The organism is Collinsella aerofaciens, assembly GCF_028206995.1.
GTDB classification, from domain to species: Bacteria; Actinomycetota; Coriobacteriia; order Coriobacteriales; family Coriobacteriaceae; genus Collinsella; species Collinsella aerofaciens_AQ.
Genome location: NZ_JAQLFL010000013.1, coordinates 1 through 41869 on the forward strand (window position 1 = coordinate 1; position 41869 = coordinate 41869).

A 41869-nucleotide genomic window follows, 5' to 3' on the forward strand; every position below is an offset into this window, starting at 1 on the left:
TGGGCACCAGCGAGAAGTACATCTCGATGCTGGAGAGGGGCCAAAGGGAGCTCAAGCCCATAAGGAGGGCCTACGAGGCATGGGTCGAGGCCGGACTTCCGCTCGATTGAGACAGGCAGGCCTTCGAGGCCGAGCGCAAAATGGATTCTAAAAAACACCTTGCCAAATAGGAGCGTCAGACCAGGAAACCCCCTTATCCGCAGCTCCGAAGGAGCAGGATAAGGGGGTTTCCATGGTCGAGGACGTTCTGAAAACTAAGTCCAGCACGGGCCCGGACGAGAAAACCGACTACAGGTCGATGTGCGATTCCTTGATCGGGAACGGCTCCGCGAAGTGGCAGGCGCAGCAGTGACCCGGGGCGACTTCCTTAAACTCGGGAAGTTTCTCGGAGCAGATGCTCTGCGCGATCGGGCAGCGCGTGTGGAAACGGCAGCCGGTCGGCGGATCCAGCGGTGACGGCGGATCGCCGGCGAGGATGATGCGCTTACGGGTCTTCTGGATATCAGGATCGGGAACCGGCACGGCAGACAGCAGCGACTGCGTGTACGGATGGTGAGGCTCGCTATAGAGCGTCTTCCAGTCCGAAACCTCGACCATCTTACCCAGATACATAACGGCGACGCGATCGGAGATGTGCTGCACGACGGACAAGTCGTGGGCGATAAACAGATATGCGGTACCGAACTTGTCCTGCAGCTCCTTGAGCAGGTTCAAAACCTGGGCCTGAATGGACACATCCAGAGCAGAAACCGGCTCGTCGCAGATAATCAGCTTGGGCTTCAGAGCGAACGCGCGGGCAATGCCAACACGCTGACGCTGACCGCCGGAGAACTCATGAGGATAGCGGTTAATGTGCTCGGGGTTCAGTCCGACAACGTCGAGAAGCTCGCGGACACGCTCAATGCGCTCTTCCTTGGTGCCCACGCCGTGAATGGTCATGGGCTCGGAGACGATCTCGCCGATGGTCATACGGGGATTGAGCGAAGCATAGGGATCCTGGAAGATGAACTGCATCTCGCGACGCATGTCCTTGATCTCATGCTTGCTCATCTCGGCAACATCTTTACCCTGGAAGAACACCTTACCGGCGGTCGGCTTGGTCAGGCGCATGATGGTGCGACCCGTCGTGGACTTACCGCAACCAGACTCACCAACCAGACCAAAGGTCTCGCCCGGATAAATCTCGAACGAAATGTCATTTACTGCAGAGACGACACGCTTGGAGAAGCGCTTGGCGAACATGCCGGACTCAGCGGGGAACTCCTTAGAGAGGTGCTCGACCTTCAGCAGCGGAGTACGCTCGTTGGTATCTGCCATTACGCCTCGCCTCCCTTCTTGGAATCCTTGCGCGTACGGGACGTCTCAGGAGCGTTCTTGAGGAACTCGGGGTCACCGGAGTAGTGGCACGCAGAGTAATGACCAGACTCGGTGACAACGCGCTCGGGGCGCTGCTTGCGGCACTTGTCCGTCGCATAGGGACAACGAGGAGAGAAGACGCAGCCCTCAGGCAGGTTCATGAGCGAAGGCGGGTTGCCGTGAATCGGCGTAAGCGGCTTCTTCTCTTCGATGGCCTGCTCCGGGATGGAGCGGATAAGGCCCCAGGTGTAGGGGTGGCGGCTCTCGTAGAAGATTTCCTCAGCAGTACCGAACTCGACGGGACGGCCGGCGTACATAACCATGATCTTATCGGCCATATCGGCAACGACGCCCAGGTCATGGGTAATCATGATGATGGCGTTGCCGTTCTTCTCCTGCATTTCCTGCATAAGCTCAATAATCTGAGCCTGGATGGTAACGTCCAGAGCAGTCGTGGGCTCGTCGGCAATCAGAATATCGGGATCGCAGGCAAGAGCCATAGCAATCATGACGCGCTGACGCATACCGCCAGAGAACTGGTGCGGATACTCATTGACGCGCTTCTCGGGCTCGGGAATGCCAACGAGGTCCAAAAGCTCGGTGGCGCGCTTGAGCGCCTCCTGCTTGGAGTAGCCACGGTGCAGACGAAGGCCCTCGCCCACCTGCTTGCCGATCTTATAGACCGGGTTCAAGGAGGTCATAGGATCCTGGAAGATCATCGCGATATCGTTGCCGCGAATATGCTGCATCTCTTCCTCGGTCATTTCGAGGATGGAGCGGCCGCGATAGCGAACGTCGCCGCCCTCGATCTTTCCCGGAGGCATCGAGATAAGGCCCATGATGGTCATGGCGGTCACGGACTTACCGGAGCCGGACTCACCGACGACACCCAGGGTCTCGCCGCGATCGAGCGTGTAGGAGACACCGTCGACAGCGCGAACGACGCCATCCTCGGTGTGGAAATACATCTTAAGGTCATCGACCTCGAGCAGATGCTGGCCCTCGGGAACCGGCTGGTCCTTCAGGTCCACATAGTTCTTGTTCTTCTTCATCCTTATGCGTCCTTCATCTTGACGTCGAGGGCGTCGCGCAGACCATCACCCAGCAGGGTGAAGGCGAGCACCGTCGAGAGAATTGCCAGACCGGGCATGATCATCATCCAGGGAGCAGTCAGAAGATACTGCTGACCGTCCTGAATCATGGAGCCCCACGAAGGCGTAGGCGGAATAACGCCCATGCCGAGGAAGGACAGTGCGGACTCGGTCAGAATGGCGCCACCAATGTTCATGGTCGCGTAGACCACGATGGAGGCAACGGAGTTCGGGAAAATGTGACGCACGACGATACGAGCATCAGATGCACCCATCGCGCGCGCAGCGTCAACATAGTCGTTTTCCTTGACCGTCAAGATTGCAGAGCGGAAGACGCGAGCAATCGAAGGCCAGCCGAGAATACCGATGGCGATAAAGACGTTCTGAAGACCACGGCCGATAACGGCGATCATGGCGACGACGAACAGCACGTACGGGAACGCTAGGAAGATATCCGCACAGCGCATGATGATCGTATCCCAGATGCCGCCGTAGAAACCGGCCAGAGCACCCATGACCAGACCGATCAACGTGGAGATCGCAGTGGCCATAATACCGACGGAAAGCGAAACGCGTGCACCGTAGATAACGCGGACGAGGATGTCACGACCAAGGGCGTCGGTGCCAAACGGGTGCTCCGCACACGGAGCCAGCAGCGACGTCTGGGCCATGGTAGTCGAGTCGGAAGCCGTCGGCGAACCGAGCCAGGGCTTAGCCCACAGATCTGCGGTCAGGGCAACCACAACGACGATGATGATCCAGCAGACACCGATAACGGCGAGCTTGTTCTTACGAAGACGCTTAAAAGCGTCGCCCCACAGCGTGCGGGACTTGGCGGGAGCAGATGCGGCCTTGGTGGCGGTAGCCTGCTCCTGAGACTGAGAATCAGTTTCCTGCATGAGACGTACCTCCCTTAGGCCTTATCCGACGGACCGCCAAGGCGGATGCGCGGGTCGAGGAATGCATAGCTAATGTCGACGAGCAGGTTGATCACCATGACGACGACGACGATGAGCGTAACGCCGCCCATAACGATGGGCCAGTCACGCATGCTAATGGCGCGATAGACCTCATAGCCGATACCGGGCCAGTTAAAGACCGTCTCGGTCAGGATGGCGCCCGAAAGCATGCCACCGAAGTCGACACCAATATAGGTAACGACGGGGATGAGTGCATTCTTAAGCGCATGCTTGATGATGATCGCGCGATTGGAGAGACCCTTGGCCTTTGCCGTGCGGATGTAATCCTGGTTCATGACGTCGAGCAGCTGCGAGCGCATAATGCGGGCGGCGTAAGCGGTCGAAACCGAAGCCAGCGTAATGGTCGGGAGCACATAGTGCATCCAATCCTGATACTGAGAGCTGGAACCACCGGCACCCGAGATCGGCATGGAGAATGCACCGCCCGTGGCGTCCTTGAGGATGACGCCAAAGAACAGTTGCAGCAACATACCGAGCCAGAAGGCCGGGACGGCAACGAGGATCGACGTGGTGAGCGTTACCAAAATATCCCAGAAGGAATAACGCTTTACCGCCGAAATGATACCCGCACCGATACCCATGATTGCCTCGAGCACGATGGCGCACGCGGCAAGTTTGACCGTATACGGATACTTCTGGGCAAAGATTTCCGTAACCGGCAGCTTACGCTGATACGAATTGCCCAGATCGCCATGAAGCAGGCCGTTCATGTAATACAAATAACGGTCCACGAGCGACGTTTGAACGGGGTCGCCGTTCTCGTCAAGAATCGCGTTGCCGTCCTCGTCCGACTGGACCAGGTGATAGCGGACGCGAAGCTGAAGCTCCACCTCGGGGGACAGAGCCTTGTCTCCACCGATCAGCTTGATCGGATCTCCCGGCACGATATTCTGGAGGGCGAACAGAATCAGCGTAACGCCCAAAAACACCGGGATGAACTGAAGCACACGTTTAACGATGTACTTACCCATACCACTCCCCTATCTAGGGATTAACCTAAATGGGATGCCGATCGCCAGACCGGCATCCCAAAATTACCATCAGCCAGTTTACCCCAGGTTAGGGAGAACTGTATGTTTCCCATGAGGTCTACGTAAATACTTGACCCTCACGGAAGCTGCAAACTCTTAGGCGAGCTCAGCGGTACCCAGATCGGCATGCTTCTGCGGATCGACATAGAGGTGCTTGATGCGATCGGAGCCGACGATGGTGTGCGTGTAGAACATAATCGGGATGACCGGGCAGTCGGCAGCGACCATTGCGTCGGCCTCCTGCATCTTAGCGACGCGCTCCTCGTCGTCAACAATAGTACGAGCCTCGTCGACCTTGGCGTCGAACTCGGGGTTGTTGTAACCGGAGCGGTTGTCGCCACCGAGGGAGTCGGAGTGGAACAGCGGATACAGGAAGTTGTCCATGATCGGGTAGTCGGCAATCCAACCCAGACGACCGAACTGATAGTTAAAGTTCTGATACTGCTCGAGCAGGGCAGACCACTCAGGGGTATCGGAGACAGCGGTAACGCCAACCTTGGCGAGGTCGCCGATGATGGACTCCATGATCTCCTTGTGACCGCCGTCCTGGTTGTAGGAAAGGGTCACGCTAATGCCACGATCCCCGTTAGCGCCAGCGGGAGCAACCTTGTCGAGGTACTCGTTGGCCTTGTCGACATCGTAGGCGCAGAACTCCCATGCGCCCTCCTTGTAGCCATCGATGCCCGGAGGAACAATGCCGTCGGCGGGGGTACGGGTACCCTTGTAGATGGTCTTGCAGATGGCCTCACGGTTAATGGCCAGGGAGATACCCCTGCGCAGGTCGGCGTTGTTGAACGGCTCGGCCGTGGTGTTGCAGGTCAGGTAGTAGGTGGAAGGCTCGGCGCCGAGCAGCATGCGCTCGCCGTCACCCATGGTGTAGCCGTCCTTGGACACGCCGCGGTCCTTCTTGGCGGCATCGATCTGAGCAACGGGAACGTCGCAGACATCGAGGTTACCGGCCTGGAACTCCTTGTAAGCAGTCTCCATGTCCTTGATGACCTGGAAGTGGATACCATCGATCTTGGCCTTGTCGCCATAGTAATCGTCGAACTTCTTGAGGTTGATCTCCTGACCATCCTCCCACTTGCCGTCCATCATGAACGGGCCGTTACCGACCGGTGCAAGATAGAAGCTCTTGACATCGGACTCGGCGCACTCGGGAACCGGGGCCAGAGCCGGGTGAGAGGCGACGAAGGGGAAGTCGGCGTAAGCGGAAGACAGCTTGACGACGAGGGTCTCATCGTCGGGGCAGGTAACACCGCTGAGCTCGGTAGCGTTACCGGCAAGCAGATCGTCATAGCCCTCGACCATGGAAAGGTGATAGGAGACCTCGGAAGGGCCATACTCGGTAGCGATGGCCGACTTGGTGTTGACCAGACGCTCCCAACCGAGCTTGAAGGACTTGGAGGTAACGTCGTCACCGTTGTGGAACTTGGCCTTCTTGATCTTGAAGGTAAACTCGGTGGCGTCGTCGTTGGCCTCAAAGGACTCGCAAGCCAGCGGAACGATCTCGCCCTTCTCGGCGTCATAAGAGGTCAGAGCGTCAAAGAGCTGGTACTCGACCTGAGTGCCCTGGTCCTCCTGGACATTGTAGGGGTCGATGCAGACCGGGTTGTTGATGTAGAAGTTCAGCGTCGAACCGGACTCAGAACCGGAAGCGTCGCCACCCTTCTTGCCGCATGCGGCAAGAAAAGCCATGGAGCTCGCAGCAAGGGTGCCGCCAACAAAGGCGCGACGACCCATAACGGGCTGGTGGAACATAGAATCAGCCATGCCATCCTCCTTATGAGATAGGACAATGAAATGTTCAGTCGGACACATGTCGAAACAATCCGATCCGAACCATCAAAACGCCGCCCGCTGCTATGGCTGGTTATGCACAACGGACCAACGTTTTGCAATACAGTAGCGCATTTTATACACGATTTGGGGCTAATTCCGGTTAACGGTCGAGAATTTCTTTAGTTGGGCGAAGTATGTGAGGATATTTTGACTCTGTTACAAATATGTAAACAAAAAGGGTCCCGCACTTACGGGACCCTTTTTGAATATTTATGCGGCTCGTGCTTAGTAGCCGACGATGCCCTGCGGGAAGAAGAACATGCACAGCACGACGCACACGGCAAACACGACAGCCATGATGACGGTCAGGCGGTCGAGGTTCTGTTCCATAACGCCTGTGGCAGAGCTGGAGTTATACAGCGAGCTAGCAATCATATCCGAAACGCCGGTACCCTTACCGGAATGCATCAGGACGAGAATCGTCAGCGCCACGGCAGAGACAGCCCAAACGACAAACAGAAGAATCTGGAACGGACCCATAGATAAGCTCCTTAATAGAACAGTTCAAACTCCAGTACTGTACCACAACCCCCAGCACTCCCCCACCCGCCATTTAGGTATGGGGCAGAAATGGCAGAAATATTAAAAAGGGGATTGTCCAGTCGTGGACAACCCCCTTACTAGAAAACGGTATTTGTTTTCTATTAGGCCTCGGTGGCGAGCACGCGACCCGTCATCTCGGCGGAAGGCTCAATACCAGCCATGGTGAGCATGGTCGGAGCGATATCGGAAAGACGGCCGTCCTCGATACCGGTGAGCTTGGCCTTCTCATCAACGATGATGAACGGCACACGGTTGGTGGTGTGAGCCGTAAACGGATGCTTGGAACCGTCGGAAGCAACGTCAAACATGTGATCGGCGTTGCCGTGGTCGGCGGTAATCAGTGCAAAGCCGCCCTTGGCGAGAATCGCCGGGACAACCTTGGACAGGGCATCGTCAACAGCCTCGACAGCCTTAACGGCAGCGTCGAAGACACCGGTGTGACCAACCATGTCGCAGTTCGCGAAGTTCACGATGTAGAAATCAGCGCGATCCTCGTTGATGGCGGCGACGAGCTTCTCGGTAACCTCGGGAGCGCTCATCTCGGGCTGCAGATCGTAGGTAGCAACCTTGGGGGAAGCGACGAGCACGCGCTCCTCGCCCTCCTTGGGCTCCTCGATGCCACCGTTGAGGAAGAACGTCACGTGGGCGTACTTCTCGGTCTCGGCAGTGTGCAGCTGCTTCAGGCCATTGGCGGCGATAACGTCGGCCAGGACGTTCTCGGGGAACGTCTTGGGGAAGGCGACCTCGACGTCAAACGTCGGATCATACTCGGTCATCGTCACAAAGTGCGAAAGCTTGATCTGCTCGCGCTCAAAGCCGTCGAACTCCTTGTCCGTGAACACGCGGGTCATCTGACGAGCGCGGTCGGGACGGAAGTTGAAGAAGATGGCCGCGTCGCCCTCGTGAATGCCCTCGTTGTGGGCAGCGAAGGGCTCGACGAACTCGTCGCCGCGCGGGTCCTTCTCGTAGTAGGCCTTGATACCGGCAACGGGGTCGGTATCAGCATCGGACGCGTTGACCATGACGTCGTAGGCGCGCTGGATGCGCTCCCAACGATTATCGCGGTCCATGGCCCAATAACGGCCCGAGACGGTGGCAACGCGAGCGTCGCAACCGGTCTCCTCGGAGATCTTAGCCAGGAAGGCGCAGAACTCACTCATGTAACCGGCACCGGACTGCGGGTCAACGTCGCGACCATCCATGAAGGCGTGGACGCGAACGGTCTTGACACCGTGCTCGGCAGCCATCTTGACCAGAGCCTCGACGTGGTTCATGTGAGAATGAACACCGCCAGGGCTCATAAGGCCCATGAGGTGGAGAGTCTTACCGTCAGCCTTGACATCGTCCATAGCCTTGACGAAAACCTCGTTCTTGGCGATGGAGCCGTCCTTGATGGCATTGTTGATGCGCGAAAGCTCCTGGAACACGATGCGGCCGGCACCGATGTTGAGGTGACCCACCTCGGAGTTACCCATCTGGCCGTCGGGAAGGCCCACGTCCTCGCCCGAAGCACCGAGCGTGGTGTGGGGGTACTTCTCGTACAGGCCATCAAGGAAGGGCGTCTTGGCAGCGGCGACGGCGTTCTCGCCATCGGCCGGAGCAAGGCCGCAGCCATCCATGATAATCAGGAGTGCAGGAAGATGACGTTGTGCCATATGTCCTACTCGCCTGCCTTGACGACCATAGAGGCGAAGTCGGCAGCCTTGAGCGAAGCGCCGCCCACGAGGGCGCCGTCAACGTCGGGCTTGGCGACGAGCTCGGCAATGTTGCCGGGCTTAGCGGAACCACCGTACAGGACACGGATGCCGTTGGCGAGCTCCTCGCCGAACATCTCCTTGAGGGTCTCACGGATAGCGCCGCAGACCTCCTGAGCATCCTCGGCGGTAGCGGTCTTGCCGGTGCCAATGGCCCAGATGGGCTCGTAGGCGACGACGACCTGCTTGGGGCAGGTGATCTCAAGACCAGCAAGGCCAGCCTTGACCTGGTTCACGACGTGCTCGACATAGGTGCCAGCCTCGCGGACCTCAAGGGACTCGCCGCAGCAGAAGACGGGAACAAGACCGGCGGCAACGAGGGCCTTGGCCTTCTTGTTCTGATCATCGTCGGTCTCGTGGAAGTAGTCGCGACGCTCGGAGTGACCGATGATGCAGTAGGTGCAGCCAGCGGACTTGAGCATGTCGCAAGAGGACTCACCGGTGAAGGCACCCTTGGCCTCCCAGTACACGTTCTGTGCACCGAGGGCGATGGGGGCAGCCTGAATGCGGTCATGAACCGTGGTGATGTCGATGGTCGGAGGGCAGACGAGCACCTCGACGCCAGCCGGAACCTCGGGCAGAGCCTGAGCCAGCTCGTCGGAGAGTTTGGCGGCCTCGGCGACGTCGTTGTTCATCTTCCAGTTACCAGCGATGAGAAGGGTGCGATTAGGCATCGAGAAGCGCCTCCACTCCGGGCAGGGCCTTACCCTCGACGAGCTCCATGGAAGCGCCACCACCGGTGGAGATCCAGCTCATCTTGTCGGCCAGGTTGAACTTGTTGACAGCCGCGACAGAGTCGCCACCGCCGATGATCGAGGTGCAGTCGGCCTCGGCGACAGCCTCGGCGATAGCCTGGGTGCCGTGAGCGAAGTTGTCGAACTCGAAGACGCCCATGGGGCCATTCCAGAAGACAGTCTTGGCGCCCTTGACGGCCTCGGCGTAAAGCTCCTCGGTCTTGGGGCCGATGTCCATGCCCTCACGATCGTCGGGGATAGCGTCGGAAGCGACAACCTCGGGAACAGCGTCCTCGCCAAAATGATCGGCAACGCGGTTGTCGATGGGGAGCAGGATCTTGACGCCCTTCTCCTCGGCCTTCTTTAGCATCTCGCCGGCGCGCTCGACCCAGTCCTCTTCCTTGAGGGACTGACCGACGGTCAGGCCCTGAGCCAGGAAGAAGGTGTAGGCCATGCCGCCACCGATGATCAGGGTGTCAGCGGAGTCGATGAGGTGATCGAGAACGCCAATCTTGGAGGAAACCTTGGAACCGCCGACGATAGCGACGAAGGGGCGCTCGGGCTCGGCGAAGATGCCGGTCAGCGTGTCGACCTCCTTCTCGAGCAGGAAGCCAGCGACGGCAGGCAGGTAAGCGGCGGGGCCCACGACGGAACCCTGGGCGCGGTGAGCGGTGCCGAAGGCATCGAGAACGAAGACGTCACCATAGGAAGCGAGCTTCTTGGCGATCTCGGGATCGTTCTTCTTCTCACGCTTATCGAAGCGGACGTTCTCGAGAACGAGAACCTTGCCCGGCTCGACGGCAGCGACAGCCTCGGCAGCCTTCTCGCCGTAAGTGTCGGCGACAAAGGCAACGTCGAGACCAGAGAGCTCGGCGAGCTTCTTGGCGACGGGCTCAAGGGAGAGCTCAGGCTGGAAGCCGGTGCCATCGGGACGGCCGAGGTGGCTCATGAGGATGACGCGAGCGTTGTGCTCAACGAGGTAGTTGATGGTGGGCAGGGCAGCCTTGATACGGGTGGTGTCGCCAACGACGCCATCCTTGATAGGCACATTGAAGTCAACGCGGACGAGAACGCGCTTGCCGTCGACATCGATGTCGCGGACGGTCTTCTTGGTAAAGGCCATGTTTGCTTCTACCTTTCGTACGTGTCTGCCTCCCATTACGGCAGACGATTTCCTATAAAAAGGGCGCGACCCTAGGGTGTAAGCCCTATGAGGCCGCGCCCTTCTTTAGACGCTCAACGAGCTATTCGCTAAAAGCTAAATTAAGCAACGAACTTCTCGAAGTACTTGATGGTGCGGACCATCTGAGAGGTGTAGGAGTTCTCGTTGTCGTACCAAGAGGTGACCTGAACGAGGGTCTGGCCGTTGCCGAGGTCAGAGCACATGGTCTGAGTGGCGTCGAAGATGGAGCCGTGGGTCTCGCCGACGATGTCGCGGGAGACGATCTGGTCCTCGTTGTAGGCGAAGGTCTCGGGGATGGTCTCGGCGTAGGCCTTCATGGCAGCGTTGACCTCGTCGACGGTGACCTTCTTGTCAACGACGGCGTAGAGGTTGGTCAGCGAGCCGGTCGGCGTCGGGACGCGCTGGGCGGCACCGATGAGCTTGCCGTTGAGCTCGGGGAGAACCAGGCCGATGGCCTTGGCAGCGCCCGTGGTGTTCGGGACGATGTTCTCGGAGCAGGCGCGGGAGCGACGGAAGTTGCCCTTGCGCTGCGGGCCGTCGAGCGGCATCTGGTCGCCGGTGAAGGCGTGGATGGTGGTCATGATGCCGGACACGATGGGAGCGAAGTCGTTCAGACCCTTGGCCATCGGGGCGAGGCAGTTGGTGGTGCAGGAAGCAGCGGAGATGATGTTGTCCTCAGCGGTCAGCGTCTCATGGTTGACGTTGTACACGATGGTGGGCAAATCGCTGCCGGCCGGAGCGGAGATGACGACCTTCTTGGCGCCAGCGTTGATGTGGGCCTGAGCCTTAGCCTTGCTGGTGTAGAAGCCGGTGCACTCGAGAACGACGTCGACGTCGAGGTCGCCCCAAGGCAGGTTGTTGGCGTCGGCCTCCTTGTAGATCTTGATCTCCTTGCCGTCAACGGTGATGGAATCCTCGCCAGCAACGACCTCGTGATCGCGAGCGTAGTTGCCCTGCGTGGAGTCGTACTTCAGCAGGTAAGCGAGCATATCGGGAGAGGTGAGGTCGTTGATAGCGACGATCTCGGAGCCCTCATGACCGAACATCTGACGGAAAGCCAGACGACCGATGCGACCGAAGCCGTTAATAGCAACCTTTACTGCCATTGTGTCTCCTTTCGTAAGGCCCCCGCGAGCTACAGCGCCCGCCGTTGAGGCCCACAAACTAACCACTCGCCTAATATACCTTTTTTTTGACTTGAATTTCACGAGAATGCTCGAAATTGAAAATCAAATTTACGTTAAAACGTTTTAAAGAATAAAATAGCAGCTAAATCCGTATATAAGTCGATACTTCAAACTACTTGTTTGCTTCAATGAGCTTTTCAAGCCTCAAAACGCGATGGTACAGGGCAGACTTCGACAAGGGAGGGTCAGCCATCTCCCCCAGATCGCGCAGCGACAGATCGGGATAGCGCTCGCGCAGGTCGCAAAAGACTGCCAAGGCGTCCGGAAGCGTGTCGCGCAAACCCCGCTGTTCGAGCTCATCGATCAACGCAAGCTGATGCTGGGCGGCACCGGCGCTTCTGGTCTGGTTGGCGAGCTCGGCGTTCACGCGACGGTTTACGTCGTTCTTAACCAATTTGACCGCGCGCGCTTCCTCGATCTCGGCAACGCTGCGCTTGGCGCCGACCAGCTTTAGGAGCTGCTCGATCTCCTCGGCGCTCTTAATGTACACGGCATATGACCCCCGCCGCGCATTAACACGAGCATGGACCCCAATCTGCTCCAACAGATCGCAAAGCCCCTTGGCATATTGCTCGCCCTGCACCGCGATCTCCAAATGAAAATCGCCGCGTGGATCGGCCACGAAGCCGCCCGCGATGAGCGCGCCGCGGATATAGGCAAGCCTGCAGCAGGGACGGGCAACGATATGTCGGGGCACGCCGGCGACAAGTCCTCCCCTGCGGTCGAGGATGCCCAGCAGCACCAGAGCCTTATCCAGGTCTGGCTGATCAGGCAAGGTGATGAGGTAGTTTCGAACCTTATGCAATACAGATTTACGAACGGTGAACTCCGTTTTGAGCTTAAGGATGCGATGCGTCAGCGTGATCATCGTGCGCGCGACGGCTCCCGTCTCAGTCGCAACTGTCAAACGATACCGCCCAGAGCCGGTAAGCGAGAGCGTACCACTCACGCGCGTGAGGGCGGCAAGCGTCGACAAGTCGCAGTATTCACATTCGGGTTCGCAGCGCGCAAGCTCGTCACGCACCTCGGCGGTAAACGACATGCAGGCCTATGCCTTCGTGTTGGCGCGCGACAGGTCGCGGTGGGAGATGCTCACATGATACTGAGCGCCTTCCAGGTAACGGGCCGTGGCCTCGGCAATGGCAACGCTGCGGTGCTGGCCGCCCGTGCAGCCGATGGCGATAGAAAGCTGCGGCTTACCCTCCGCGATATAGCCCGGCATCACCGTATCGAGCAGCTGTGTCCAAGCCTTCCAAAACTCCTGCGTCTTGGGATGGTCCAGAACAAAATCGGAGACCTTTTTATCGAGACCGGTCATCGTGCGCATCTCGGGATCGTAGAACGGATTAGGCAGGAAGCGGACGTCGATCATAATGTCCGCCTCGACGGGCATGCCGTGCTTAAAGCCAAACGAGAACACGTGGACGTCCATGAGCTGCTGGTCGGACAGCTCGGAAAATGCCATACGTAGCTTGTTGCGCAGCGCAGAGGTGCGCAGACGGCTCGTGTCGATAATCATATCGGCTCGGTCGCGCACGCCCTGAAGCTGAAGGCGCTCGCGCTGAATGGCATCGGCCGTAGTCTCCCCCGGCTTGGCAATGGGATGACGGCGGCGATTTTCGCTGTAGCGACGAATCAGCACCTCGTCAGAAGCCTCCAGGAACACGATGTCGCAGCTCATCTCGCGCTCCTCGAGTGCGGCGACCGCATCGAGCAACTCGTCAAACAGTCCCTGGCTACGCAAATCGCAGGTGACGGCGAGATGCCTGCCCACGCCCGTATTGATACCGACGAGCTCGGCAAGCTGGGCGATGAGACGCGGAGGCAGGTTATCGATGCAAAAATAGCCCATGTCCTCGAACACGTGCATGGCCTGTGTGCGGCCCGATCCGGACATTCCGGTGATGATGACGATATCGGGGATGCGCTCCGAGCGCTCCGCCGCATCCATGGCATCTCCCTTTTGCATGTGCTGCCTCCCGAAAACAAGCGCGGGACCCAGCAACCCGGATCCCGCGCGGTCAATTGCCTATATTGAGTATACCGCCCCGAGCGGATACGAGGCCTGTCTTACGCCTCAAGCGCAGCCTTGAACCAACTCGTAATACTCGTGGGGTGCGTGATGGCGGTGCCGACGACAACGGCCCAGGCGCCAGCATCGATCGCGGCGCGAGCCTCCTCGGGCGTGTGCACGCGGCCCTCGCAGATGATGGGAAGACCGGGGAATTCCTCGGTCGCCTGACGCAGGAGCGGCAGATCGGGGCCATCGGCCATGGTGCAGTCGATGGCAGCGACACCGTGAGAAAGCGTGGTAGATACAAGGTCGAAGCCCATATCAACCGCACGGCGAATGTCCTCGATGGTGGCACAATCCGCCATCAGGAGCACACCCTCCTCGTGCAGCGGGCGGAAGGTATCCTCGACCGACTTGCCGTCGGGACGCAGACGATCGGTGGCGTCGATCGCCACGATATCGGCACCCGCAGCAACGCAGGCGCGAGCGTGACGCAGCGTCGGCGTGATGTAAACGCCCTCGTGCCCATCCTTCCACAGGCCGATAACAGGAACCTCACAGCGACCCTTAATGGCGGCAATGTCGGCAAGGCCCTGGCAGCGAATGGCGGCGGCGCCGCCGAGCTCGCAAGCACGAGACATTTGAGCCATGGTCTCGGGCGTACGAAGCGGCTCGCCCATATACGCCTGAACGCTCACGACGAGCTTGCCCTTCAGGGACTGGATCAAAGGATCAACGGTCATGTTCGACTCAACCTTTCTCAAAAACAGCCTTCTGAGACACCGCACCTTGACGTTCAAACCGTCGCTCGCGTACCGAAGTACGCTTCGCTCCTCTTTCACGTCAATCTGCGGCACCTCAGAAGGCGCACTTGGTAGCTATGTTTATTTCAACGACGCAAGAAGGTGTTCGGCGGCACCGATGAGCGGAGCATCGCCCTCAAGAGAACCGATGAGGATCGGCGTGTCCTGAAGCGGATCGAGCGCCTGGCTGGCATAGCCCTCGTGTACCGAATCCTTCCACGTCTGTGAACGCCAATCGGGACCTTGGTGAATCACGCCACCCGAAAGCACGATGACCTCAGGGTCCAGGATGTTAGCGAGCGAGCCCAAGCTGGCACCCAGCGCAAAGCCGGCGTCATGGATGACCTCAGTCGCCTTTGCGTCGCCCGCGCGGCACAGGTCGTTTACATCGCGACCGACCGAAGGACGGCTGGGGTCGACGCGGCCAAAGCGCTCGTCGTACATGCGACCAATGGAAGTGCCCGAAGCAACAGACTCAAGATGGCCAGAACGCCCGCAGGCGCAGGGAATGCCGGCGGCAGCCGAGCACTCGATGTGGCCCATATGACCGGCAGCACCGTGGAAGCCCTGCATCACGCGGCCGTTCTCGACATATGCGCCGCCGATGCCCGTACCGATGCCCAGACACAAGACGGAGAACTTGCCCTTGCCGACGCCCCAGTGGGCCTCGCCCAGAGCATGAGCCTGCACGTCGCCCACCACGGCAACGGGAAGACCAAGGTCCTCGCGCAGACGCGGCCCCAACTGAACGCCAGACCAGCCGGGCATGATCTCGTTGGCGTAGGCGATGGCGCCCGTCTTGGGGTCGACGACACCGGCGGCGCCAATACCGATACCGAGGACCTCGACATCGGGGTTCGCCTCGAGAGCAGCCTTGATGGACGCCTCGATGCGCTGGAAAACTGCCTCGCCGCCTTCTTGGGCCTCGGTGGGAACCTCGGCTTCAAAGACCGGATGGGGCACGCCGCCATCAGCCGGATACTCCATAATGGCAGTCGCAATCTTGGTGCCGCCGATATCGACGGAGCAAACGTACTTGTTCTCCATGTCGCTCTCCTTAGGAGATATAAACAACTACAGGAAATGCGCCGTCAGGCTAGCCGTCACAGCGCGGTAAAGGTTTTCCAAGTGCCCGAGATCGCCGAGAAGCCGTGTGGCCATTGACCTAATGGGTCATGGCCGCACGGTTGAACGGCGAGGTCGGGTGCCTGGGAAAGCTTTAAAGGAGGCCGTTGTCCTGGAGGACCTTCTTAATCGCCTCGACGTTCTCACCGGTCATGGCCTTCACCGGGCGCGGCATGGTCGGGCTGTCGAAGATGCCCATGAGGTTCATAGCGGTCTTGAAGGCGCCGACGCCACCGGCATAGCCCTGGACGCCCGAGGTGACATCCCAGATGTGGGAGATCTCATTGAGACGATCCTGCTCGGCCTTGACGGTAGCCCAGTCACCAGCCTGAGCGGCCTTCCACTGACGCACGTAGCCCTCGGGCTCAACGTTGGCGAGACCCGGGACGGAACCGTCGGCGCCACCAAGGTAGGCGCCGTCGACAACAACCTCGTGACCGGTGAGAATGCTCATCGGATGGCCGTTCTTCTCGTTCTCCTGAACGAGGTAGCGGAACGAGATGTCATCACCCGAGGAATCCTTGACGCCGGCCAGAACGCCCTCGGCACCGAGCTTGGCAAGGAGCTTCCAAGGGAGCTTGGTGTGGACACACACGGGGATGTCGTAGGCGAAGATGGGCAGGTCGAGTTCCTCATGCAGGATGCGGAAGTGCTCCTCGACCTCGGTCATGCCCTGCAGGGCATAGAACGGGCAGGTGGCGACAAGCGCATCGGCGCCCAGCTCCTGAGCGACCTTACCGTGCTCGATCATGCGCTCGGTCTCGGTGTCGATGATGCCGACCAGAACGGGAACGCGGTGGTCGACGATACGGACGGCCTCGGCGATGATCTGACGGCGACGCTCGTCGGTGGAGAAGACGACCTCGCCCGAGGAGCCCAGGAAGAACAAGCCATCGACGCCGGCATCGATCATGCGGTTGATGCTGCGCTCAAAGGAGGCAACATCGAGCTGGTGGTCTTCGGTATCGGGAACAACGACGGGAGGGATAACGCCGGTGAATTTCTGAGTTGCCACAAGAATCTCCTTAGTTGTCTGGCGGGCAGCCCTATGCCGCCCACTCTTGTTGGCAGTGTCCAGGCCGTCTAGGCCAAAGAACACGGGTAGAACGTTTGGTTAAAGAAGTCGACGACTTCGTTTTCGAACGCATTGATGCGCTCGTGAGCGTATTTGGCATAGATGATATGCCTCCGGTCACACTCAAGACCGTTGAATACGGCAAACTGGCCCTTGGGGTCGCTCGCGGCATCCATGAGCGATGTGCCCATGAGCACCGATCCGCGCACCCGAGACGACAGCGCCTCGAGACCGCCGGGAAGCGGATTGGCAACCGCCGTGCAAGCGAGGCCCCGCTCGTCCAGAGCAGAAACCGCCAGCGCGACACCGCCGCCAAGGCCCTCGCCCCACGCAAAGATGCGGTCGGGGTCCATGCCATCAAGATTGCGTGCCACCTTCGCCAGCGCGCAACCCCAACGGACGCGCTCGACAAAAGCGGGCGAAGAAATCCCCCGCTGCAGGTCGTCCGCACCAGCAACATCGTCATCCAGCGCGAGGACGGCATACCCCATGGCGGCAAATCTCGTCATGTGATGCCAGCCGCGCACAGGCCGATCGATGTCGTGGAACATCAGGCACAACGGCACGCGCTCAGATACTCGGGCACGACCGACAGGCTCGATCAAACGAGCGTGAATCGCATCGTCACCGAGCTCAAAGGAGACCTCCGAGTAACGGGCGCAGGGGTTAACAAAGTCAATCGCCGTAATGGCCAGGCCTTGAATCTCAAGATTCGAAGCGCATGTCTCTAAATCAGAAACATCTGCTTGGACATCACCGCGCCAGTCCCGATATTCTGCGAGCCTTGACGAAACCGTTCCAGGAATTCCCACGAGCCCGGGGACAATCAGCTCGTCAACATTGCTCTCGCACTTAGACATGAGCCTCCCCTCCCTTGCAGAAAAACGGAATGATCAAATCGTCAAAATCCTGAATCTCCTCGTGGCCAAAGCCTTCAAAGAACTCATGACGCTTTTCGCAGGTCAGGTTGTTATAGACCGCAAACTGCGTCGCTGGCGGACAGACGATATCGGCTGTGCCGGTGCCAAACAGCACGGGGCATTTGACCATAGGGGCAAAGTTCTTGGAATCGAAGTACGCCAGCTTGGCATAGGCTTCGTCAATACGAGTCGAGTCCTCGTCAAACCAGCGAGACCAATAACGCAGGCCTTCATAAGCGATATCGTCGGCATCCAGATCCCAAACAAGGCGGAAATCCGACAGGAAGGGATAGAGGATGGCAGCGCGATTGATAAGCTCACTATTAAGCGCGCAGGTCGCAATGCCCAAACCGCCGCCCTGCGATGCGCCGTTCACAAATACGCGGGAAAGATCGATGCCCTCGAGCTCGCGAACAATACGGCACAGAATGCGGATATCCTGGTGCAAGCGGACATAGTAAAGATTGGCCGGGTCGCCGTCGATACCGGCGACGATATGCCCAGCAACCGTCGTGCCTTCAAATCCACCAATATCCTCGGAGGGGCCTCCTTGGCCGGGGCAGTCGAGGGCGATGAGTGCCATGCCCATGCCCGCAAACGACGCCTGCTCGAACCAGCTGCGGCTTGCACCCGGATAGCCGTGGAACTGTAGCACCAGCGGCACGGGCTCGTCCGAAACCGGCTGGAGATACTTGGCATGCAGGCGTGCACCGCACATGCCGGTATACCAGAGGTCGAAAAACCGACAGGTCGCGGAATCCGCAACCGAAGCCGCCTCAATCGCATAGTCGAGCTCGACGGCGTCGGCCTCGGCCATGCGGTCCTTCCAAAAGAGATCGAAATCCGATGGACGGGGCATAGCGCCTCGATATTCACCAAATTGCTGTTGTAGCTCCTGAGCACTTGGCATGGCTCGTGAACCCAACCTTTCGAAATCGCAACGGAGGTGCGCCCGGCAAGGGAACCGGGCGCACGGGAGGGAAAGCGAGGCTACTCGCCGAGCTTGGGATGCAGCAGCGACGGCGCAGCGCCGAGCAGCATCTTGGTGTAGGGGTCCTGAGGGTGCTGGAAGACCTGCTTGGCCTCGCCCTGCTCGACGATCTTGCCGCCATTCATAACGATGATGTCGTCAGAGATATAGCGGACCGTCTGGATGTCATGGCTGATGAACACCATGGCCAGGCCGAGCTCCTTCTTAAGGTCGGTCAGCAGGTTCAGAATCTGCGCGCGGACCGAAACGTCCAGAGCCGAGGTGGGCTCGTCGGCGATGATGGCATCGGGGTTCAGCGACAGGGCGCGCGCAATTGCGACGCGCTGGCGCTGGCCGCCCGAAAGCTGGCCGGGAAGAACCTCGGCGGCGGAGCTGGGCAGACCGGTGAGCTCCAAGAGCTCCTTGACGCGCTTCTCCTGCTCGGCCTCGGTACCCAGGTTGTGGACGCGCATGGGGTCGAGCAGTTGCTCGCGAACGACCATGCGGGGATTGAGCGCCGTGGCCGGGTTCTGGAACACGACCGAGATGACGCGACCCATGTGGCGACGGTCCTCGGCGGTACGTTTGGTAACGTCCTTGCCCTTAAAGTAGACCTTGCCGCTCGTGGGGGCCTGCAGGCCGCACATGACGTTGGCGGTGGTGGACTTTCCGCAACCGGACTCGCCGACGATGCCGATGGTCTGTCCGGGCATGAGCTTAATCGTTACACCCTGGACGGCGTGAACCAGGTTGGGGTGCAGAATCGAGCCGGTACGGGTCCTAAAGGTGACGTGGACGTCATCAAGGAAGATGATCGGCTCGACGCCGTTGACTGCGGTCTCGCTCATCTACATCACCTCCGCGTGAGGGGTCAAACCATTTGCCTTGAGCACCTCGTCGGGGAGCTCGGAATAGAAGTGCTCGGTGCCGGGCACGCGCTTGAAGACCGGACGGGTGTCCAGGCCAATGCGCGGATGGCTCGAGCGGGGTGCGAAGCGATCGCCCTTGGGGAAATCGCGCGGGCTCGGAACGGCGCCGGGCACCTGGTGCAGGCGGCCCGAACCGCTCTCGATGGACAGGACGGAACCCAGAAGGCCGCGGGTGTACTCGTGAATCGGGTTGGTGAGCAGCTCCTTGGTGGGCGCCTGCTCGATAACCTGGCCAGCGTACATAACCGTGATGTTATGAGCGACCTCGGCGACCAGTGCCAGGTCGTGCGAAACGAAGATCATGGCAAAGCCGAGCTTGGCCTGAAGATCGTTAAGCAGCTTGATGACCTGCTTCTGGACGGTAACGTCCAGAGCGGTCGTGGGCTCGTCGCAGATGACCAGTTTGGGGTCGCGGGTAAGGGCCATAGCGATCAGAACGCGCTGACGCTGACCACCGGAAAGCTCATGCGGATAGCTCTCGAGCGTACGCTTGGGGTCGAGGCCCACGAGCTCCAGGAGCTCCTCGGCGCTACGGGTACCGCCGCGCTTGGTGAGCTGCTTCATCTGGGCGGAAATGAGCATGGAGGGGTTGAGCGAGGACAGGGCGTCCTGATAGACCATGGCGATATCGGTACCGCGCAGGCCGAACCACTCCTTCTTGCTCATCTTGAGCAGGTCGCGGCCCTCCCAGAGAACCTCACCGGAAAGATGCTCGTCATCGTCGGTCAGGCCCATGATGGCCAGCGTGGTGATGGACTTACCGCAGCCGGACTCACCGACCAGGCCCATGGTCTGGCCAGGACGGACATCAAAGTTGACATGATCGACGACGTTGATATCACCGTGGTGCTCAAACTGGATGCAGAAATCACGGACCGAAAGGATCGGCTCAACGGACTCATCGGGCACATGGCGGTCGTTACGCTTGAGCTCGACATCGCGCAGGGCGCCAAGACGGGCGGACAGGGACTGAGCCTGCTCCTTGTAAGCGCGAACGGGGTCGGAGACCAGCAGGTCGGCCTCGCGGCGCTTGGAGGAATCGGTCGGATCCAGGGCGGCGGAGGGAGCAGCGGCCATGGCGTCGGTAATGCCCTCGGAGAGGATGTTGAGCGCCAGGCAGGTGATCATGATAGCCAGACCCGGGAACAGCGCCTGCCACCAACGGCCAGCGAGCACGCCACCGCGGGCGTCGGCGAGGATGTTGCCCCAGGTAGCGGTGGGCTCCTGGATACCAGCGCCGATAAAGGTCAGCGAGGCCTCGAAGATGATGGCGTCGGCGACCAGGGTAACGGTGAAGACCATGATCGGGGCGATGCAGTTACGCAGAACATGCTTGATCAAAATCCACGGAGCCTTGGCGCCGGAAACGATGACCGCGCGGACATAGTCCTCGCCGTACTCGGACACGATGTTGGCGCGCACGATACGGGCAATCTGCGGAGTGTACATAAAGCCAATGGCGAAGATGATCGACGGCACGGAATTGCCCAGGATGGAGACGAAGACGGCAGCGAGGGCGATGCCCGGGATGGACATGATGATGTCCAGGATGCGCATGATCGCCTCGGAAACGGACTTGCGCGAAACCGCCGCGAGGGCGCCCACGACCGAGCCGCAGACCAGAGCCATGGCAGTAGCACCGAAGCCGATGATCAGCGAGTAACGGCCACCGTAAAGCATACGCGACAGGATGTCGCGGCCCTTATCGTCGGTACCGAAGATAAATCCATTGCCGGGAGCCTGGCGAGCAGTGAAAATCTCGACCGGGCTATAGGGGGCAAGAAGGGGCGCCAGAATCGCGGTCAGGGCGACCAACACCAGCACGACGGCGGCAATCTTAGAAGACAGCGTCATCTTCTTCCAGCCACCGAGCTTGAGCCCCTTGGAGGCAGCCTTCTCGAGCTGCTCGGTTTGCTTCTCTCGAATCTTTACCATAATCTACACCGTCCTGATGCGCGGGTTGATGAGCAGGTAGAGCATGTCAACCACGATGTTGATGATGATGAAGGCAAGAGCAACGACGATGACGACGCCCTGAACCAGGTTCGCCTCGTTGCCCTGAACGCCCTGCAGAATCGCAGTACCCATGCCGGGGAGGTTGAAGATGACCTCGATGACGACGGCGCCGCCCATAAGGTAACCGATCTTAAGACCGAGGGTGGTGACCGGGGTGATCAGCGCGTTGCGCAAAACGTTGATGCCGACGACGACCTTCTCGGGAACGCCGGCGCCACGGGCCATGCGGACGTAGTCCTTGTCGAGCTCCTCAACCATGGCCGTACGCACGATACGAGTCATCTGGCCCGTCAGCGGGAATGCCAGAGCGATAGCGGGCATGATCATACGTCCCAGATAGCCAGCCGGGTTGGTGGTGAAGTGAGGCAGAGCACCGGATGCCGGGAGCACCTTAAGGTAGGAAGAGAACAGCAGAATCAACAGAACGGCAAGCCAGAACGACGGGGTTGCCAAGCCGGCGATGGAAAAGACGCGGATCACTTGGTCCGGCCATTTATCGCGATACAGTGCCGCGATGACGCCGAGCAAAAACGAGACGACCGCGCCGATGGCAAGACCGATGAAGGTCAGCTGCATCGTGACGGGCAGGGCCGTGGAGATGCGCTTGGCAACGGAGTTGCGAGCAGCACCATAGGTGCCCATGTCACCATGGATCAGATCGCCCATGTAGCGCACGTAGCGCACGGGCCAGGGGTCGTCCAGACCATACTTCTCATGGTACTCGGCAACCGCCTCGGGCGAGGCACCGTCACCCAACGCCGTATAGGCGGGGTCGGTCTTGGAGAACGACATAAGGAAGAACACCAGGACGGTGACGCCCAATGCCATGATCGGCAGCGCCACGAGACGCCTTCCAATCAAACGTAGAAAGTTGTTCACGTTCTCTCCCCTTTCTTTTGTCGGTAGGACCAACTGGTATATGAGTATGGATACTCATTACAAGACCCGAGCGACTTCGAGGCCGCCCGGGTCTTTGTTTCAACTATGAGGACGTTGCCTTACGACCGACGCCCCACATATGACTCAAACGAGTCTTAGGCCTTGACGGTCGCGACGCCCCTGAAGGACATGCTCGTCGTGCCGATGCCCTTGAAGCCATCGAGGGCCTCGCCGTTGGGCGCGGTAGACGGATCGTCCCAGGAAGCGGAGACGGTCTTGACGTGGACAACGGGGTACAGAACAGCGTTGTCGGCGATGATGTCGAAGCACTCGTTCCACTTCTTCTGCTGCTCGTCGCCCTCGGCGGCAAGAGCCTCGTCCATGAGACCGTGGAGCTTCTCCCACTCAGCGGACTCCTTCCACGGGCAACGGGTCTGCATCCAGACGTTGTCGCCGTACCACCAGTTGAGCAGCAGGTCGGGGTCAGCGCCGAAGCAGGACGGATCGCCAGGGGCAAGGAGGATATCGTAGGCCTCGCCGCCGTCGATGGCAGCGTAGGTGGCCGGCGAGGTATCGGTCTGGATGGTCACCTCGAAGCCGAGAGCGTCGAGGTCGTTCTTGACCTGGGCGGCCATGCCCTTAATCTGCTCGTTGTCGGTGGTGCGCAGGGTGATGGCACCCGGGGTGATGCCGGACTCCTCGATGAGCTTCTTGGCCTTCTTGGCGTCGGTCTTGTACACCGTGGAAGCCTCATGATAGTTGGTGAAGCTCTTGGGCAGGTAGCAGCTGGCAGCGGTGGCAAGGCCGGCGAAGGTGTTGGTGATCATCTTCTCGGTGTCGAGCGCGTACATGACGGCCTGACGGACCTTGACGTTGTTCCAAGGCTCCTTGGCGACGTTGAACATGATGAAGCGGGTGCCGAAGCCCTGGACGTTGTCGATCTTGCAGCCAGCGCTCTCGAGCTGGTCGACGGCGTCAGCGGTGACGAGCTCCATAACGAGCGTGGAGCCTTCCTGCTGGGCGGTAACGCGAGCGGTGGGGTCGGTCAGGATGCTGTACTGGATCTTCTTATCCTCGGCAGCATACTCACCGTTGTACTCGGGGTTGGGAACCAGGGTGATCTCGGTATCGGAGATAGAGTCGTACATCCAGGGGCCGGAACCGATCGGCTGCTTGGCGCGATCCTCCTCGGACTGAGTAGCCGGGGTAACACGGATGATGGCCAGACGATCCTTGAGCAGGGAGAAGTTGGGGACCTTGGTCTTGACCGTTACAGTGCTGGCATCCTTGGCCTCGATGGACTCGAAGGGCTGAAAGAACGGAGCATAGGTAGCGGAAGCAGCGCAAGCGGTGTAGGAAGCGACGACGTCGTCAGCAGTGACCTCGGTACCATCGGAGAACTTGGCGCCCTTGCGGATGGTGACCTCGAAGGTAGTGTCGTCCACGGACTTGGGATCGTCGGTGGCGAGCTCGTTGAAGGTGCTGTAGTCGTGGTAATCGATGCCGTAGAGACCCTCGACGACGTGCCAGTTAGCACCCAGGCCCACAGCGGAGCCGGTGCTGGCGGGATCGAAGCTGGACGGAGCGTAAGCGGAACCAGCGGTAATCACACCGCCGCCACGGTTGGCGGAATCGGCGGAACCGGAAGCGGAACCCTCGTCGTTGGAGCTGCCACCGCAGCCGGTGAGACCAAGCCCTGCGACAGCAGCGACGCTGCCGGTGAGGCCGAGGAACGAACGCCTGGACATACCCTTGTTGATGATGGCCATGTCTTCTCCTATCAATAGAGAATCTTACCCGGGAGCACCTAGACTTGCCCCCGCGCAACTTGCGGACGATATATACCTTACCTACCGACGAACCCAACTGAGGTGCCGCGCTCGGCGACCGATACATACATACGCTTGAACGGTATTTACTACCGTTCACCGAATTCATTGACAAACGATTCGCCAGACAGTATGTATCGACGAGGTGAGATATCAGTCATCGTCAACCCGCAGGATAGCAGGGTTGTTCACCATGGCTAGTCAAACGTTTTAGCGTTAATAAAACCCGAAATCGACAGGTAATCGCCGCGAAATAAATGATTGAAAATCGGCCAATCATGTATATCAGTTGTTTAGAAGCACGTTTAGTTTTCGGAACGGTTGGCCGATGCCTGGGCGCGTTCGGCATTCCATGCAACAAGTGCCTCGTGGACCGCTTTGGCGACATCGGCCGGAACGCCTCGAACTTCCGCGATCTCTTGCTCGCTCGCCGCGCGCAAACGCTTCATCGAGCCAAAATGGCGCATAAGGGCACGTTTTCTGGTGGGTCCCACGCCTGGAACGTCATCGAGTACCGAAACCGTCATGGCTTTATCGCGCAATTCGCGATGGAACGTGATGGCAAAACGGTGCGATTCATCGCGCACCTGTTTGATTAGATAGAGCGACGCGGACCCGGTCGGAAGCACGACTGGAGTCTCGTCCCAAGGCACGAAAACCTCCTCATCGGCCTTTGCCAAGCCACAAACTGGTATATCGAGCCCAAGAGCCTCAAGTTGCTTGATCGCAGCGGTCAATTGCGGCTTACCGCCATCGACAACGAGCAAATCGGGGCGCGATCCAAAGCGCTCGTCGGCCATGCGCTCGGGAGCATAGCGTCGTCCCAAAACCTCGGACATCGACACGAAGTCGTTTGCCTCGTCCAATTCGGCCTGAATTTTAAAACGACGGTACTGGCTCTTGTCGGCGCGTCCGTTGGTAAACACCACCATCGAGGCGACGGTAAAGGTTCCGTGCAGCGTCGAGATATCGAAGCACTCGATACGCATCGGCGGCGCTGGCAGCGCCAGCGCGCTTTCGAGCTCCAGGAGCGCCTGATTGGTGCGGTCGTCAGCGTACCCCGTTCGCATCATGTAGCGCATGAGGGCATGGCGCGCATTTTTGGATGCCATATCGAGCAAACGGTGCTTTTCGCCACGCTGCGGCCTATGGAGATGGCAGGAACGCTCGCGCTTGCCCGCAAGCCATTCCCCCAGCGCCCCCGCATCCTCAAGCTCGACGGAAAGGTTGACCTCAGCTGGAATATCAGCCGTCTCGTCGTAATAGCGCTTAAGAAAGCCCGACTGGAGCTCTTCCTCGTCAACATCAAGACCCTTGTCGAGAATGAACTCGCAGGTGCGAACTGTTCGGCCCTCGCGAACGACGAAGACGCAAGCGGCGGAGATGGTCTCCTCGCGATAGAACCCGATGACATCGATATCGACACTGGAGGGAAAAACGACTTGCTGACGATCGTCCAGACCCCTGATGACCTCCAAACGACGTTTGACGCGTGCCGCGCGCTCAAAGTCGAGCGCCTCGGCGGCATCCGTCATCTCGGAGGTCAGCTCATCGACGACATCCTTGCGATGGCCCGACAAAAAGCGCTCGACACGCTTGACGTTCTTGGCATAGTCTGCCGGGGAAATCGCGCCGACACACGCACCCGGGCCGCGCCCGACATGGTAGTCAAAGCAGGGACGCCCGTTTTGCGCGCAAATCATATTGACGATGTCTTCCTCGCCCTTGTGGGACTCAACGATACGGCGACAACGACGCCACTCCGCACAGGATGCGGAGCAGATGGGAATAACCTTGCGCAGCGTATCTATCGTCTCACGTGCCGCACGGCTATCGGTATAGGGTCCAAAATAGCGCGTTCCCGGCTTATGACGCTCACGCGTATATTTGATAGCGGGATACAGGTCGCCCTTTGTAATGGCGATAAAGGGGTAGCTCTTGTCATCCTTGAGGTCGACGTTAAAGTACGGATGGTACTGACCAATCAAATTGCGCTCGAGCACCAACGCCTCATGCTCGGTCTCCACCACGATATAGTCAAAGCTCGCCACCAGCTGCATCATCAGCGGAATCTTTTGACGCTCATCCTGCAGTGTCACGTATTGACGCATGCGGGCGCGTAGGTTTTTCGCCTTGCCCACGTAGATGACATCGCCCTTGGCATCCTTCCAAAGGTAGCATCCGGGCTGTGTGGGAACGCGCGAAACCTGCTCGGCAAGCGTTGGAATGTTGTCGTGACCGGCCACGCGCACCTACTTGCGACGAAGCGGCGCCGAGACCTCGGGCATCTTAAGGACGACGGCAAGGCCAAAGGTAACAGCAAGCGAGACGACACCCGCAACGCAAACATAGCCAAGAGTAATCAGAATCGAACCGCCAAGCGCCCCGACAAAGTGCTCAAGCGCCCACATGACGCCGGCGCCTGCGGCAGCACCCAGGCCACCGAGCAAAAGGCCAAAGAAACCGCCATGTAGGATAGATTTGACCTGAAGGCCACGCAGACGACGACGCAGCCACCACAGCGAACAACCGACCAAGATCACGTAGTCGACGACATACGAAAGCGCGATTGCCGGCATGCCGAAGCCCAGCACAACGCCAAACAGCAGAACCGAGCCGGCCTGGCCGATGGCAGAATACAGGCAATAGCGACTATAGGGCTTCATGTCGAGCAAGGCAGAGAAGCTCTTCTGCATCAACACGACCACGCCGTAGAGCGGCAGCGAGAGCGCCAGGTAGACAAGGTACTCGGACACCAGCGTCACGCCGGATTCATCGAACTTGCCAGCACAGTAGATCATGTTGAGCGGACGCGCGAAGACAATCAGGTACAGCGCGAACGGAATCAGGAAGAACAGCATCTGGGCGACGCCACGCGAAATGCCCGTGCGAACGCTGTCGTAATCCTTCTCCTGCGCGTCGTGAGAGAGCTCGGTATAGAGCGCCGTCGAAAGCGAGGCGGCAATCAGCGCGTAGGGCAGCGTGTACCACAGGCGCGCATAGGCGATGACGGAAGGACCAGTCTCGGGCTGGACCACCAGCGCGGCAGCGTTGGTGATAGAAGTCGAGACAAACATGCACACCGTGGCGAGCAGCGTCGGGATACCGAGCGCAATCGTCTGCCGCAGTGCGGGGTCCTTAAAGTCGATATGGATATGGGGATGCACGCCGTGCTTGCCAAGCGCGGGGATCTGACATGCCATCTGAACAAAGACACCGAGGGTCGTACCGGCCGCAATCAAGATGATGCCGGCACGTTCGCCAAACTGTGCGGACACGGGCGCAAAACCCATAAAGCTCGCAATGACGATCACATTGTTGAGGACCGGAGCAAACGTCGACCAGAAGTAGTCGCGGTGTGCGTTGAGAACGCCCGAGAACACCGAGCCCAAACCATAAAACAGAATCTGGATGGCAAAGAAACGGAACATGAACGCAGCGGTATCCATGCTGCCGCCGTCACCCGAAAGGAACGATTGCGTCCAGATAAAGCCCGGGGCGAACACGGTCCCCAGCAACGAAATGCCACCCAGCACCAAAAGCAGAATGCCGAGCAGGTTGCCCACGTACTCGTTTGAGGCCTCGCGACCCTGCTCACGCCTCACGCCCATGTACACGGGCAAAAACGCCGTCACGAGCATGCCGCCCATCACGAGTTCGTAGAGCATATTGGGCAGGTTGTTGGCGACCTGATAGGAGGACGAGAGTAGCGACATGCCGATAGCGGCCGCCATTGCCCACGTGCGGATAAAACCGGTGACGCGAGACACGATAGTCAGGATGGTCATAAGCCCGGCGGAACGACCAACCGTGGAGTAGTCCGACGAGCCCATGTCGTCAGTGTCATCTCGCGACGAAGAAGCTTCGGATGAGGGTGTCTGAGGCGCAGATTCTTTTGCAAAATGAGCTCCGCGCTTCAATTCTTCCTGCGGCATCGCTCAGTCCTCTCTCGTAATCGCGGCAACCGTCGCCCCGCAAAATGCAATTAAATCATCGGGTGCAAGCTCGAGCTGATAACCACGCTTGCCTCCCGAAATAAAAATGGTATCCCAAAGGACACATGTCTCATCAATGAGCGTCCGGTAGCGTTTTTTCATACCGACCGGGCTGCAGCCGCCGCGAACGTAGCCAGTCGCCGCAAGCAAATCCTTCACATGCATCATGGCCAAGGACTTCTCCCCCGCGGCACGCGCGGCGGACTTTAGATCGAGCTCGTCGGCAACAGGGATGCAGCACACGACATAGTCGTTGGACGGTGTCACACAGACCAAAGTCTTAAATCCTTGACCGGGCTCCTCGCCAAGCTGCTCCGAAATCGCGACCCCCAGGCCCACCGACTCATCGCCATCGTCTTCGTACGTATGTAGAACATAGGAAATGCCGGCGCTTTCCAGCTCGCGCATCGCATTGGTTTTTGGCGTCTTTACAGCCTTTGCCATGACATATCCTTTCCCTCGCATTCGGACGCAAGGATTAAGTATATGTCCAATTCGGCTGCATACGTCACTTCGGCACAGCAAGCGCCATCGAATCACAAGGAGTCGATGGCGCCCATAAACTGAATCGCCTATTTATTGAGCATCAAGTTGAGCCTGGCGCTCCCGGTCACGCCTGAGCAACGGCGCCAAAAACTTGCCCGTATAACTCTGCGGACAGTCCGCAACCTGCTCCGGTGTACCCGAAACCACGACGGTTCCGCCGCCGTTACCGCCCTCGGGACCCATATCGATCAGGCGGTCGGCAACCTTGATGACATCAAGGTTGTGTTCAATCACCAGCACCGTGTTGCCCGCATCGACCAAGCGCTGCAGTACATCGAGCAGCTGGCGGACGTCCTCAAAATGAAGGCCGGTCGTCGGCTCGTCCAAAATATAGAACGTCTTGCCCGTCTGGCGTCGATGAAGCTCCTTGGCGAGCTTTACACGCTGCGCCTCGCCGCCCGAAAGCGTCGTGGCGGGCTGGCCCAGGCTCACGTAGCCCAAGCCTACATCGTACAGCGTCTGGAGCTTGCGCTTAATCTGCGGGATATTCCCAAAGAAGGCCAGCGCCTCGGTAACGCTCATGTCGAGCACGTCCGAGATGGTCTTGCCACGATAGGTGACCTCGAGTGTCTCGCGGTTGTAGCGTTTACCGCCGCAAACTTCGCAGGGAACGTAGATATCGGGAAGGAAGTGCATCTCGATCTTGATCTGTCCGTCGCCCTTGCACGCCTCACAGCGCCCGCCACTCACATTAAAGGAGAAACGACCTGGCGAGTAGCCGCGCGCCTTCGACTCCGGCGTACTCGCAAACAGTGCGCGAAGATCATCCCACAGGCCGATATAGGTAGCAGGGTTGGAACGCGGCGTGCGGCCAATCGGCGACTGGTCGATATCGATAACCTTATCGATACACTCGATGCCCTCGATTTTCTTATACGGACCCACAGGGCGCGTCGAGCGGTGAATGGCATTCGTAAGGGCAGGCGCAATGGTGTCGGTAACTAGGGAGCTCTTGCCCGATCCCGACACGCCGGTAACAACCGTAAGCGTACCAAACTCGATCTTGGCAGTAACGTTTTTGAGGTTGTTGGCTCGAGCGCCCGTAATTTTAAGGCAGCCGCGACCGGGTTTGCGCCGTTCATCAGGCACCCGGATCATTCGTTTGCCGGTCAGATAAGCGCCCGTCATCGACTCAGGACACGCCATGATATCGGCAGGCGTTCCCGCCGCGACTACGTGTCCGCCGTTGACGCCGGCGCCGGGCCCCATGTCGATCACGTAGTCGGCGGCACGGATTGTATCCTCGTCGTGTTCGACGACGATAACGGTATTGCCGATATCGCGCAGGCGCTCGAGCGTCTTGATCAGGCGCTCGTTGTCACGCTGATGAAGACCGATCGAGGGCTCATCCAGAATATAGAGCACGCCCATGAGACCCGCGCCGATCTGCGTTGCCAGTCGAATACGCTGTGCCTCGCCACCGGAAAGCGTCGCCGAGGCACGATCGAGCGTCAGATAGTCGAGTCCAACATCGACCAGAAAACGCAAGCGCTCCAGGATTTCCTTGACGATACGGCCGCCGATAAACCGTTGACGCTCGGTAAGTTCCAAGCCCTCAAAAAACTCGAGCGACTCACGGCACGACAGGCAACAAACCTCGTAAATGGACTTGCCGCCCACGGTGACGGCGAGCATCTCAGGGCGCAAACGAGCGCCGTGGCAGCTCGAGCACGGTTCCTCGCGAATGTACTTCTCCAGGCGCGCCTTGGTGTTCTCGTTCGTCGTCTCGGCATAGCGTTCGTACAGGATGTTGCGAACGCCCGAAAACTTTGTATCCCACTGGCTACGACGTCCGTCGAGCTTTTGGTAGTCGACCGAGATCTTCGTATCGCCCAGGCCATCCAAGAATGCACGACGCACGCGAGGGGGCAAGTCCTCCCACGGCGTATCGGCGCTCACCTTAAAGTGTTTGCAGACCGCAGCAAAAATCTGCGGATAGTAGTTCGAATTGCCAAACAGGCTACCAAAGACTCCGTCGGCAATGGACTTCGAGGGGTCCTCAATCAGCGCCTCGGCATCAACGGTTTTCTTAAAGCCCAGGCCGTCGCACTCAGGACATGCGCCATAGGGAGCGTTGAACGAAAAATCACGCGGCTGAAGATCGTCAATGGAGTGTCCATGCTCCGGGCACGCCAAGGCCAACGAATACTCCAGCAGTTCGCCCTCGGTCCCCTCGGGAGCATCGCGATCGGGCAGCATGTACACGTTTACATTGCCGTGCGCCAAGGCAGTCGCCTGTTCAACAGACTCGGCGATGCGGCCCAGAGAGTTTTCCCGAATCACGATGCGGTCGACTACGACCTCGATATCGTGCTTGAACTTTTTGTCCAGATCGATCGGGTCGTCGAGCGAGCGCACTTCGCCGTCAACGCGCACGCGGCTAAAGCCCTCGGCGCGAAGGTCCTCAAACAGTTTGGTGTACTCGCCTTTTCGCCCGCGCACCACCGGTGCCAGCACAAACGCGCGGCGGCCCTCCCCCGCCGCCAAGACCTTGTCGGCAACCTGGTCGGTCGTCTGGCGCTCAATGACGCGGCCGCATTCGGGACAGTGCGGGGTGCCCACACGGGCGAACAGCAGGCGCAGATAGTCATAAATCTCGGTTACGGTGCCAACCGTCGAGCGAGGGTTTTTAGACGTCGTCTTTTGGTCGATCGACACCGCCGGCGAAAGGCCGTCGATTGAATCCAAGTCGGGTTTGTCCATCTGGCCCAAGAACTGGCGCGCATAGCTCGAAAGGCTCTCGACGTATCGACGCTGGCCCTCGGCATAGATAGTGTCAAATGCCAGCGAGCTCTTGCCCGAGCCAGAAAGACCGGTAATGACCACAAGTTGGTCACGCGGAATGGAAACATCGATATCACGGAGGTTGTGCTCACGAGCGCCGCGAATAACGATAGAAGAATCAGACATGGAAGCTCCTTGCCTCCTATTGCATCGAATCATACTGCCGATGAGTTTAGCGCACTCGACGCGCACAGATGTTCGTAATACAAGATTCGCAGACCTTTAGCTTTGCGTATCGGGTACTTTGTTTCTCGAAATACCGTGGAAAGGTTACAGTAATCTAATACTGAACTTAATTTGCCGTAACAGAGGAACGTCCATGACCGAAGATATCCCCCTTGAAATCACTTCGAGTGACATGGCCAATCTGCCCATATTCATCGCCGTCCTTATCGTGGCCGCCGTCGTCGTGCGCGTGTTTTTTTCAATCAAACGCAACGAAAAGCCACCCATTGCCCGCGTCTTTTGGTGCGCGACGCTCCTCATCCCGCTCGGCGTGGTAGCTGCATGGGTTACGAATCAATTGCTCGTAAATGAGGGCAGCTCCCTATGGGTCCTTTCTTATTCGGCACTCGGTGCTGCCGCCGTCATGCTTCTTGTCGAGCCCTTGGTTTCGGGACTTATCGACCAAACCGACCTTGCGACGGGAACGGTTGCCTGTATTTGCCGTGACATCCTTGTCATCGCCGCTGTTTCAGCGCTCTCGTTCGTTTCACTTGAAATTGCCTGCAACGAAACGTTCTATCACATTCCCGCCAACTCATTCGGGTTTTCCGTCGGGCTGCTCGCGACGGTTCTGCTCTCCCTTTATCTGCTGGGACAGCGTCATGGAGGCGTCATGGCCCTCGTGCCCGTCGTCTGTTGCATCCTTGGCATTGCCGAGCACTTCGTCATAACGTTTAAAGGCGAAGCCATCCTGCCAAGCGATATCTTGGCCCTTGGCACCGCAATGGAAGTGAGCGAGGGATACGAGTTTACCTTTACCGCCGGAATCGTAACCTCTCTCGCCCTGCTGGAGATTTCCCTGGGGCTTCTTTCGCTCATCCGACCGCGAAAGCTCCGTACGCCCACCCATGTCTTCCCCGCTATCGCCGCTAACCTCTGTGCTTTTCTGCTAGTGACCATTGTGGGGCTCTCAGGCTTTTCCAACATCGACTTGGAGCAGGCGCTGGATTTTGGATTTGACCGTTGGCAGCCCATCACCACGTATGCGTCTCAGGGTTTTATCACTTCGTTCACCGAAATGGTCAACGAGTTGCCCATTGAGAAGCCCGAAGACTATACGCCCGATGAGGCGCAGAGCATCGAGCAGGAGCTCGCCGCCGCCTACGACAGCACGTATGGCTCGAGCGAGCAGCGCGCGGCGGCCGTTGCCCAGTTCAATGAAATCAAGCCGACGATTGTTGCCGTCATGAACGAGAGTTTTAGCGACCTTTCGTGCTTTGAGCAGCTCCAGGCGGCCGGGTACACCGGCCCCGCATTCTACAACTCGCTTCCCGACACACTTGTTCGCGGCACCATGCTCGCTTCGGTCGCCGGTGGCGGAACGGCGAACTCCGAATTCGAATTTTTGACCGGAGCGACGACGGCCTTTGTCGGATTAGGCAAAATTCCCTATCAGCTGTATCAGATGAATGGCGTCAACAGCTTGGCAAAGGACCTTAAAGAGCTTGGGTATACCGCTACCGCTATGCACCCGCAAAACCCCGTCAACTACCATCGAGATAAAATCTATCAGCAGCTGGGCTTTGGAGACTTTCTTTCAATCGGCGATTTCGAAGGTGCGCCCTGTTACCATGCCGGCGTATGCGACTACGCCACCTACGACAAGATACTCGACCTGCTAAGAACCGACGAAGCGCCGCAGTTCATCTTTGACGTCACGATGCAAAATCATGGCGGTTACGACTATGGCACCGTTCCCGCCGAAGAGCTGACAAACTATTGGGTCGAGGGAGCCAGCGAGGGCGCCAACAGCGCGCTCAACACCTATCTCACCTGCATCAACGCATCCGACCGGGACCTCGAGTACTTTATCAACGAGCTCCGCAATATCGGCAGACCGGTTGTTCTTGTCTTTTTTGGCGACCATCAGCCGAGCGCCGCAACGACTCTCAACGACGAGCTGTACCCTCAGGAAGATACGGCAAGCCACGCTTACCGTATCTATCAGTCGACATATCTCGTCTGGGCTAACTATGAGATCGCCGGCAATACCGAGCTCAACGTCTACGACACCGTCGGGGCAAACGAGATTGCAGCCATTACCCTTAATAAGATCGGCGCCCCGCTCACCGACTATCAAAAGGCTCTGCTTGCAACAAGGTCAGATGTGCCCACCATCAATGTCGCCGGCTACCTCGGTGCCGACGGGCTGCGCTACGACTTGGAATCGGAGGACAGCCCCTACGCCTCAACGATCGACAAGCTGCAGCGCATGCAATACCTCGAGTTCGCCAGCAAAGTTCAGTAAGCCCGCCCATTCGCTTGGACCCATCGTATTGCAAGCACGCTCGGCCCAAATGCATCGCAAATGACTCCCGCTCGCAAACGAGGGTACAATGACGCTCGTGTCACATCACGGGGCCCCGGCCCCAACATATACAAAGGAGTCATACATGGGTTGCGAGCACGCACAGGCCGCCGGCGGACAAACGTCGCCGTCGCAATTTGAGGAGAATACGCTGTCCGAGGTCAAACGCGTCATCGCCGTGCTTTCCGGCAAGGGCGGTGTCGGCAAGTCGTTTGTCACCGGTGCCATCGCCACCGAGCTTGCCCGTCACGGCCACAAGGTCGGCGTCCTCGATGCCGACATCACCGGTCCCTCCATCCCCAAGATGTTCGGTATGAGCGGACGCCACGTCCATGCCCTTGGCAACCTCATGCTGCCTGAAATCTCCGAGCACGGCGTCAAGGTCATGAGCTCCAACCTTCTGCTCCAAAACGAGACCGACCCCGTCCTTTGGCGCGGTCCGGTCATCGCAGGCGCCATTAGGCAGTTCTGGAGCGAGACCTCATGGGGCCCCATCGACTACCTGCTGGTCGACATGCCTCCGGGAACAGGCGACGTCGCTCTCACCGTCTTCCAGTCACTGCCCGTCGACGGCATCGTCATCGTCACGAGCCCGCAGGATCTGGTCTCGATGATCGTCGCCAAGGCGGTCAACATGGCCGAGAAGATGAACGTCCCCATTCTGGGCATCGTCGAAAACATGAGCTATATTGAGTGCCCCGACTGCGGCAAGAAGATCGAGGTCTTTGGCAAGAGCAAGCTCCCCGAGGTCGCAGAACGCTATAACCTCGACATCTTGGGCACGCTTCCCATCAATCCGTCACTCGCCGAGGCCTGCGATAAGGGCGAGGTCGAGACCGCGCTGCCCGATGGCATGTTGCCCAAGGCAGTCTCTGCCGTCGAGGCCATTACCCCGCACGAGACCGACGAGGCCTAAGTGAACACGAGCGCCTTCTATGACGTCCTGGTAATCGGCGGCGGGGCTTCAGGCCTCGCCGCCGCCATTACGGCCGCACGTGCTGGCAAAAGCGTCTGCATCGTTGAGTGCGATGTCGCCTGCGGCCTTAAGCTCCTTGCGACCGGTAACGGCCGTTGCAACCTCTCCAACAAATCGATTGATCCTCAGCGGTATAACCACCCCGCATTCGTCGAATCTGTCATGAGGACCCAGCCCGAACAAGAGCTTATGGGTTTCTTCTCCTCGCTGGGCATCATGACAACCTCCGAGGAAGGCCGGCTGTACCCGCGCTCCCTTCGCGCCGAATCGGTGCGCGACGCGCTTCTCAACGTTTGCGACCGCCTAGGTATCACCTTAATCTGCGGAGCCAATATTGCCACAGCGCGCAAAGATCCCGAAGGCTGGGCACTCCAAATAAACCGTCCAGCGCGGGCGCTAAAGGCAAAAAAGCACGACGACCGAAAATCGGAGCTCCGCTCGCTTCGGAAGGCACTCGCCGATGTCCCTCGCAAGAACGAAGCCCTGCAGGCACATGCCGTAATTATCGCCACGGGCGGCAACCCCACCGGTATCGCCGATACGTTTGGCCTCCCCCTCACCTCGCTGCGCCCCATCCTCTGCCCCGTATCGGCAACGGTCGTTGGCGATCGGGCGGCACTCAAGACGTTGGATGGTCTGCGCGTCCGCGCCCGCTTGACGCTCACCCGTAACCATAGTGAGCTCTGGCACGAAGACGGTGAAGTACTGTTTCGAGCCTTCGGCATCTCGGGCGTCGCTGTCTTCAACCTCTCCCGTCGTATCCAGCGCGGCGATACGATCCTGCTCGACGTTTTCCCCGACCTCTCCAAAGACGAGCTGCTCGATATGCTCAACCGGCGCGTTGAGCTGCTCGGCGGCTTTTCGCCCCGCGATCCCCGTTGGCTCGACGGCATGCTCGCCCCGCAACTCTCCCGCGTCGTCTGCACGACGTTCGAGCAGTGCCATCCAGGCTCCAACGATGTCATCCACCTGGTCTCGATCCTCAAGCACTTTAAGTTGCTCGTCGAGGGAACAGCCGAGGAGCGCTCGGCGCAGGTCACGCGTGGTGGCGTATCTGTCGAGAGCATCTCAACACCCAGTCTACGCGCGCTCAGCGTTGTCGACGCCCCGCTTTACGTCTGCGGCGAAGCGCTCGACATCGACGCCGATTGCGGAGGCTTTAACCTTGCGTGGGCCTGGCTCTCGGGCATTCGCGCTGCAAGCAGCCTGTAGCCGCGCTGTTTATAATCAAAAACGCATTCGGGCCGTCTGGGATACCGGACGGCCTCTTTCTTGCCTCTAAGGAGACCTCGATGATCGAAATCACCCAAGTCAACGCGTCGCTCGATGAAGCCGGCGATGAAAATGCCTGCCTCATTGTTGGCAAGCGAGTCGCCAAGCGCGTCCTACGTTGCAAGGACTCCGAGATCAAGTCCATCGAGCTCCACCGCAAGTCAATCGACGCTCGCAAAAAACGAGACGTCCATTTTATCCTGAGCTTTCGTGTTGAGCTGACTAGTCCCCACCTCGAGCGAGAAGCGGTCGACAGCGTCGCCGAGCGTGACCGCTCGCGCGTACGCGCGATGGAGGACGATAAGCCTTCATTCCCCTCCCTCGTCTCCGACGCACCTCAAGAACGCCCTGTCGTTGTCGGCGCCGGATGCGCCGGCCTTTTCGCTGCGCTTACGCTCGCCGAAGCAGGTCTTAAGCCCTTACTCATTGAGCGCGGCGACCCGGCATTTCGCCGCTCGCATGCGATCGACCTCTTTCTAAAGGAGCGCATCCTCGACCCCGAAAGTAATATCCAGTTTGGTCTGGGCGGCGCGGGGACCTTCTCGGACGGCAAGCTCAATACGGGAACAAAAAATCCCGCCCATCGCCTTATCCTCGAAACCTTCGTCGAGGCGGGTGCGCCCCGCGATATTCTGTGGGATGCCAAGCCGCACATTGGCTCCGACATCCTTCCCAAGGTTGTCACCGCTATATCCCAGCGCATCGAGCAGCTCGGAGGTGTCGTCCGTTATCGAACAAAGCTCGTCGACATTCGCATCGACGCGTCTGGCGCCATCACCGGTATTGATGTCCAATCGTCCCAAGACGCCGCTTACGAGCCAATCGAGACAAAGCGCCTCATCCTCGCCTGCGGGCATTCTGCTCGCGATATTTTTGAGCTCCTTAAGGACCACAACGTGGCCCTCGCACAAAAGACCTTTGCCATGGGCGTTCGCATCGAGCATCCGCAGCGCGACATCGACCGAGCCCAATATGGAGCCTTGGCGGGACATCCTGCCCTCGGAGCAGCCCCCTACAAACTTGTTGCCCATCTTCCCAACGGTCGCAGCGTGTTCTCGTTTTGCATGTGCCCCGGCGGGCAGGTTGTCGCCGCCTCTTCCGAGCAGGGCCACCTGTGCGTCAACGGCGCCAGCCTCAATGCCCGCGACGGACGCAACGCAAATGCCGCCCTGCTCGTTAACGTCACGCCTGAGGACCTTCCCAACGATGACCCGCTCGCCGGCATCGAGCTCCAGCGTGCCTGCGAGGCGGCCGCCTATCGCCTGGGCGGTTCCAACTGGAACGCACCGGCACAACTCGTCGGAGATTTCCTCGCAGAACGCGCCAGCAAGGCGCCCGGAAAGGTAAAGCCCACCTATCCGCTCGGTGTGACCTGGACGGCAATTGACGAAGCCCTGCCGCAGCATATCGTCGAGTCGCTCCGCCTGGGACTTCCCCTACTCGGAAAAAAGCTACGAGGCTACGACCGTCCCGATGCCGTTCTTACCGGCGTGGAGACTCGTTCGAGCTCACCGGTCACTGTCACCCGAGACCGAACGTGCCATGCCGTGTCGACCCCGGGCCTCTACCCTTGTGGTGAGGGAGCTGGATATGCCGGCGGCATCATGAGCGCGGCCACCGACGGCATCCGTTGTGCTGAAGCCCTGATCACAGACCTCTAACGCACGAATTCCAGCGCGCAAAAGACATAGGCCCCGAGCTCCACAGGGAACTCGGGGCCTGTTCGCTATTTCTTAAACCGTGCACCCTGGCGTTTTCTGCCCGATGCAAACGTGGAACCCTTGCGGGCCTGCGAACGTAAGCGCTCGATCGTCTCGTCCTCAGACGCACCCTCGAGCATCTCCCGAATCTGAACGACGGCATCGCGCAGGCGCGCCGCCTCCTCAAAGTCCATGGCGGCAGAAGCGTTACGCATGTCCTCTTCCATGGTTTCGACGATCCGCACAAGCTCGTCATGCGGTAGCCCTTCCAGCTGCTCGGCAAGCGTCTGCTCGGGTGCCACCGTCTCCGGCGCGGCGCCCTCGCCGTTTTCGTCGGGTGTATAGAACGCACCGTGACCCAGAGAGTCGCCCTTCGAGCGTCCCTTCGAGCCCACAGTCTTTTCGGCCTCGGCAATAAAGCTCGAAATGTCGTTAATGGCCTTGCGGACCGTCTTGGGCACAATGCCATGCTCTTCGTTATATGCCATCTGAATCTCACGCCGGCGCTGCGTCTCCTCGATGGCCTCTTTCATCGAATCGGTCACAACGTCTGCATACATGATGACTTCGCCATCGGCGTTACGGGCCGCACGGCCAATCGTCTGAATCAGCGAACGGCGGTTGCGCAAGAAGCCTTCCTTATCGGCATCGAGAATTGCCACCAGTGAGACCTCGGGAAGATCCAAGCCCTCGCGAAGCAGGTTGATGCCAACGAGAACATCGATCTTGCCCTCGCGCAGCGTTCGCAGGATCTCGACACGGTCCATTGTCGCCGTATCAGAATGCATGTAATTGACCTTAATGCCCGCATCAAGCAGATGGTCGGTCAGGTCCTCGGCCATGCGCTTGGTGAGCGTGGTCACCAGCACGCGCTCCTTGCGGGCAACGCGCTCGCGAATCTCGTCCTCAAGATCGTCAATCTGACCGCGAACCGGACGCACATCGATCTTGGGATCGAGCAGACCGGTCGGACGAATAATCTGCTCAACGTCGTTCTGGCTAACCCGCAGCTCATAGTCGCCCGGTGTTGCCGAAACGTAGATGAACTGGGGTATCCTTGCCTCAAACTCATCGAAACGAAGCGGGCGGTTATCGAGCGCCGAGGGCAGGCGAAAACCGTGTTCCACCAGCGTCACCTTACGCGAGCGGTCACCTTCGTGCATGCCGCGAATCTGCGGCACCGTCACATGGCTCTCATCGATGATGCAGAGCATATCCTTGGGAAAGTAATCGATTAGGGTAAACGGCGGCTCACCCGGCTTGCGACCGTCCAGATGACGCGAGTAGTTCTCGATGCCGTTGCAAAAGCCCATCGTCTCGAGCATCTCAAGATCATAATCGGTGCGCTGCTGCAGACGCTGCGCCTCGAGCAACTTGTCGGTCGCCTTGAGCTCCGCCACGCGCTTCTCGCACTCTTCGCTGATCGATTTCAGAGCCGCCTTGACCTTCGGCTTCTCGGTCACGTAGTGCGATGCCGGCCATACGGGGATGGCCTCGTACTCACGAAGCATCTCACCGGTGACCTCATCGATCTCGGCAATCAGCTCGACCTCGTCGCCAAAGAACTCAAACCGCAACGGATGCTCGGCATAAGGCGGATACACGTCGACAACATCGCCGCGCACGCGGAACGTGCCGCGTGCCAGGTCATAGTCATTGCGATCATATTGAATGTCGATAAGTGCATGGATAAAGTCATCGCGCTCGAGCGGCACCTTCTTGTCGACGTTTGGAGCCAGACCCGCATAGTCCTCAGGAGAGCCAATGCCATAGATACACGAGACCGATGCGACAACGATCACATCACGTCGAGAGAGTAGCGATGCGGTCGCCTGATGTCGCAGCATCTCAACCTCTTCGTTAATCGAGGAGTCTTTCTCGATATATGTATCGCTTTGCGGCACATACGCCTCGGGCTGATAGTAGTCGTAGTACGAGACGAAGTAGACCACAGCGTTGTTGGGAAAGAACTCTTTGAGCTCGCTCGCAAGCTGAGCGGCGAGCGTTTTATTCGGAGCCATGACCAGCGTCGGCTTTCCCAGGGCCTCAATAGTCTTTGCCATCGTGAAGGTCTTGCCCGAACCAGTCACGCCCAGCAAAACCTGATAGCGGTCTCCGTCCCTCACGCCCTGCACAAGCGACTCAATGGCCTTAGGCTGGGAACCGGCAGGCTCATAGGGAGACACGACCTTAAACGGCACGTCAGAGCCTTCAACGCCAAAGCGCTTAAGTTCACCACCAACGCGTTCTACTTCAAATTCCGCCATGGATACTCCTAACTCATATATCTGCAGTATACGCAGGCGGCAGGCATAGTCCTATACGAACCGATCGGGATAGAGGGTCTTGTAGCGAACCCAGGCATTATTGACACGAATCAGATACGCCTGCGTCTCGGGAAAGGTGATTGCATTATGAAGCGACGTACTCTGCTGCGCCCATCCGTCGACATTGCCCATGCCGGCGTTATAGGCGGCAATGGCACTGTCAGTCGACCCGTTAAAATACGCTAGAAGATACGAGAGATACGCACAGCCAAACTCGATATTCGTAGCCGGATCGTTAAGGTTGTCGGCCGAATACTCGCCACCGTCGACAAGGCCCTTGGCGATCATATCCTGGGCAGTCTCGGGCATCAGCTGCATCAATCCCTGAGCACCCTGATTCGACTCGGCCTCGGGATCCCAATTCGATTCAGACTTAATGACAGCGCACACCAGATACGGATCCAGATTATGCGAAATACTGGATTGCTTTACATACGCCTCGTAGTCAATCGGATACAGCGGCTTAAAGAAAGCGGCAGGAGCATACGAGTAAACGAATGAGATAAGGCCGAAGGCAAAAACGGCAGCCAGCGGTATAAGGCGATACCACGTAAGGAAACGTGTCTTAGGCATCGGCCTCCTCCTTATCCACTACATCCCCGAACCCATGGCGCGAAAGCCATGCGTCCAGTTGTTCAAAGAGCGAGTTATCGTCTGCCGCATTGTCAATCACAGTTGTAGCGAGATTGCACAGCACAGACTCTTCGGGCTGGCAAGCAGAACGGGCATCGAAATCAGATGGCTCCATGCCACGTTGAATAGCGCGCTCGCGACGAACTGACAAAGGGGCGCTGATGACCAAAATTTCATCAGCCAAGCCAAATGCATCCTCAAAACCAGTCGGAGCAGAAACCTCGACCACCGCAAAAGGATAACGGGGAGATGAAACAGTACAACAAACCGGATCGAGAATCCTAAGCGAAAGCTGTTCAATCAGAATGGGATGCACGATGTCATTGAGCCGTGCGACCGAATCAGGAGAAGCGAAAGCTCGAGAAGCGAGGATGCCGCGGCGAATGCCGCCTTCCTCATCCAAAATGTCCCAACCGAATTCATCCGCGAGTGTATTGACGATATCAGAGCCCGGCACATACAGCGATTTTGCAAGCTCATCCAGATCGATAAGCATAGCGCCACGAGATTCGAAATAGCGGCAGGCAGTCGACTTACCCGAAGCAATATTGCCCAAGACAAATACGGTAAACATCAAGCCCTCCCTAACGCCAATGCGAGTAATTATCGCTCAAATACACTAGATGGACTCAAAATACAGCCAAACAGTAAGAGCACATACGGGGGAGCTAGGTCCCAAAGTACAACGTGTATACAACGAAAAAAGGGGGAGGCCGCGAGGCCTCCCCCTTCTCAGTTCAAGCGTACGGCTCGGTGCCGTCCACCGGTCAGCGGCGCCCTGGCCTCCCACGGGCCGACCCCGCAGTACTCTCGGCGCGATGGGGCTTAGCTTCCGGGTTCGG

The 41869-nt window shown here is 58.8% G+C and carries 32 protein-coding genes; 4 read left to right on the top strand and 28 right to left on the bottom strand.

Going from position 1 to position 41869, the window contains the following annotated elements:
* Nucleotides 1–288: 288 nt before the first annotated feature.
* From PMX60_RS08555 to uvrA, 25 genes are all read right to left on the bottom strand, one after another.
* Nucleotides 289–1317 (bottom strand): ABC transporter ATP-binding protein, encoded by a 1029-nt coding sequence (locus PMX60_RS08555; protein WP_271747563.1) that lies wholly within the window; start codon nucleotides 1315–1317, stop codon nucleotides 289–291.
* Nucleotides 1317–2408 carry an ABC transporter ATP-binding protein gene (locus PMX60_RS08560; protein ID WP_022094887.1) on the bottom strand — a complete coding sequence of 364 codons (1092 nt, stop codon included), beginning with the start codon at nucleotides 2406–2408 and terminating at the stop codon, nucleotides 1317–1319. Before PMX60_RS08560 ends, PMX60_RS08555 begins: the two co-directional genes overlap by 1 nt.
* A gap of 2 nt (nucleotides 2409–2410) precedes the next feature.
* Nucleotides 2411–3346, bottom strand: a complete 936-nt coding sequence (locus PMX60_RS08565; RefSeq protein WP_022094886.1) for an ABC transporter permease — start codon at nucleotides 3344–3346, stop codon at nucleotides 2411–2413.
* Nucleotides 3347–3360: 14 nt separating this feature from the next.
* Entirely contained in the window at nucleotides 3361–4398 is a 1038-nt protein-coding gene (locus tag PMX60_RS08570) for an ABC transporter permease (RefSeq protein ID WP_117877270.1), read from the bottom strand.
* A gap of 156 nt (nucleotides 4399–4554) precedes the next feature.
* Nucleotides 4555–6231, bottom strand: coding sequence for a peptide ABC transporter substrate-binding protein (locus PMX60_RS08575; protein WP_271747564.1), 1677 nt, complete (start codon nucleotides 6229–6231; stop codon nucleotides 4555–4557).
* A gap of 294 nt (nucleotides 6232–6525) precedes the next feature.
* Nucleotides 6526–6780, bottom strand: coding sequence for a preprotein translocase subunit SecG (secG, locus tag PMX60_RS08580; RefSeq protein WP_006236144.1), 255 nt, complete (start codon nucleotides 6778–6780; stop codon nucleotides 6526–6528).
* 164 nt (nucleotides 6781–6944) lie between these two features.
* Nucleotides 6945–8498, bottom strand: a complete 1554-nt coding sequence (gene gpmI / locus PMX60_RS08585) for a 2,3-bisphosphoglycerate-independent phosphoglycerate mutase (RefSeq protein WP_055310511.1) — start codon at nucleotides 8496–8498, stop codon at nucleotides 6945–6947.
* Nucleotides 8499–8503: 5 nt separating this feature from the next.
* Nucleotides 8504–9271 (bottom strand): triose-phosphate isomerase, encoded by a 768-nt coding sequence (gene tpiA, locus PMX60_RS08590; RefSeq protein ID WP_271747565.1) that lies wholly within the window; start codon nucleotides 9269–9271, stop codon nucleotides 8504–8506.
* On the bottom strand, nucleotides 9264–10454 hold the full coding sequence (locus PMX60_RS08595) for a phosphoglycerate kinase (protein ID WP_117564871.1): 1191 nt from the start codon (nucleotides 10452–10454) through the stop codon (nucleotides 9264–9266). The genes tpiA and PMX60_RS08595 overlap by 8 nt, the downstream gene beginning before the upstream one ends.
* A gap of 140 nt (nucleotides 10455–10594) precedes the next feature.
* Nucleotides 10595–11620: a type I glyceraldehyde-3-phosphate dehydrogenase gene (gene gap / locus PMX60_RS08600; protein WP_055286941.1), complete on the bottom strand. Its 1026-nt coding sequence runs from the start codon at nucleotides 11618–11620 to the stop codon at nucleotides 10595–10597.
* Between the two features lie 193 nt (nucleotides 11621–11813).
* Nucleotides 11814–12743, bottom strand: coding sequence for a DNA-binding protein WhiA (whiA, locus tag PMX60_RS08605; protein ID WP_271747566.1), 930 nt, complete (start codon nucleotides 12741–12743; stop codon nucleotides 11814–11816).
* A 6-nt stretch (nucleotides 12744–12749) separates the two neighbouring features.
* Entirely contained in the window at nucleotides 12750–13670 is a 921-nt protein-coding gene (gene rapZ, locus PMX60_RS08610; RefSeq protein WP_022094878.1) for an RNase adapter RapZ, read from the bottom strand.
* Nucleotides 13671–13771: 101 nt separating this feature from the next.
* Nucleotides 13772–14458 carry an N-acetylmannosamine-6-phosphate 2-epimerase gene (locus PMX60_RS08615; protein WP_271747567.1) on the bottom strand — a complete coding sequence of 229 codons (687 nt, stop codon included), beginning with the start codon at nucleotides 14456–14458 and terminating at the stop codon, nucleotides 13772–13774.
* A 141-nt stretch (nucleotides 14459–14599) separates the two neighbouring features.
* Nucleotides 14600–15565, bottom strand: coding sequence for an ROK family protein (locus PMX60_RS08620; RefSeq protein WP_055286945.1), 966 nt, complete (start codon nucleotides 15563–15565; stop codon nucleotides 14600–14602).
* A gap of 172 nt (nucleotides 15566–15737) precedes the next feature.
* Nucleotides 15738–16658 (bottom strand): dihydrodipicolinate synthase family protein, encoded by a 921-nt coding sequence (locus tag PMX60_RS08625; RefSeq protein WP_035138887.1) that lies wholly within the window; start codon nucleotides 16656–16658, stop codon nucleotides 15738–15740.
* Nucleotides 16659–16726: 68 nt separating this feature from the next.
* Entirely contained in the window at nucleotides 16727–17578 is an 852-nt protein-coding gene (locus PMX60_RS08630; RefSeq protein WP_271747568.1) for an acetylxylan esterase, read from the bottom strand.
* Nucleotides 17571–18548: an acetylxylan esterase gene (locus PMX60_RS08635; RefSeq protein ID WP_271747569.1), complete on the bottom strand. Its 978-nt coding sequence runs from the start codon at nucleotides 18546–18548 to the stop codon at nucleotides 17571–17573. Before PMX60_RS08635 ends, PMX60_RS08630 begins: the two co-directional genes overlap by 8 nt.
* A gap of 80 nt (nucleotides 18549–18628) precedes the next feature.
* Complete coding sequence (locus PMX60_RS08640) at nucleotides 18629–19456, bottom strand: ABC transporter ATP-binding protein (protein ID WP_006236159.1); 828 nt, start codon at nucleotides 19454–19456, stop codon at nucleotides 18629–18631.
* Nucleotides 19457–21472 (bottom strand): dipeptide/oligopeptide/nickel ABC transporter permease/ATP-binding protein, encoded by a 2016-nt coding sequence (locus tag PMX60_RS08645; protein ID WP_022094872.1) that lies wholly within the window; start codon nucleotides 21470–21472, stop codon nucleotides 19457–19459. It lies immediately after the preceding gene.
* Nucleotides 21473–21475: 3 nt separating this feature from the next.
* Nucleotides 21476–22432, bottom strand: coding sequence for an ABC transporter permease (locus PMX60_RS08650; RefSeq protein WP_022094871.1), 957 nt, complete (start codon nucleotides 22430–22432; stop codon nucleotides 21476–21478).
* A 155-nt stretch (nucleotides 22433–22587) separates the two neighbouring features.
* A complete protein-coding gene (locus PMX60_RS08655; RefSeq protein WP_195363241.1) occupies nucleotides 22588–24201 on the bottom strand; it encodes an ABC transporter substrate-binding protein in 1614 nt (537 codons plus the stop codon).
* A 365-nt stretch (nucleotides 24202–24566) separates the two neighbouring features.
* On the bottom strand, nucleotides 24567–26507 hold the full coding sequence (uvrC, locus tag PMX60_RS08660; RefSeq protein WP_334203717.1) for an excinuclease ABC subunit UvrC: 1941 nt from the start codon (nucleotides 26505–26507) through the stop codon (nucleotides 24567–24569).
* Between the two features lie 6 nt (nucleotides 26508–26513).
* On the bottom strand, nucleotides 26514–28094 hold the full coding sequence (gene murJ / locus PMX60_RS08665; RefSeq protein ID WP_271747571.1) for a murein biosynthesis integral membrane protein MurJ: 1581 nt from the start codon (nucleotides 28092–28094) through the stop codon (nucleotides 26514–26516).
* A gap of 105 nt (nucleotides 28095–28199) precedes the next feature.
* Nucleotides 28200–28700, bottom strand: coding sequence for a Cys-tRNA(Pro) deacylase (ybaK, locus tag PMX60_RS08670; RefSeq protein ID WP_006236166.1), 501 nt, complete (start codon nucleotides 28698–28700; stop codon nucleotides 28200–28202).
* A 132-nt stretch (nucleotides 28701–28832) separates the two neighbouring features.
* Nucleotides 28833–31712 carry an excinuclease ABC subunit UvrA gene (gene uvrA / locus PMX60_RS08675; protein ID WP_196033316.1) on the bottom strand — a complete coding sequence of 960 codons (2880 nt, stop codon included), beginning with the start codon at nucleotides 31710–31712 and terminating at the stop codon, nucleotides 28833–28835.
* A 193-nt stretch (nucleotides 31713–31905) separates the two neighbouring features.
* Here uvrA and PMX60_RS08680 point away from each other — a divergent pair, with 193 nt between their 5' ends.
* The 4 genes from PMX60_RS08680 to PMX60_RS08695 all read left to right on the top strand — a co-directional run bounded on the left by PMX60_RS08680 (nucleotide 31906) and on the right by PMX60_RS08695 (nucleotide 38028).
* Nucleotides 31906–34059 (top strand): LTA synthase family protein, encoded by a 2154-nt coding sequence (locus PMX60_RS08680; protein WP_271747572.1) that lies wholly within the window; start codon nucleotides 31906–31908, stop codon nucleotides 34057–34059.
* A 145-nt stretch (nucleotides 34060–34204) separates the two neighbouring features.
* A complete protein-coding gene (locus PMX60_RS08685) occupies nucleotides 34205–35035 on the top strand; it encodes an Mrp/NBP35 family ATP-binding protein (RefSeq protein ID WP_055310500.1) in 831 nt (276 codons plus the stop codon).
* The gene (locus PMX60_RS08690; RefSeq protein ID WP_271747573.1) at nucleotides 35036–36307 is read left to right on the top strand and encodes an NAD(P)/FAD-dependent oxidoreductase; all 1272 of its coding nucleotides are present in this window, start codon (nucleotides 35036–35038) and stop codon (nucleotides 36305–36307) included.
* Nucleotides 36308–36387: 80 nt separating this feature from the next.
* Complete coding sequence (locus PMX60_RS08695; RefSeq protein ID WP_271747575.1) at nucleotides 36388–38028, top strand: NAD(P)/FAD-dependent oxidoreductase; 1641 nt, start codon at nucleotides 36388–36390, stop codon at nucleotides 38026–38028.
* Between the two features lie 65 nt (nucleotides 38029–38093).
* On the opposite strand, the gene uvrB is transcribed toward PMX60_RS08695, so the two are convergent.
* From uvrB to coaE, 3 genes are read right to left on the bottom strand one after another with little or no spacing between them, the layout of a single operon-like run.
* Nucleotides 38094–40334 (bottom strand): excinuclease ABC subunit UvrB, encoded by a 2241-nt coding sequence (uvrB, locus tag PMX60_RS08700; protein WP_271747576.1) that lies wholly within the window; start codon nucleotides 40332–40334, stop codon nucleotides 38094–38096.
* A gap of 51 nt (nucleotides 40335–40385) precedes the next feature.
* A complete protein-coding gene (locus tag PMX60_RS08705) occupies nucleotides 40386–40967 on the bottom strand; it encodes a lytic transglycosylase domain-containing protein (protein ID WP_022093787.1) in 582 nt (193 codons plus the stop codon).
* A complete protein-coding gene (gene coaE, locus PMX60_RS08710) occupies nucleotides 40960–41601 on the bottom strand; it encodes a dephospho-CoA kinase (protein WP_117770493.1) in 642 nt (213 codons plus the stop codon). The genes PMX60_RS08705 and coaE overlap by 8 nt, the downstream gene beginning before the upstream one ends.
* Between the last annotated feature and the right edge of the window lie 268 nt (nucleotides 41602–41869).

What these genes read in the sequence shown, in the direction of transcription:
- murJ (WP_271747571.1), bottom strand. Translation starts at nt 28,094, where the DNA reads ATGGGCTCGTCGGACTACTCCACGGTTGGTCGTTCCGCCGGGCTTATG.
- PMX60_RS08560 (WP_022094887.1), bottom strand. Translation starts at nt 2,408, where the DNA reads ATGAAGAAGAACAAGAACTATGTGGACCTGAAGGACCAGCCGGTTCCC.
- PMX60_RS08575 (WP_271747564.1), bottom strand. Translation starts at nt 6,231, where the DNA reads ATGGCTGATTCTATGTTCCACCAGCCCGTTATGGGTCGTCGCGCCTTT.
- PMX60_RS08565 (WP_022094886.1), bottom strand. Translation starts at nt 3,346, where the DNA reads ATGCAGGAAACTGATTCTCAGTCTCAGGAGCAGGCTACCGCCACCAAG.
- gpmI (WP_055310511.1), bottom strand. Translation starts at nt 8,498, where the DNA reads ATGGCACAACGTCATCTTCCTGCACTCCTGATTATCATGGATGGCTGC.
- coaE (WP_117770493.1), bottom strand. Translation starts at nt 41,601, where the DNA reads ATGTTTACCGTATTTGTCTTGGGCAATATTGCTTCGGGTAAGTCGACT.
- uvrB (WP_271747576.1), bottom strand. Translation starts at nt 40,334, where the DNA reads ATGGCGGAATTTGAAGTAGAACGCGTTGGTGGTGAACTTAAGCGCTTT.
- uvrA (WP_196033316.1), bottom strand. Translation starts at nt 31,712, where the DNA reads ATGTCTGATTCTTCTATCGTTATTCGCGGCGCTCGTGAGCACAACCTC.
- rapZ (WP_022094878.1), bottom strand. Translation starts at nt 13,670, where the DNA reads ATGCAAAAGGGAGATGCCATGGATGCGGCGGAGCGCTCGGAGCGCATC.
- PMX60_RS08640 (WP_006236159.1), bottom strand. Translation starts at nt 19,456, where the DNA reads ATGAGCGAGACCGCAGTCAACGGCGTCGAGCCGATCATCTTCCTTGAT.
- PMX60_RS08555 (WP_271747563.1), bottom strand. Translation starts at nt 1,317, where the DNA reads ATGGCAGATACCAACGAGCGTACTCCGCTGCTGAAGGTCGAGCACCTC.
- tpiA (WP_271747565.1), bottom strand. Translation starts at nt 9,271, where the DNA reads ATGCCTAATCGCACCCTTCTCATCGCTGGTAACTGGAAGATGAACAAC.
- PMX60_RS08655 (WP_195363241.1), bottom strand. Translation starts at nt 24,201, where the DNA reads ATGGCCATCATCAACAAGGGTATGTCCAGGCGTTCGTTCCTCGGCCTC.
- PMX60_RS08615 (WP_271747567.1), bottom strand. Translation starts at nt 14,458, where the DNA reads ATGACCGTTGATCCTTTGATCCAGTCCCTGAAGGGCAAGCTCGTCGTG.
- PMX60_RS08570 (WP_117877270.1), bottom strand. Translation starts at nt 4,398, where the DNA reads ATGGGTAAGTACATCGTTAAACGTGTGCTTCAGTTCATCCCGGTGTTT.
- PMX60_RS08705 (WP_022093787.1), bottom strand. Translation starts at nt 40,967, where the DNA reads ATGCCTAAGACACGTTTCCTTACGTGGTATCGCCTTATACCGCTGGCT.
- PMX60_RS08645 (WP_022094872.1), bottom strand. Translation starts at nt 21,472, where the DNA reads ATGGTAAAGATTCGAGAGAAGCAAACCGAGCAGCTCGAGAAGGCTGCC.
- PMX60_RS08685 (WP_055310500.1), top strand. Translation starts at nt 34,205, where the DNA reads ATGGGTTGCGAGCACGCACAGGCCGCCGGCGGACAAACGTCGCCGTCG.
- PMX60_RS08620 (WP_055286945.1), bottom strand. Translation starts at nt 15,565, where the DNA reads ATGGAGAACAAGTACGTTTGCTCCGTCGATATCGGCGGCACCAAGATT.
- secG (WP_006236144.1), bottom strand. Translation starts at nt 6,780, where the DNA reads ATGGGTCCGTTCCAGATTCTTCTGTTTGTCGTTTGGGCTGTCTCTGCC.
- whiA (WP_271747566.1), bottom strand. Translation starts at nt 12,743, where the DNA reads ATGTCGTTTACCGCCGAGGTGCGTGACGAGCTTGCGCGCTGCGAACCC.
- PMX60_RS08630 (WP_271747568.1), bottom strand. Translation starts at nt 17,578, where the DNA reads ATGTCTAAGTGCGAGAGCAATGTTGACGAGCTGATTGTCCCCGGGCTC.
- PMX60_RS08595 (WP_117564871.1), bottom strand. Translation starts at nt 10,454, where the DNA reads ATGGCCTTTACCAAGAAGACCGTCCGCGACATCGATGTCGACGGCAAG.
- PMX60_RS08695 (WP_271747575.1), top strand. Translation starts at nt 36,388, where the DNA reads ATGATCGAAATCACCCAAGTCAACGCGTCGCTCGATGAAGCCGGCGAT.
- gap (WP_055286941.1), bottom strand. Translation starts at nt 11,620, where the DNA reads ATGGCAGTAAAGGTTGCTATTAACGGCTTCGGTCGCATCGGTCGTCTG.
- PMX60_RS08680 (WP_271747572.1), top strand. Translation starts at nt 31,906, where the DNA reads ATGACCGAAGATATCCCCCTTGAAATCACTTCGAGTGACATGGCCAAT.
- ybaK (WP_006236166.1), bottom strand. Translation starts at nt 28,700, where the DNA reads ATGGCAAAGGCTGTAAAGACGCCAAAAACCAATGCGATGCGCGAGCTG.
- PMX60_RS08635 (WP_271747569.1), bottom strand. Translation starts at nt 18,548, where the DNA reads ATGCCAAGTGCTCAGGAGCTACAACAGCAATTTGGTGAATATCGAGGC.